Below are 55,604 nucleotides of genomic sequence, written 5' to 3' on the forward strand. Positions count from 1 at the left end.
CGCAGGGCAAACACGCCCTGCTCATCACCGGCTTCGAGCACCTGCAGCGGGTGACCGAGCAACGGCTCCAGGCTTTCGATCAGGTCGAGCAACGCCAGCTCCAGCAACAACGCGCGCGGCAGCGCAGGCAACGGCTGCACATCGAACGGCAGCGCCAACGGCAGCATCAGTTGCTCCAGCGCCGCAGCGGGCAAACTCAGGCGCATCGCGGCACCGCCAAGCGACAGCGGCACATGACGCGGCGCGTCAAGGCGGCGCGCTGCGGCGGCCCAGCTCACGCGCAAGTCCTGCCCGCCGCAACGGCCCTGCCAGGGACGGCAGCGGCGGTGCAATTGGTTGTGCAGAGCCAGTAACGCCGGGTCGTGGTGGGTCAGCCACGGCGACAGCGGATCGGCAAGGGCTGGAATCATGTGCCGGCGCCTTCATCACGCAGCTCGCCCACCCGGCGCTCGGCGCTTTCACGCCCCTCAAGCAGGCTTTGCCAGGCCTCGGACTGTCGCTGGCGGCTCAGGCGCTCCTGACGGAACACATCGCGCTCGCGCTCCTGGCTTTGCAGCGTGGTGGACACGTGAGCCACATCGTTTTCCAGTTGCTGCTGGTCATCCGACAGGCCGCGCAGGCGATCCTGGGCGGCCTGCCAACTGGCGACCGACAGGCCTTCGGTCAGGGACGCATAAACCTGCCGCGCTTCTTCGGCAATCGCCTCACGGTGCAGGCGCAATTGCTCCTTGGCGTCGGTCAGCACACCGTGGGTCTGCTCGCAGCGTTGCTGCTGCGCGGCCAGTTGGCTGGCGGCCCGCTGTTCACGCAACACCCGCAGGGTTTGCAGGGTGCGTAGTTGTTGGGTTTTCATTGATTTGCTCCTTGTTCATGCCAGTACCCGGCGCATGTGGGCCAGGGTCTGTTCCAGGTTGCTCGGCTCACCCGCGTTCTGGCGCAGGAAGGCTTCGATAGCGGCGTGGCGGTTGATCGCTTCATCGGCCAAAGGATCGCTGCCGGCGGAGTACTCCCCCACGCGGATCAGCATTTCGATCTCGCCATACCGCGCCATCAATTCACGCATGCGCATCGCCAGCCGCTTGTGCTCTTCACCGGCGACCTGCTCCATCAAACGGCTGCGACTGCGCAACACATCCACCGCCGGAAAGTAGTTGCGCTGGGCCAACTCGGCACTCAAGGCGATATGCCCGTCGAGGATCGAACGGGCCTCTTCGGCCACCGGATCGCTGGCGGCATCACCCTCGGTCAGCACGGTGTACAGCGCGGTAATGCTGCCGCTGGGCCCGGGGCCGGCGCGTTCCAGCAAACGCGGCAAGGCCGAAAAGAACGACGGCGGATAACCGCGCCGGGTCGGCGGCTCGCCCACCGCCAGGCCGATCTCGCGCTGGGCCCGGGCGAAACGCGTGAGGCTGTCCATCAACAGCAATACGTTGCGGCCCTGGTCGCGGTGGTACTCGGCCAGGGTGGTGGCGACAAACGCCGCACGCACCCGCTCGGCCGCCGGGCGATCCGAAGTGGCAACCACCGCCACCGTGCGCGCACGGGCCTGGGCGTCGAGCTGCACATCGAGCAATTCACGCACTTCCCGGCCCCGCTCGCCGATCAGGCCGATCACGATCACATCGGCTTCGCTGTTGCGGATGATGCTGGCGAGCAGCGACGACTTGCCCACACCGGGCTCACCGAAGATGCCCATGCGTTGGCCCTGGGCCAGGGTCAGCAGGCCATCGATGGAGCGAATGCCCAGGGCCATGGAACGCACGATCAACTGTCGCGAAAACGCTGCCGGGGGTTCAGCGTGCAGCGGGTAGTGCTGCAAGGCCACGGTCGGCGGCATGCCGTCGCCGTCGAGGAAATCGCCCATGGGGCTGATGACCCGGCCGAGCTGCGCATCCCCGACGGCCACGCCCAGGGTCTCGCCAGTGGCGGTGATTTGGGTGCGCGTGGACAGGCCTTCCATGGAGCCGATGGGCGACAGGATGGCCTCGTCACCGTCAAAACCGATCACCTCGGCGCTCAGGCTGCGGGCGCTGCCGGGGTCGCGCAGCTGGCACAGCTCACCGATGCTCGCCCCGGCCACACTGGCGCGCAGCAATACACCGCGAATGCTCAGCACGGTGCCGTGCATCGGCCGCGGGCGCGCCTGGGCCAGGCGCTCGCAGAGGCGTGGCAGCAGCTGTTCCAGGTTCATGCCAGGCCCTCTTCGGCAAAGGGCAGCAGGCTGCGACGCAGGTTCTGCAATTGGGCGTCGAGGCCCAGCTCCACGGAGCCGGCCGGGCTGTTCAGGCGAGCCTGTCCGGCGCTCAGCTGTTCATCCGCATCCACCGCAATCGCCAATCCCTCCAGCTTGAGGCGTTGGCGCAGGGCATCCACGTCCGCCGGCGGCACCCACAAGGTCAGGGCCTGGTCCTGGCGAAATGCACTCAACGCCTGGCGGGTACTGCGCACCACACGCTCGGCGTTGTCCAACTCCCCCAGCACTTCATGCACGATACCCAGGGCCAGGTCGACCAGGGACGTTTCCAGACTGCTCAAGTAATGCTGCACCTGGGCTTGGGTAGCGAGCAGCAGTTGCGCCACCTGTTCAGCGCCGGCTTGCCGGGCACTTTCAAAGCCCTCTGCGCGGGCACTGCTCAGCCATTGCTCGCTGTCGGCGCGGATCTGCTCGGCCTGCGCCTTGGCCGCTTGCAGGAAGGCAAAGCCATCGCTCCACAACGCGGCGTCTTCGGCGCGCAGGATGCGGGCGGTGGGACGGCTTGGCAGTTCACTCATGGCGTGATCTCCTCGGCCAGCAGGCACGCAGCGGCGGCCTGGACGATTTCCAGGTCGCGCGGTACACGGGCGCCGTGGCCCTGGGGAAAGGCAAAGCGCAAACGCAGCCAGCCCTGCCAGTCGGCGTGCTGGGCGTGCAGCCAGGCCGCGACACAGCCCTGGCCATCGCGGTCGACGGCGTCGACCAACTCGACCGGCTCGCGCAGCAGATCCGCCGCACCACCGAGTTGGCGCAAGGCCAGGGCGCTCACGAAGACCTCAGCGCCCAGGCCTTCGCGCAATTCGTTGACCACCTCGCGACGGATCTCGCGGCTCAGGGTCGGGGCGTGCCAGATGGCGCCGCACAACCTCGGCAAGCGGGCAAACTGTGCCGGCGACAACAACAGCACCGCCAAGTCCGCCGCCATTGGCGTGGTCAATTGCGCCATGGGTGCCAGTTGATAATGGCTGACCAGCAACTGCTCCAGGCGCTGGCGAAAGCGTGGCTGGCCCTGCATCGCCTGCAGCACGGCGTCTGGCAATTCATCGGTAAAACATGCCCCCAGGCTCGGCCCGCGCACAAACCGCAGCGGTTCGGCAATCAGCCCCTGCCAGCGTTCGAACAAACTCATTCACCCTCCTTGAGCACATACAACGCCTGGGACTGACGACGTGCCCACTGCTGACGGGCGAGCACACCTACCGCACCGAGTGCGATCAGCAACAAGGCCCCGAACATCAGCCGCGCCTGGGCCAGGTTGTCTTCCAGCAGCCACAGGCCCATGAAGCGCGCCAGGCGCGGTTGCGCCGGGTTCTGGCTGATGGCGACGGCGGCCTTGATCGCCGTCACCGAAACGCCGTCGTAACTCAGCCCGGAAATACCGTTGGCGACCAGGGTCTTGATCTGCGGGATCAGCGTATTGATGTCGGTGCCCGGGTCGTAACGCACCAGTACCGAGGCCGATGACGGCGAGATCACGCGCTTGAGCAGGTCGTTGTCCGGCAGCACCACGTGCACGCGGGCAGCGACGATGCCGTCGATCTGCGACACCGAATGCGAAAGCTCTTCGCTGAGCGCATAGATCATCTGCGCCCGCTCCTGCACCGGCGACGACACCAGGCCATTGCCCTTGAACACCTCGCCCATGTTGGAAAAACTCTGCTGCGGCAGGCCGGCGTTGTCGAGCAGGGTCATGGCTTCGGCAAAGCGTGACTCATCGACCACCACCTTGAGCTGGCCGTTGTCCTGGGCCTTGCGCTCGGCCGGGACGCCACCGCGCAGCAGTACCGCGACCATGGCGTTGGCGTCGCGCTCGCTGAGGTTGGTGTAGAGGTCGGTGTTGCACGCCTGCAACAGGCTGGCGAGCAGGCCGATCAGCAACAGGCGCAGCGCACGGTTTGGGCTTGGCATGATGTTATTGCCCCTTGAGCAGCGTGTTGGCGGACCCGGAAATCTGCGTCGCACCGCGCACCACCATCTGGGTTTCGATGGAGTAATCGAACATCTTGCCCAGGGAGTGGACGATCTGGTCGACCTGTTGCTCGCCGACTTTTTTCCCGGGTTCACCCTGGGGCGAAGCACTGGCGGTACGGATTTCTGCCTGGGCCGGCGGCGGTGCCGAAGGATTATTGGTGAGCAGGTCGGCGCGCTCGGAAAACGCCCGCGTACGGTCGATGAAACTGTTCATGCGCTCCATCAGGCCCGAGCCGATCTGGTGCGGGCTGGCGCCTTCGGGCATGCCCTTGGCGGTGTTGGCCATGTGCTCGAACAGGTTCTGCGAGGCCCCGGCGGGCCCCGCGCCGGCAGACGGCGGCAGCGCCGAAGCGCCGGCGGCGAGACTGATAGTCATAGGGGCTTCCTACTCTTCGTCGTCATCGGACATGGCGTCGTTCAGCAGTTCCTGCATCTTCGGCATGATGATGAACTGGCCGCCGTAAGTGACCGCCTGGGTGATGAACGAATCGGTGAGTTCGGCGTCGGTGGGCTCGGCGGGCTTATCGGCGGCCTTGGCGTTATCCACCGCCGCGTTGAACCTGGCTTCAGGGCTGGCGCCACCAGGGGCGAGATTGCTGTCTACGGCCGTTACGGACATGGTGCTGCTCCTTTACTGGGTTGGGGTTTCGGTACTGACTTGGGCGCCACGGAACACCCGCACACCGCGCTCGCGCGCCACCGGGGCGGCGGCGACCTTGGGTTGCAGGTGATCGACATGCTGCTGCACCAGCGCCAGGTACGGCGGTGGCCCGGACACGAACACTTCATCGCCCTCGGGGCCGTTGCGCATGGACAACTGCTGGCCGAACACATCGAGGTTACCGAGGTAGGCCTGCAACTGGTCGAGGTCCAGGGCGCTGGCCTTGAAGAGCCTGGTGCTGATTTCATCGCTGGCGTTGAGGTACAAGAGGTTGCCGTCGAAGTACCAGGTGAGGCCGTTGGTGCTGCACAGGGTTTGCAGGAACTCCCCGGCGGTGGCCGCGCGAATCGTGCTGCGGGCCTTGCCGCGAACCTTGTCGGAGAGCACCAGCGGCACATCGAGGTTGTGCCCGAATTCTTCCAGGGCACTGCGCACGTCCTGGTCCACCAGCACGTAGGCGTAGGGTTGGGAGAACCAGTCAGGCTCTTGGGCAGCGTGGGCGAAACTGGCGCTGAACAGGCATAGGACAGCCATCAAAAATATGCTTACATGGCCTCCGCCTTCGCCAGACGAGTTGTGACGATGACCCCTAGATTTCTGCTCGCCAGTACCCTGCTGCTGACCGCCTGCGCCCACCCACCTGCGACCGATGCCGACAAGTCCCTGCAACTGGCCAATGACCTGAGCCAGCGCGGCGACTACGCCAGTGCGGCAGCGCTGTACGAGCGGGCGGCGCACCAACCCGGCGCGGGTATCGAGCTGTGGCTCAAGCTCGGCCAGGCCAGGCTCGACGCCAAGGATGCGGCGGGCGCCGAGCGCGCCTTCCAGCAGGCCCTGGGGTTCGACGCCCGCAATGCCGAAGCCCTGCTCGGCCTGGGCACCGCGCAATTGCAAGTGGGCAAGACTCAGCGCGCCGTCACCGCCCTGGGCCAGGCGGCCGGGATCAGCGGCTTGCCGGTTGCGTACACCCGCCTGGGTGTCGCGCAGATCCTCAATGGCCAGGCCGCTGCGGCGCAAACCGCGTTCGCCAGGAGCCTGAGCCTCAAGCCCGACGACCTCGACAACCGCTGCAACCTGGCCCTGGCGTATGCGCTGGGCGGGCAGTCGCAGCAGGCGTTGGACACCATCGCTCCCGTTACCCAGTCGCCCCGTGCCTTGGCGCGGCATCAGCGCAATGAGTTGTTGGTGATGGTGTTGACAGGACATGAAGACCGCGTCGCTGCGCTGCCGTTGGACGATATTCCCGCAGCCGAAAGGGCGCGGTTGGTGGATGAAGCCAAGCGGATCAAGGCGATCAGTGATCCGCTGGCCCAGGCACGAGAGCTGGGGTTGGTTGATTCGCGTTGAATCTGTTGTGGATGAGCGTTCTGTGGTGAGCAGGGTTGTTGTGGTGAGCGGGCCTGTTGTGGCGAGCGGGCTTGCCCCGCGTTGGGCTGCGAAGCAGCCCCAAAACCAGGCGCTGAGAACTGTCTGTTGGAATGCGGTGAATTTGACAGGGGCCGCTTCGCGCCCCAACGCGGGGCAAGCCCGCTCGCCACAACAAGCAACACAGCTCATTGCTTGCCCCCCGCCGCATCGGCCTTGGCTTCCTGCTGATCCTTGCGCCGCTGCAATTGCTCGCGGTCAAACCCTTCGATGTACACCTGGGCAGCGCGGCCCACTGGCGCGGCCATGGCCGGCCCTGTGGGGCGGCCTTGGGTCAGGTCCTGCTTGCGCTCGACCATCTGCATCAGGTTCAAATTGTTCGCACAGCCCAGCGCCAACGTCGGCTTGAAATCCTCGCCCAGCCCAATGGTGTCCGTCGCCGGGGGTTGCTGGCATTGGGTCGGCAAGCCATCGGCGCGGTATTCGGATGAGTAGTACGTCGGCGCCAGGTGGGTCTGGCAACCCATCAGCGCCAGGGGCAACAGCAGCAACACACGTAAAACATTCATGGCAGGCCCCCTGATCAATTCATGTAGAAACCGAACGCCCCGCCGCTGCGCGGTCCGGTGGTCGCTGCGGTAGCCGGTGGTGCGTCGAGGGGCGTGGCGAGGGTGCGACCGCGCACCGGCTCCACCAGGTACGGCGTAATCAGGATCACCAACTCGGTTTCATTGCGCTGGAAGCGCTTGGAGCGGAACAGATTGCCGAGGATCGGCAGGTCACCCAGCAGCGGCAGTTTCTCGATATCCTGGCTGCTTTCCCGCTGGAACAGCCCGGCGATGGCGAAGGTCTGCCCACTGCCGACTTCCACCCGCGTATCGGCGCGGCGCACGCTGAAGGACGGCACATGAAAGTTGCCGAAATCCACGGTGCCGCCACTGACCACGCTGCTGACTTCCGGGCGCACTTGCAGGGCGATGCGGCCGTTGGGCAGCAGGGTCGGGTTGAACAACAGCGACACGCCGAACGACTTGTATTCGATGCCCACCAGGTCGCGGTTGACCGGCACGGGGATCGCCACTTCGCCACCGGCGAGGAAGCTGGCGGTCTGGCCGGTCATGGCGGTGATGTTCGGCTCGGCGAGAATCTGCAGCACACCGTTGGCCTGCAAGGCGTCGAGCATGCCGTCGATATTCACATTGCCCGAGCCTGCGCCCGCTGCGGCCAAGCCACCCGCCGAGGCTGCGGCCAATGGCCCGCCGGTGATCAGGCCGAACGAGAACGTGCCGTTGTTGAACATCGCGTTCCAGTTCACGCCGTAGTGCAGCAACTCCGAACGGGACACTTCGGCAAAACGCACCCGCAAGTTCACTTGGGCGGCCCCTGCGTACTCGGTGGTGTTGATCGCGCTCTGGAAACCCTGCCCCTGGGGATTGAGCAGCGCGTTCAAGTCCGTGGCTTCCGCTACCGATCCCACGGTGCCTTTGGCGATCAGACGGTTACCCGCGCCGCTGATCTGCGCAGCGTTGCCGGGATGCAATGCCTGCATCGGCGCCGTCACCGCCTGGCTGGCGCTGCTGACGGCCAGGCTCAGGCTCGCCAGTTGCTGACCGTCACTGCCGAGGGCGATCAGGCTGGTATTGCCCGGCGCCTTGCCGAAGATGTAGAGGGTGCCCGGTGACACCACCTGCAAGTCGGCCACATTCGGTTCGGCCACCAACACCGTGTCCACGGGGGCGACAAAATGCAGGATGCGCCCTTCGCCGGAGGCCAGGGCGATAGAACCTCCGGCACCGGCGGCGATTTCCTGAGCCTGGCTCACACACGAAAATACAGTCAGCAACAACACACAAAAACGCATCATGAGGCAGACGCCAGGGGAGTGACGGAAGCCGCGGCAGGCCCGCGGCGATTGGAAATCTCGGTCAAGCTGATGGTCACCAGCGCTTGCAGGTTGTACTCGGTGGCCAGTTCGCGGAACGACAGCACCGCCAGTTCCAGCTCGCCGCGCACCACCAGGCGGCGCAGGCTGCGGCGCAGTTCCGGGTGCACCAGCAACACCGCGCTGTTGACCTCGCGGGTGTGCTCGCACGCCTGGCGCAGTTGGGCGAGCAAGGCGCGGCTGACGTCCTCGGGGATCAACTCGCGCTGCGGTTCCTGGCGACGCAGGGAGCCGCGCAACTGGTCTTCCAGGCCCGGCGCCAGCACCAGCGCACCGATCACCCGGTTGCGGTCGGCGTACTGATGGCTGATCTGCCGTGCCAACGCGGCGCGCAGGTGCTCGGCCAGGCGCCCGGCATCGGTTTCACGGGCGCCCCACTCCACCATGGCTTCGAGCAGGGCGCGCTGGTTGCGGATCGACACGCCTTCGCCCACCAGCAAACGCAGGGTCTCGGCCACCCGCTGCAACGGCACCAGGCGCAGGGCTTCCTTGACCAGTTCGCCGTAGGTGGCCTCGGTGCGCTCCAGCAGCAGACGGGTTTCCTGGATGCCGAGAAAGTCGGCGGCATAGCGGCGCAGGCTGCGCTCCAGCACACCGCGCAACACCTCGTCGGGCAGCAGGAAACCGATGCCGGCGTTGCGCAACGTGTCTTCGTGCTGGCGCTCGACCCAGTGGGCGTTGCGGCCCGTGAGCGGCGAATCGGCCTGCACCGTGGCGAGGTCGAGCAACTGCACATGCACCGGATCGTCCTGCACCAGCAGGCAGTTGGTCGGCAACTCGCCTTCGCTTACCGGCACGCCTTCCAGGGACACGCGGAAACTGCCAGGCGTGGCCTTGGCTTCCATGTAGATGCCCGGTACCGGTATATCCACGCCGAGTTCGGTGCGCAGGTCGTGGCACAGCGCTTCGACGCGTTGGCGCAGCAGTTGGCGCGGCGCGCTTTGGGACACGCCGCTGCCGAGGGTCAGCAGCACGCGGGTATCGGGCAGCAGGTTGTCATCCCGTTCGGCCTGGACTTCGACCACCGGCTCCGGGGTCTCGACCAGCACTTCAAGTTCCGGCTGGCGGTGATGCCGGCGATACATCATGAATGCCGCGCCACCGAACACCAGGGACAAGCCGAGGAACACCCAGGTCGGAAACCCCGGCAGCAGGCTCACGCCGATCATGATCAACGCGGTCAACCCCAGAGCGCGGTAGCTGGCGCCCAGTTGCTTGATGATCTCGCTGCCCAGGTCCCCTGCTTCGCCGTCGCTGTTGACGCGGGTGACCACGGTGCCCGCCGCCACCGAAATCAGCAGCGCCGGGATCTGTGCAATCAGGCCGTCACCCACGGTGAGCAACGAGTAGGTGTGCACCGCCACGCCGAACGGCATGTCGCGCTCGATCATGCCGATCAGCATGCCGCCCAGCAGGTTGACCGCCAGGATCACCAGGCCGGCGATGGCGTCGCCCTTCACGAACTTCATGGCGCCGTCCATCGCGCCGAACATCTGGCTTTCACGCTCCAATCGAGAGCGGCGACGACGGGCTTCGGCCTGGTCGATATCACCATTGCGCAAGTCGTTGTCGATGCTCATCTGCTTGCCGGGCATCGCGTCCAGGGTGAAGCGCGCGGCCACTTCCGCCACGCGCTCGGCCCCCTTGGTGATCACCACGAACTGCGCCACGGTGATGATCAGGAACACCACCATGCCCACCACCACTTGCCCGGCGATCACGAAGTCGCCGAAGGCCTTGACGATATGCCCGGCGTCGCCGTGCAGCAGGATCAAACGGGTGGTGGTGATCGACAGCGACAGGCGAAACAGCGTACTGAGCAGGATCAGCGGCGGCAGCGCGGAGAACTCTACCGAGTGGCCGATGTAGAAGGCCACGATCAGGATCAGGATGCTCAGGGCGATATTGAGACCGATCAGCGCGTCCACCAGGTAGGTGGGCAGCGGGATGATCATCATCACAATCGCCATCAGCATGAATGCGACGATGATCACGTCGGTGCGCTGGGCAGCCAGGCGCGCCAGGTTGTTCAGGCGGTTGAGCACACTCATGCGCCGGCCCTGCGTGCAGCCAGATAGCGTTTGAAGCACTGGCGCGCGTCGTCCTTGCGCTCGCCGTACCACAAGGCGCGGGCGCGCAGCAGCAACAGGCTGGCGGACTCGCCTTCCAGCGCCACCAGACGGTCCAGGGCGCCGAGGGCGCGGGACGCGTCGCCGCTGTCGGTGAAAGCCAGCACCAGCGAGCGCAGCAACACGCCGTCATCGGGGGCGACGTTGACCGCGATCAGCAGCATCACCAGGGCGCGCTGGGACTGGCCATTGCGCCGGTACAGCTCGCCGATGCCCTTGAGCAGTTGCACGGCGTCGTCGTTATCGCGGGCCATCAGGCGTGTACCTCCGAGCGTTGCTGTGCGAGGGTGCGGCGCATCTCGATCTCTTCGCCGATCAGCTCGACGGCCAGTGCCTTGATGTGTGGCTCGGCGTCCAGGCTTGGCAGGATGTGTTCCATCACATGCTCCAGCAGTTCCAGGGAGCGAGCACTGCCGAACAACAGCGAGTCGACGCCAGCGGCGCCGGTGAGTTCTTCGAGGTCGCTGCGCAGGGAGCGACGGGTCTGGGTCTTGCGGGTCTTGAGCACCGCTTCGAAGGCGGTGGCCTGGCGCGAATTGACCGGGCGCACAGCTTCGACCGGCGCACTGCGTACGTCACTGGGGATCAACGGGCGGGGTTCGACTTTCATCCCTGGGCCTTAGCTTAAGAGCGTGGTCACAACGTGAAGGTGAAGCGCTCCTCGCCACGGGCGAGGATCACTTGGTTGTTTTCGATACGTTCCAGCACCCAGTTGTCCGCCAGCGCCGCGCCGGGGTACAAGCGCTTGCCGCTGTCGTTGATCACGTACGGATGAGGCCCGAACCACACGGCCTGCAAGCGCACGCGCGGCGCCGCCGCATCGGCCCGCACGGCGACGCGCGGGTTGAGCACGATCTGCTGGCCGTAACGCTGGTCGAAGGCTTGCTGCACCGCCAGCCACTGCGGTTTTTGCGACTGTTCGAAGGTGCCCGTGGCGCTGAGCTGGCCGTTGCTGTTGCTGACCTTCACGGTATCCAGTCGGGCGGCTTGCAACTGCTGCTCCAGCCAGGCCTTGGCCTGTTCGCGGGTAGGTGTTTTCAGCGGTGCAACGGCGGCAACGGCGGTTGTCGGCTGCGGTGGTGCTTCACTGCGAAACGCCGGCGCTCCAGCACAGATAAACAGCAGCGCGGTCGCGACGATCCAGGGGGTCAATGTGCGTGACGCGGGCACTGGTTTTTCAGCACCGCCAGGCATTGCCAGGCTCACCCCCGCCGTGCCGATGCGCAGCTGCACCGGCAACCGCGCGCGATGACCGTTGCCTTGGGGAATGCGCACATTGCCGGCGATCAATACGTCACCGCCCAAGGCTTCGACCGCCACCTGGCCGCCTTCAAAACGCAGGCGCAGGTGCAGGCCGGCAACGCCGGGATCGCTGAGCACCAAATCAGCCGCCAGATAGGCGCCGAGGGTGTAGACAGGCTGGTCGAGCACCAGGGAACTGCCCTGATGCAAACCGCCGGTCACCGTCAGGGTCGGTGCGCCAGTTGCGGCGACCGGGCCCAGGGAAATCAGGGCTGTCATAGTCGGGTTTGCCCCTTTGAGCCTGTGCAACGGGGTCAAGAATCAGGATAAAAACGGGAATTGAGAGGTAAACGGGCAGCGCCGGCGCCGCCCGTTTGGCGAATCAGTTCTGCGGACGCTGTTTGGTGGCGTCCAGCTCGGCTTTTTTCGCGGTGCTGATTTCGGTGATCTTGGCCGACTTCTCGATAGCCATGTTGAAGGTCGCTTCCATCTTCGCGATAGCGTCGTCGGCGCCGCCTGCTTTTACTGGTGGGACATCAGCCATGTTCATCTCCTTGCATCGATAGGGAAGTTATTCAGTTGCGCAACAGCACGCTGAAAGTATGCAAACCGATGAAGACCCAAAACGTCAGACAATGCGCCTTCGAACCGTTGTTGGTTTGCATGGGCCCCATACTACTCACGATCAAAACGCCTTCGCTGTGAAAGCTTGTGAAACGTTTCAGATACGCGCTGTGAAAGGTTTGGCTCAACCTGGCGTTGAAAAAAATTCATCGCCTGAGTGACATGGAACTTTCAGAGAAAAACAAAAACACGCTCAAGACCAATGTTTACGGGCACTCCGCTAATACCCACTGAATAATGCTGAACAATAAGCCTCTTTTGAAACGCGCCACCTAGCGACACCCGGCATTTATTTTCGCGATTACTTCACATTTTTCGCTAATAGCCTTTTGCCCAACTTCCCAGACATTTTGATTTGTAACAGAAGCGACTTAATCATCGCGTTTGATAACTCGTCCCAAGCAACCCAATTGCTTGGCGAGCAACTTTCCTCCGCGCCTGCTAGTGCAACTGCACTAATAACCAAAGGACTCGCTTTCAGGCCGGCTATATAGAAATCTTCCAGGTGATCTATGACCGACATGAATTATTCACCCACCACTCTCCTCAAAGACGACGGTTGCGTTGAGATTCACTTCGGCCCTTACCGACTGCTGCCCAAGCGCCACCAACTGCTCAGGCATGACCAGCCGGTAAACCTTGGCAACCGCGCCCTGACCCTGCTGATCGCCCTTGCCTCGCGGCCCGGCGAATTGCTGCAGAAAACCGAATTGCTCGACATTGCCTGGCCGAAACGGGTGGTCGAGGAATGCAACCTGCGCACACAGATCAAGACTCTGCGCCGCACGCTGGGCGATGACGATGTGCCGTACATCGCCACGGCATCGGGCATGGGCTATCGTTTTGTCGCGCCCACCTGGTTCGAGCGGGCGGCGCACCCGCGGGCGATGAGACCGTCGGGCGGCGGTGAACGTGTGGCCAGCGGCGTGCTTTAGCCCAGGGCGCTCAGGTCCAGGTGGCCATCCTTGATCGGCGGGCACCAGTAGTAGCCACCGGTCAAGGGGATGCTGATGCGATACAGGCCATCGACAATCCCGTCCTCCAGACCGCTCATGCGGCGCAGTTGCGCTTCGAACGCATCGAAGGAATGGCCGAACGCCAGGAACATCAGCCCCGCCTTTCCATTCTCGGCCCAGGGCATGGAGCGACGCACCACGAAGGCTTCCGGGGTGAAGCTTTCCTGGGCGGTGCGCTTGGTGTGGGCGGACTCGGGGGCGTCGTCGAGCTCTTCGTTGTCGCCATGGCGGCGGCCGATGATGTGGTCGCGCTCCTGAGCCGGCAGCGCAGCGAAGCCATCGAGGTCATGCTGCCATTGCTGGATCGCGGCGAAGCTGGCGCCGCTGTCGGTCAGGGCGGCGTCGACCGCGGCGTCGTCGTGGGGGTTTTCGGTACCGTCTTCGTAGTCGGTGAGGTCGAAGCCGGTCTTGTAGCGGAAACCTTCGGTCATCTGCACCAGGCGAAATGCCGGAGCCAGGGCCTTTTCAAATGCACGGCTGCGCAACAGCAGTTCACCGCGATCCACGCCATGCAGCCACACCCACAGCGCCTGCTGTGTGGACGGGTTATGCGCGCCCGGCCCGCTGATGGCCGGAAAACTGCGCAAGCCTTCAACGCGTGCGCCCAGTGCGGCAACCAGCGGCTCGCCAAGACCGACCACTGCCGCCGAATCGGTCAGTTGCACCAGTGCGTCCAACGCAGCGGGTACGGCTGCCAGAGCCTCCACGGCAAAAAACAGATGGCGTGCCTGCAACGGCACCGGTGCGGCAAGAATGCCCGGCTGGTACTGACTCATGTGAACTCCTTCTGAAAAGCCGCGCAGTTTAACCGCCGGGCACAGCCCTGCGTACAAGAAAGCGCGCAAGCCTTGCCATAGAGCCTGTTGTTGGGTGACTCTCTAGTCATGTTTTGCAACTATTCCAGGGGTAGCGCCATGACCACCAGCAACCTGCTCGCCCAGCTGTTTCCCGCCTCCGCCGCCGCAGTTCCCGAGCAGTTCCAGCTCGGAGCGCCCATTGAACAGCGTGATTACCTGGTCGACGGCCAGTTGCAGGTATGGAACGGCCCCTTGGCCAAGGTGCAAAGCCCGGTGCAGTTTGGCGACGAGCGCGTGCATATCGGCAGCACGCCGCTGCTGGACGCCGAGACCGCCCTTACCGCCCTGGACGCCGCCGTGCGTGCCTATGACCGCGGCCAGGGCGAATGGCCGACAATGCGCGTGGCCGAGCGCATCCAGCATGTCGAAGCGTTCCTGCGGCGCATGCGTGAACAGCGCGACGCGGTGGTCAAGCTGCTGATGTGGGAGATCGGCAAGAACCTCAAGGATTCGCAGAAAGAATTCGACCGCACCTGCGACTACATCACCGATACCATCAACGCGCTCAAGGAACTGGACCGCCGTTCCAGCCGCTTCGAGCTGGAACAGGACACCCTCGGCCAGATCCGCCGCGTACCGCTGGGCGTGGCCTTGTGCATGGGCCCCTACAATTACCCGCTGAACGAAACCTTCACCACGCTGATCCCGGCGCTGATCATGGGCAACACCGTGGTGTTCAAGCCGGCCAAGCTCGGCGTGCTGCTGATCCGCCCGTTGCTGGAGGCGTTCCGCGACAGCTTCCCGGCCGGGGTGATCAACGTGATCTACGGCAGCGGCCGTGAAACCGTCAGTGCGCTGATGGCCAGCGGCAAGATCGATATCTTTGCGTTTATCGGCACCAACAAGGCCGCCAGCGACCTGAAAAAACTACACCCGAAACCACACCGCCTGCGCGCGGCATTAGGCCTGGATGCGAAAAACCCCGGCATCGTGCTGCCCGAGGTGGACCTGGACAATGCGGTCAGCGAAGCCGTTACCGGTTCGCTGTCGTTCAATGGCCAACGCTGCACCGCGTTGAAAATCCTCTTCGTGCATGAAGATGTCGTCGACAGTTTTATCGAGAAATTCAACCAGAAACTGGCCACGCTCAAGCCCGGCATGCCGTGGGAAGACAGCGTGGCGCTGACGCCATTGCCCGAAGTGGGCAAGGTGGATTACCTCACCAGCCTGGTAGCCGATGCCGCGCAACATGGCGCCAAGGTGGTGAATGAGCATGGCGGTGAAAGTCGCGGTTCGTTCTTCTACCCGGCGGTGCTGTACCCGGTGAACCCGCAGATGCGCGTGTACCACGAAGAGCAGTTCGGCCCGGTGGTGCCGATCGTGCCTTACCGCGACCTGGAGACCGTGATCGAGTACGTGCTCGACTCCGATTTCGGTCAGCAACTGAGCCTCTTCGGCACCAACGCCGTGGAAGTCGGGCGCCTGGTGGACGCCTTCGCCAATCAGGTCGGCCGTATCAACATCAACGCCCAGTGCCAGCGCGGCCCGGACACCTTCCCGTTCAACGGGCGCAAGAACTCGGCCGAGGGTACGCTGTCGGTACATGACGCCTTGCGCGTGTTCTCGATCCGCACTTTGGTGGCGACCAAGTTCCAGGAGAGCAACAAGGCGCTGGTCAGCGACATATTGCGTAACCGCGATTCAAGCTTCCTGACTACCGACTACATCTTCTGAAAACGCTACAGACCCAAATGTGGGAGGGGGCTTGCCCCCTCCCACATTTGGACCGCGTACCCCCTGAATTTCGAGGCCACTTTACTACCGATGAACCTGCCCTTCTTCGCCCGGCGCCTGTTGCGCCCCCTGCTCGACCCGTACCGCCGCTACCGCCATGCCAAGCTGATCCACGCCGTGCGCGTGTCCATCGGCTTGCTGGCAACGATCCTGCTGACCACCGGTATCAACCTGCCCCACGGTGAGTGGGCGTCGGTGACCATGCTGATCGTGATCGGTGGTCTGCAGCACCACGGCAATATCGGCAAGAAAGCCGTGGAGCGTGCCTATGGCACCTTGATCGGCGCCAGCGTCGGCTTGGTGGTGGTGGTGCAGCAGGCCTACTTCGGCCTGCCCTTCTTGACCTACCTGTTGATGTCGGCGGTGTGCGGGTTCTTTTCCTATCACGCCATCGGCAAGGGCGGCTACATCGCCCTGTTGTCAGCGATCACCGTGTTTATCGTCGCCGGCCACGGGGACAACCCGATCTCCGATGGGCTATGGCGCACCGTCGATATCTTGATCGGCATTGTGCTGGCCTTGGCGTTTTCGTTCGCCCTGCCGCTGTACGCCGTGTATTCGTGGCGCTACAACCTGGCCAGTGCGCTGCGCGATTGTGCGGCGATCTACAGCCGGATCATCAATGGCCAGTCGGTCACCGATGATGAGCACGTCAAGCTGCTCAACCGCTTGAATGCGTCGATGGTGCAACTGCGTTCGCTGATGCCGTCGGTGTCGAAGGAAGTGCGGATTTCCATGACCGAGCTGGACGCGATCCAGCGGCATCTGCGTATGTGCATCAGTACCCTGGAGATTCTTGGCAATACCCGGCCCGATCCACGGGATGAACAGGCGATGGCGCGGATGCAGGTGATGTTGAGGACCGAACATCGGCAGATCCGGGTGCAGTTGGTGGGGATGGCGCGGGCGTTGAAGTCGGGGGTGACGGAGCGGTTGCAGCGGCCCAGCCCTATCACAGGCACCGAGCCAGCACTGGATACGCCGGTCTACAGCGCGCTGGATGGCTATCGGTTGTTGACGGTACAACTGGCGGCAAACGTGGACGCGATGCGCCAACGCCTGGCCAAAACTGCCGGACGCTGGAAGATCTAGAGAGGTGGCCTGTTGCCGCATTTACCAGCGTCAACACTTTCACACTTTCTCTTACATATTTTTCACGTTTTATTCACATCCCGAAACGTAGGGTGAAGCCTCATCCGTTACAAACGTTGCATATCAAGCCCGCCGCCCCAGCGGGCTTTTTTTTGTATCGGATTTGACCTAGCGTGAAGCCTTGGCAGCGGGAGCTGCCGCTTGTTCGCGAATGGCCCGCTGGGTGTCCAGCACTTTGGCCAATGCAGTTTCCGCTTCCGGGCTCTGCTGCGGCACGCGAATCGCCGCCGACACCAGAGTGATCAACTTGGCCATCACCTCGGCATCCGTGGCCGGGCGGCCCAGGCTCATGGAGTTCATCAGCAGGCGCAGCTCGGTGCCGGCCATCACCCCGGAAATCGCCTTGAGGGCAAATTGCAGGCGCACCCCCAGTTCATTGCGCGGCAGGTCCGGCAAGGCCAGGGCGAAGGCTTCGAAGAAACGCTGGAACACCGGCTGGTAATGCACCTTGAGGTATTCCTGGATAAACGGCGACGTATCGCTGTAGACCCGGCCCAGGAAACGGATGAACGAACGCCCTTCCCCATTGGCACTGGCCGGGTCGCTGCGCTCCAGGCCCATGGCCGGGGCAAACAGCACGCCGAGCAAGGTGTCGCAGTCCAGCGGGCCGTCGGACTCGGCCTCACACCGCGCCAACAGTTCCAGCCGCTGCTCGTTGAGCGGCTCCAGGCGCTGCTTGAGCAGGGTTTGCATCAGGGAATCCTTGTCCCCGAAGTGGTAGTTCACCGCCGCCAGGTTGACCTGGGCACGCTCGGTAATCTGCCGTAACAAAACCGCGTCATATCCGTACTTGATGAAGAGAGCCTCTGTCGCATCCAGCAATCGAGTCTTGGTAATGTTTGGAGCGCTGACTTTCTTCGCGACCATAGAAGTTCCACGTGGGAAATATTGTTTTAAAAAATAATTTGATTTTTTATACCGGGGCCGCCGCCTGAAAGCAAGTAGTGACACTGCGCCATATGATCAAAAGCCTGCGCCCACGGGCTCTTTGAGACTGGTCGGATGAATTTTGAGCGGCCTGGAGGCCCCTGGAGGAAATCGTTTCAAAGGATGAAACCGCTCTATATCCATGGCTGGCGAAGCAGCGGGAACACGGTTAGTATTCAAACAATATTTTAAAAACAAGAAATAAAACCAGTCCGTGACGCATGCCAGGCAGCTCCCGAACTTGTAACAATGCTTTTCCGGGGCAGCACGGCATCGTCGAGACTGCAGGCGTAGTCATGATGACAGATACCCCCGCGCACCCAGGCTTGATCTCCCTGCAAGGCATCGGCAAAAGCTATCAGCTGGCCGGGCAACACCTGGCCATTCTCAATGATGTGTGCCTGTCCATCGCCAGTGGCGACAGCTGCGGCATCCTTGGCGCCTCCGGTTCGGGCAAAAGTACCCTGCTGAATATTCTCGGCCTGCTGGACCTGCCCAATTGCGGCCAGTACCACTTCGCCGGCCACGATATTTTCAACGCCACACCGGACCAGTTGGCGGCTATCCGCAACCAGCAGATCGGCTTCGTGTTCCAGAGTTTCAACCTGCTGCCGCGCCTCAGCGCCCTGGACAACGTCGCCCTGCCCTTGAGTTATCGCGGCGTGTCGCGGCATGAGTCGGTGGAACAGGCCCTGCGCATGCTGGATCAGGTCGGCCTGGCCGACCGCGCCCACCATCGCCCCGCCGACCTCTCCGGCGGCCAGCGCCAACGGGTCGCCATCGCGCGGGCACTGGTGGGCAAGCCTTCGGTGATCCTCGCCGACGAACCCACCGGCAACCTCGACAGCACCACTGCAAAGGAGATCATGGACCTGCTGCTGGCGTTGAACCGCGAACAGCAAGTCACGCTGATCATCGTCACCCACGACCCGCATATCGCCGAGCGCCTGGAGCGCAAGATCCTGGTGCGCAATGGTTTGGTGCAAGAGGCCGGGAGCCTATGAACCTGCGGGTCGAACAAAGCCTCAGCCAACTGCTGCATGAAGCGTTCGTCAGCCTGCGCACGCTGGGCAAGCGTTCGGTCCTGGCCTTGCTGGGCATCGTCATCGGCAGTTCGTCGGTGGTGGCGCTGATCAATATCGGCCACAACGCCGCCACCGACGCGGCGATGATCTTCAAGGACATGGGCACCGACACCCTGATCGCCCAGTTCCCGCCCAAGGACGGCAGCAGTATCCCCATGCCTGCCCGCCTCGACCTGGACGCCGTGCGCCAAACCGTGCCGGGGATTGCCCATATCGGCGCCCTCACGCTGTTCAGCGGGCCGATCGTGTTCCACGGTCGCACCACCAACGCCAACTTCGTCGGCAGCACGCCGGACATCAAGGACGCGATGCGCCTGGTGATGCAGCAGGGGCGCTTCCTGTCGAGCTTCGATGCCAATGAAACCTACGGCGTGATCGGCGACCAGTTGGCCCAGGCGCTCGGTGCGCCAGGTGACCCGCTGCAACTGGGCGACCGTGTGCGCATCAACGACTATCTGTTCCTGATCATCGGCATCCTGCGCAACCAGCCCCGGGCGATGCTGATGCCGGTGCAGGCCAACGAGTCGCTGTTCATCCCCGCCGAAGGCATGCGCCGCATCTATGCCACACCGCAGATCGGCAACGTGATCATCCGCGCCACGCCCGGCCAGGACATGGAACGCCTTGCCAAGGACGTGGCTGGCGCCCTGAGCTCGCAGCTCTCCGACCACGATGCAGACATCCAGGTGCCCCAGCAAATGATCGACGGCCTGACCCGGCAAAGCCGCACCTTTGCGTATCTGCTGCTGGCCCTGGGGGCGATTTCCCTGGTGGGCGGTGGCGTCGGGGTGATGAACGTGATGCTGATGAACGTCTCGGAGCGCCGTCGCGAGATCGGCATTCGCATGGCCCTCGGCGCACGCCAGCGCGACATCCGCAACCTGTTCCTGCTCGAAGCCGTGACCCTCACCGCCGTCGGTGCCCTGTGTGGCGCCGTGCTGGGCATGACGGCGGCCTGGCTGTACGCCTGGCTGTCGGGCTGGGAATTTGCCCTGGCGGTCGCCGCCCTGCCGCTGGGGGTGGGCAGCACGTTGCTGGTGGGGTTGTTCTTCGGCATCTACCCGGCGGTCTCGGCCTCGCGGTTGCAGCCAGTGGAGGCCCTGCGCGATGAGTAAATGGCTATGGCTGCTCGCATTCGCCAGCCTGCCCGGCATGGCCGCCGACGTGGTCATCAGACCATCGGCACCCAGCACCACCCGCAGCGGCTACGAGCGCAGCGTTTCGTTGAATGCCCAGACCACCGCCATGACCCTCGGGGATGCGGTGTACCTGGGCCTGCGCAACAACCCGGCGATCCGCAGCGCGTACCTGCAACGGGTGGCACAGAAGTTCGACCTGCGCGTGGCCGAAGATGTGTTCAACCCCAAGCTCACCCTCAACAGTTACTACCGCAGCACCCGGGGCTCCGCCGACAATACGCGCAATGCCAACGTGGCGCCCGCCACCAGCCTGCTTGGCGAGTACGGCACGCGCCTGAGCATGGCCTGGACCCAGCAACTGAGCAACGCCGACCGCGCCGGTCGCTACCGCAGCGACGGCCTGGACCTGGCAATCATCCAACCGCTGCTGCGCGGTGCCGGCTGGGACGCCACCACCGCGCCGCTGCGCCTGTCGCGCCTGTCGGAACAGGCCAACCGCCTGAACCTCAAGGCCACCGTCGCGCAAACCATCAGCCAGATCATTGCCACCTACCGCGAACTGCTGCGTGCCCAGGAACAACTGAGCATCGTGCAGGATGCGCTCAAGCGTTCCGGCACCTTGCTGGAAGTGAACAAGGCGCTGATCAGTGCCGGGCGCATGGCCGAATTCGAAATCGTACAGACCGAAGCCGATATCGCCACCCAGCAACTGGGCGTGGAAGAAGCACAAAACCAACTGGACACCAGCCGCCTGGCGCTGCTGCGCCTGCTGGCCCTGGACCTATCCACGCCGATTCGCGCCACCGAAGCCCTGGAGGCCAGGCCCATGCAGATCGATAAGCGCCAGGCCTTCACCCTGGCGCAGACCCAGCAACCCGAATACCTCGCCGCCCTGCTCGGCAGCCAGCAGGCCGACCTCAACCTGGTGATCGCCAAGGACTCGGGCCGCTGGCAAGTGGACCTGGTGGCCGGCGCCAACCAGGTGCGCGCCAACACCGACAACGATACCGGCCGTTCCAACAACCGTACCTGGGACAGCTACGCCGGGGTGCAAGTGCAGATTCCCATCGGCGATATCAGCACGCGCCAGGCCGAAGTGCGCGCGCGAGTGAATGTGGAGGACCAGGCCATCCGCATCACCGATGCACGCCAGGAACTGGAACGCAGCGTCAACGATGTGGTGCGTGACCTCGGCACCCGCTGGCGCCAGTATGAAATCTCCCAGCGCGCCGTGGAATTGTCGCGGCGCAAGATCGAGATCGAGCGGGAAAAACTCAGCGCCGGACGCTCCACCAACTTCCAGGTACTAAGTTTCGAGACCGACCTGCGCAACGCCGAAAACGCGCAACTGAATGCGCTGATCGCTTATTTGAACGCCCAGACCCAGCTCGACCTGACCCTGGGCATGACGCTGGAAAGTTGGGAAATCGCCCTCAATGACTACTAATCAGAAACGCCTGCTGGGTGCTGTGTTGATCGTCCTGCTGGGCAGTGCGGGCCTGGCCTTGCGCAGCCCGGCGTCCGATCCGGGCGGTGCCAGCGAACAGTGGCTCGCCGTCAAACCCGAAGCGCTGGAGCACCGGATCGGCCTGGTAGGCAAGATCGAGCCTGATACCACCATCACCCTCACCGCGCCCTTCGATGGCAACGTGCAAGCCAACCTGGTGGAGCAAGGTCAGCGGGTCGAGGCCGGCCAAGTGCTGTTGCGCATGGACCCGGCCACCCTGGAGGTGCAATTGCGCGAAGCGCTTTCCGCCCAGCTCAAGGCTCGGCGCACCGTGCAAGAGATGCAGGACTGGGACAGCAGCCCCGCCGTCAGCCGCGCCCGCCGCAGCCTGCGCACCGCCGAAATGACCGCCGGCAACACCCAGCGCAAACTCACCGAAAGCGAAAACCTGTTCAAGCGCGGCATCATCCCGCGCAATGAACTGGACGACCTCAGGCAACAGACCCAGCAGCAGCAACTGGATCTCGCGTCCGCCCGCAGCGAACTGCAACAGGCCATCGACCAGGGCAAGGGCGAGTACCGCCAGATCGCCGACATGGAGCTGACCAACGCCACGGTGAAATACGACGCCCTGCACAAGCTGCTCGACGGCCAGGAGGTCAAGGCGCCGTTCTCCGGCATCGTGGTGCCGCCACCGGGCAACACCTCATCCCAGGGCGGCGGCAACAACAATGCCCCGGTGCAGGCCGGCAGCAAGGTCAGCCAGGGCCAGGTGCTGTTTGGACTGGCGAACATTGAACGACTGAAAATCACCGCCAAGGTTTCGGAGCTGGACATCAACCAGTTGCATCAGGGCCAGGCGGTGGAAGTGCTGGGCGACGGGTTTGATGGCGAGCGACTGACCGGCTCGGTAAGCGTGGTCAGCGGCTTGGCAATTGCCAACGACAGCCAGGGCAGCGCGCAGTTTCCGGTGACCCTGTCGATCCCCAGACTCACGCCGCAGCAGTTGCAACGGGTGCGCCTGGGGATGAGTGCGCGGCTGACCATCGTGACCTACAACAATGCCCAGGCGATGGTGATTCCCAGCCAGGCAATCCAGGCGGACAACACGGTGGAGTATCGGGAGACGATGGATAAGCCGGTGGAGCGGGTGAAGGTGACCACGGGGCAATCAACCGCGCAGGGCGTCGAAGTCTTCGGCCTGAAACCCGGCCTTGTGAAGACCTCAAGATAAATGGAAAACCCTATGTGGGAGGGGCATCAGCTTTGCGGCCAGTGCCTTGGCTTGCAGCGCTACATCAGTCACCGCCGTGCTTTCCCACCACATCCCACGCAACGGCGGGCCCATGGCGAACAAGCGCTGGCTGACCTGCCCCTGGGCGTCCACCACTGCCCCCGACGCATCCGCCGCAATCCCCAACGCCAGCGGCCCTGGCTGGATCAGCCCACGCTTGAGCAACTGCCGGGGCAGCGGCCGCGCCACGCGGCGCCAGTCGTATTCGATACCGCTGGAGTTGATCAGCGCTGCGCCCGAGACCTGGGTGATGCCTTGCTCGCCGCGATAACGCAAGCGAATCGTCACCCCTTCACCCGAAGGTTCCAACCCCTTGAACGACGCCGCCCGGATCCGCAACCGCCCCTCTTCGTGCAAGCGCGCCACCAACTGCGCGCTCAACGGCGGCGAGCGGTGGTGATGGCTCTCCCACCAGGGCCGTACATGCCTCACGAACTGGCGCTTCTCGCGCTCGCTGGCCTGGCTCCACAGGCGCGCGATATGCACGCGCACGGTGTCCAGCGGCGCCTGCCAGTCGATGCCCTGCTCCCGTGCAAGCGCGCATTGCCGGCGCACCTCGCGCAGCAACTGCCGAGGGCTGCGCAGGCGGTGGTCCTCCCCAAGGAAATCCCCCCAGGCCGGCGGTTGCCGCCGCACATGGGGCAGCAGGCCGTGACGCGAGAATACCTCGATCGGCCCGCGATGCCCGGCCTGTTCCAGGGACACCACGGCGTCGACCATGGTCAGCCCGGAACCGATGATCAGCACCGGCGCCTGCGGGTCGATCCGGCGCATCGCGCTCACGTCCCACGGGTCCACCGCCGCCGCGTTCAGCCCGCTGGATTCAGTCTGCGGTGTACGCGCCGCCGGGAACATGCCGGTAGCCAGTACCGCAAACGCGCCACGCAGTTGCTGGCCGTTATCGAGGGTCAGCAGGGTTGAGCCTTCATCCACTTGCAGGTCGACTACCTCGCTGCGCACATGCTCCACGCTGGATGCGGACTGCGCCTTCGCCTCGGCCAAACGTTGCTGGGCATACAAGCCGAATATCCCGCGTGGCGGGAACAGTTCGCTGATCGGCACGTGTTGCTGGTCGGACTCAGGCCAGCCGCCGGCACCGATGTAGTCGGTGAGCCATTGGGTCAGGTCGTCAGGGTTGTCCGGGTCGACACTCATGCGCGCCGCGTTGCCGTTCAGGGTGTGGCCGAGTTCGACGGCGCTGTAGGCCTCGCCCCGGCCCAGCTCGGCACGCGGTTCGATCACCAGCACCCGGCGCGCGCCCGGCAGGCGCAGCAGTTGCACGGCCAGCATCGTGCCGCTCAGGCCGCCGCCGATGATCAGGACATCAGCGTTGCGGATGGATTCAGTCATGCGAAGTCGCCCTTACTGTTTGCCCAGGTAAATGTCATGCAGATCGCCCCGCGCCAGCAGTTCAGCGGCGCTGCCACTCAAGGCCACGCGCCCAGTATCCAATACGTAGCCGTGGGACGCATAGTTCAGCGCGACGTTGATGTTCTGCTCGGCGATCAGGAAGCTCACCTGCTGCTCACGGTTGAGCTGCGCGATGATCTCGAAAATCTCCTGCACGATCATAGGCGCCAGACCCATGGACGGCTCGTCGAGCAGTACCAAAGTAGGACGGGTCATCAACGCTCGGCCGATGGCGACCATCTGCTGCTCGCCGCCGGAGGTGAGGCCGGCGCGGGTATGGCGCTTGGTCTTGAGCCGTGGGAACCAGGCGTAGAGGCGTTCCAGGTCGTGCTCCAGGTCCCGGCGACTCAGGCGTCGCACAAAGCCGCCGCTGCGCAGGTTGTCTTCCACGCTCAGTTGGCCGAACACATGGCGGCCTTCCAACACGTGCACCATGCCCTGGCGCACGCGCTGGCTGGGGTCGATGCCGGCCAGGTCGGCGCCGGCGTACTCGATCACACCGCGGCTGACCTCGGCCCGCTCGGCACGTACCAGCCCGGAGATGGCCTTGAGCGTGGTGCTCTTGCCGGCGCCATTGGCACCGAGCAAGGCCACAATGGCCCCCTTGGGCACGCTCAGCGACACTCCGGCCACCGCGAGGATCGCGCCGTCGTAGATCACTTCGATATCGTTGACCGTCAGCAGCGACGACTGCGCGGCATCGGTGGCGGGCTGGCGCATGATTTATTCGTCCCCGGTACAGGTGCGTGGCGTCAGGCCTTTTTCCTTGGCGAACGCTGCCGACTTTTCATCGATCAACGGGCGCAACAACCCACGGTCGGCGGCGATCCACTCACTGATCAGCGTCCAGTTGGCGCCGTCCCACTGCTGCACCCGCGCCGAGCCGCCGCCTTCGTGATCGCGGCACGACAGCTTGAGGTTTTGCATCAGGCCCAGGTAGCCCATGTCCTTCAAGCGCGCATCGTCGATGTTCAGGTGTTCCAGGCCCCAGCGGCCTTCTTCGCCATTGAGCGGGCGCTTGCCGAATTTGGCCTGGCCGGTGCGGATTGCCTCCACCGCCACGGCGGCGTTCACCAGGCCGGAGTTGTAGTAGACGCTGCCGAAGTTCTTCAGGTCCTTGAGGTCACTGTGGCCCTTGTCGAGGATGTATTGCTTGAGGCGTTTGTGGATCTCGAAATCAGCCCCGGCCGGGTATGGCGTAAGGGCCAGGTAGCCTTTGGCGGCGGCGCCTGCGGGCAATACGTCTTCACTGGAACTGGCCCAGATGTCGCCGATGATATGGTCCACCGGGAAGCCGAAGCGCGCGGCGGTCTTCACCGCAACCGGTGTGGACACGCCCCAGGTGCGCAGGAACACCCAGTCCGGGTTGGCCTGGCGCACCTGGCGCCATTGCGCGGACTGCTCGTTGCCGGGGTCGGCGACCGGGATCTGGATGTTTTCGAAGCCGTATTTTTCCGCCAGCAACTTGAGCGGGCCGAGGGTTTCGCGACCGTAGGCCGAGTCGTGGTAGACCGTGGCGATCTTCTTGCCCTTGAGCTTGTCGAAACCGCCTTCACGCTCGGCGATGTAGTTCACCAGCGTCGACGCTTCGCTGTAGAAGGTCAGCATCACCGGGAAGTTATACGGGAACACCGTGCCGTCGGTGGCTTCGGTGCGGCCGTAGCCGAGGGTGATCAGCGGGATCTTGTCCACCTCGGCCCGCTCGCTCAGCGCATACGCCGCCGGCGCGCCATTGGGCTGGTACACCGCGACCGGCGCGCCATCCAGGCCATGCTTGAAGCGCTCGTAGCACTCGATGCCCTTCTCTGCCGTCCACTCGGTCTCGCATTCCTGCCACACCAGCTTGACGCCGTTGATGCCGCCTTCGACCTCGTTGATGTAACGCAGGTAATCAATCATCCCGGCCCACACCTGCACGCCGCTGGACGCATAGGCGCCCACACGATAGGTCGCCAGGGGAATGAATTGCTGGTCCGGCGAGGCCATTGCCTGGGGGACTGCACCGGCCAAGGTTGCCAGCGCAAAGGCAGCGCCGACCAGGGAACGTTTCAAGGATGCACGCATAGGGATTCTCTTAAGGGAATGTCAGAAACGCAGCGGCCACTGCCGCACGCGGTCGCGCAGGTTGTGCAACAGGCGAATCAAGCCCTCGGGTTCCTTGATCAGGAACACGATGATCAACACGCCAAAGATGATTTTCTGCAGGTTCTGCAACTGCCCCGCATCCACCGAGCCGCCGAACAACGCCTGCCCGGCATGGCTGAGGAAGATCGGCAGCAAACTGATGAACGCCGCCCCGACAAAGTTGCCGGCGATGCTGCCCATGCCGCCGATAATGATGATGAACAGGATCTGGAAGGAGCGATTGATATCAAAGCTACTGGCGCTGGCGGTGCCCAGGTAGGCGAAGGCCCACAGCGCACCGGCTATGCCCAGGTAGAACGAACTGACCGCGAACGCCAGGCGCTTGTAGCGCACCACCGGAATGCCGACCACGGCGGCGGCGGTGTCCATGTCGCGGATCGCCATCCAGTTGCGGCCGACCTGGCTGCGCACCAGGTTGATCGCGGTCCAGGTCAGCAGCAGTACCGTGACCAGGGTCAGCAGGTAGCGGCCCAGCGGTGTGTTGAGGTCATGGCCGAACAGCGCCAGCCTGGGCGCGGAAATGGTCCCGGACGAACCGTAGTTGTAGAACCAGGGAAACTTGACGAACAGCCACTCCAGGAAAAACTGCGCGGCCAGGGTGGTGACCATCAGGTAGAAGCCCTTGATCCGCGAGCTGGGCAGGCCGAACAGCAGGCCGACCAACGCACTGATGACCCCGCCGCCGAGCAGTGCCACCGGCAACCCCAGCTCCGGCAGGCGCAGCAGAAAACCGTAGGTGGCAAACGCACCGACGGCCATGAAGCCGGCCGCGCCCACCGAGGTCTGCCCGGTATAGCCGGTGAGCAGGTTCAGGCCCAGCCCGGCCAATGACAGCACCAGGAACGGGATCAGGATCGCGTTCAGCCAATAGTCATTGCCCCACAGCGGCACCCCGATAAAGGCCAGTGCCAGCAGGCCAATCAAGGCCCAGGGCATGCGCCGCTGAATCAGCAGCAACGGCGCAGTATGTTGTGCAAGAGGGATCGACATGCTTTCAGACTCGCTCGATGGCGCGCTCGCCGAACAGGCCGGCGGGGCGGGTATACAGGAAGGCCAGGGCCAGAACATAGGCGAACCACGGCGTGATACCGCCGCCGATCAACGGGCCGATGTACACCTCGGCAAGGTTCTCCGCCGCGCCGACAATCAGCCCGCCGACAATCGCCCCGCCAATCGAGGTAAAGCCGCCGATGATCAACACCGGCAAGGCCTTGAGCACCACCAGCGACAACGAGAACTGCACCCCCTGGCGCGCGCCCCACAGCAGCCCGGCCACCAGCCCGACGATGCCGGCCACCGCCCAGACGATCTGCCAGATGCGGTTGAGGTTGATGCCGATGGACAGCGCCGCCGTGGTGTCATCCGCCACCGCGCGCAGCGACACGCCGATGCGGGTCTTGTTGAACAGCAGCGCCAGCACCGTCACCAGCACCACCGCAGCGGCGGCGGCGATCAGGTCGAACTGGCTGAGCATCAGTGGGCCGACGAACAGCGGTACGTCGTCGATGCCCAAGTCCAGCGCCCGCACCTGGGAGCCCATCAACCCCTGGGCCAGGCCTTCGATAATGAACGACAGGCCCAGCGTGGCCATGAACAAGGTGATCTGCGAACGGTTCACCAATGGCCGCAACACCAGGCGCTCGATCAACAAGGCGCCGACGCTCATCACAATTACCGTGAGCAGCAACGCCAGGGCAAACGGCACGCCCTGGTCATGCAGGCTGACGAACGTCAGTGCGGCAAACAGCAGCATCGCGCCCTGGGCAAAATTGAACACGCCGCTGGCCTTGTAGATCAGCACGAAGCCGATGGCGACCAACGAGTACATGGTGCCGGCGAGCAGGCCGCCGAGCAGGGTTTCAAAGAAAAACGTCATCAGTGCACCACTCCCAGGTAAGCCGCGATCACCTCGGGGTTGGCCTGCACTTGCGCCGGCGTGCCGTCGCCGACCTTGCGCCCGTAGTCGAGCACCACCACATGGTCGGACAGGCCCATGACCACGCCCATGTCGTGTTCGATCAACACCACGGTGGTGCCGAGGTCGCGGTTGACGTCGGCAACGAAGCGCGCCATTTCCTGTTTTTCCTCGGCGTTCATGCCGGCCATGGGCTCGTCCAGCAGCAACAAGCTCGGCCCTGCGATCAACGCCCGGCCCAGTTCCACGCGTTTTTGCAGGCCGTAGGACAGGTTGCCCACCAGCACATCGCGGTGGGCTTGCAGTTCCAGGAATTCGAGAATGCCTTGGGCGCGCAACCGGAACGCTTCGGCTTCCCGGCGTGCGCGAGGCAAGCCCAGGGCCTGTTCGATAAAGCTGCTGCGCATATGCCGCGACAGGCCGGTGAGGATGTTGTCGAGCACGCTCATTTTCTTGAACAGCGCGTTGTTCTGGAAGGTGCGCCCAATGCCGCAGCGCGCGGCGCCCAACGGATCGATACGGTGGAAGTGCTGGTCTTCGAACACAATCTCGCCGACATCGAAGCGATACACGCCATTGAGCACATTGAGCAACGAACTCTTGCCGGCACCATTCGGCCCGATCAACGCGCAGATCTCGCCGCGCAACACCTCGAAGGACAAGGCATTGATCGCCTTGACCCCCTTGAACGACAGCGAGATATCCCGCACCTGCAAAATGGCCTGGCTCATGCGATGTCCCGTTTGAATTCCGCCAGCCACACCGGTGAAGGGGCGGCTTTGACGGGTTGCCAGATGTACGCCAGGCGCTGGAAACCCAGGAGCCGGCGCACGCGGTTTTTCAGCAGGCGCCGCAGGCCGCTTTGCGGGTGGGCGATGGCCCAGTCGCATAAGCGTCGGCGCCAGGTGCCGTGGGGCGCCAAGCGGCTTTCGATCTCGTCGGCCAGGTGCTGCAAGCGTGCGGGCGACAACAGCAGGCCGGTGGGAGCGACTTCGCTGCGGTCGCGCCGCGCCGAGGCCAGGCTTTCAGGGAAGGCCAGACCGTGACCGCTGTTCAGCCATTGCTCGAGCACCACCGCCAGACCGCCCTGCCAGTGGGTGCCCTCTTCGCTCCACAACAGGGTTTCACCCGTGGGCTGCCACCAGCGTGCGAGGTGTTGCGTCGGCGCCAACGGGCCGAGCAACTGGGCGAAATCCAACAGGTTCGCCGACTGCCAATGCCGCGCAGTCTGGCGGCCCTGCACATAGGAATGAGTCGGGCGAATGCGCCACAGGTGGTGTTGCAGCGCCTCGGGCTCCAGGTCATCGGCCAGGGTCAGCACCTGCGCGCCGATGGATTGCGCCGCCAGGGCCAGCAACAGCAGGTTCGGCTCGAACGCCCCGCTGAGGGCCAGCCGCGATTGCTCGCTGACCCCCTGCTGGCGCAAGCCATCGGCCAGACGCTCCACATCGCGCAAGGCGTCGATCCAGCGCCATGCGTACCACTGCCCTTGGCGCTTGTGGCGCAGGGCGGTGTGCAGCGGCGTGATCTGCGCCCAGTGGCGCAGTTGTTCCAGGGCCTTGGGCAGGTGGCCGAGCCATTCGGCGGGCCACTCCACGGCCAGTGGGCGTTTGAGTTCGTGCACGCTCATAGGGGTAGTGCTCCTATTGGGGGGGGGCGTGCGGTGGTCCGCTGGCTGGATTATTTGGATCAACACCGATCAACTGTGGGAGGGGGCTTGCCCCCGATGGCGGTGTGTCAGTCACAAGTGCTTTGACTGGACTGCCGCTATCGGGGGCAAGCCCCCTCCCACATTGGTTATGTGCGCGTCAGATAAATTGCGGTAGCCGGCACCAGGGTGGTTGGAGGCCAACCTTGCGCCGTCGCCAAACAACTTCTCGCGCAACGTGCCCTGGGCATACTCGGTCTTGTACACCCCACGCTTCTGCAACTCCGGCACCAACAGGTCCACGGCGTCGATGAAGGTTTCGTGGGTCAGGGCGTAGGCCAGGTTGAAGCCGTCCACATCGGTGTCTTCGACCCACTCCTGCAACAGGTCCGCGACGGTTTCCGGGCCGCCGACGAACAGCGGGCCAAAGCCGCCGATACCGACCCAGTCGGCCAGTTCATTCGGGGTCCAGACCTTGTTCGGATCGGCCGTAGAGAACGCTTCTACCGCCGATTGAATGGCGTTGGTATGCACGTGCTTGAGTGGCTCATCCGGTTTGAATTGGCTGAAGTCGATGCCGGTCCAGCCGGAAATCAGCGCCATGGCGCCTTCATAGCTGACATAGGATTTGTACTCCTCGAACTTGGCTTTGGCCTTGGCATCGGTTTCGCCGACGATCACCGTCTGCAAGTTGAAGATCAGGATTTTCTTCGGATCGCGCCCGGCTTCGGCCGCACGTCGGCGGATGTCGGCCACGGTCTTTTTCAGCAGCACCTTGGACGGCGCGGCAACGAAGACGCACTCGGCCTGTTCGGCGGCGAACTGCTTGCCACGGCTCGACGCGCCCGCCTGGTAGAGCACTGGCGTGCGCTGCGGCGACGGTTCGCAGAGGTGAATGCCGGGCACCTGGAAGTGTTTGCCGACGTGGCGGATCTCGTGGATCTTGCTCGGGTCGCTGAAAATCCGCCGTTCGCGGTCACGCAACACGGCGCCCTCCTCCCAACTGCCTTCCCAGAGTTTGTAGCAGACCTCCAGGTATTCCTCGGCGTAGTCGTAGCGCGCATCGTGCTCGGTCTGGGCCTTCTGGCCAAGATTCTTGGCGCCACTTTCCAGGTAGGAGGTGACGATGTTCCAGCCGATGCGGCCCTTGGTCAGGTGGTCCAGGGTCGAGAGACGGCGGGCGAACGGGTACGGATGTTCGAACGACAACGAAGCGGTCAGGCCGAAGCACAGGTGTTCGGTGACCAAGGCCATCGGTGCGATCAGCGACAGCGGGTCGTTGACCGGCACTTGGGTGGCCTGGCGAATCGCCGCGTCGCCGTTGCCGTTGTACACGTCATAGATGCCCAGCACGTCGGCGATAAACAGGCCGTCGAACTTGCCGCGTTCAAGGATCCTGGCGAGGTCGGTCCAATATTCCAGGTCCTTGTACTGCCACGAACGGTCACGCGGATGCGCCCACAGGCCCGGCGACTGGTGGCCGACACAATTCATGTCGAAGGCGTTCAAGCGGATTTCACGGGACATCAAAGCACTCCGTTGAGGTGGTAGTTGCCGACGATCTGGTACTTCGTACGCAGCGGGTCATCAAGGCTCGACGGCAGTGCGGTGCGTTGGCCGGTGAGTTCGAACTCGGCGTTGCTCGCGGCGATCAGCGCCTCTGCGGCGGCGATTTGCGCTTCGGTCAACGCCACCGGGCCTGGATGGGTTTCGGCGCGTTCAAACAAGGCCGCGGCCACATCGACGCGAATCTGCAAGTCGCCGAAGCGGCTGATCACGTAGGGGTCAGTGCTGTTTTCAACGTGACGGCGGGTGCTGTCCAGCAGTTGGCGCGCAAGGGTCAGTGCAGTCATGGGTGAGGTTCCTCAGTTCCAGGCGTGGCGCGCAGGTTTTACGCCGTTGAGCACATAGTTGCCGATCAGGTGGTATTTCCAGCGCGCCGGGTCGTGCAGAGTGTGGGTGCGTGCATTGCGCCAGAAGCGGTCGAGGTTGTGCTTGCCGGTGACCGAGCGGGTGCCGGCCAGTTCGAACAGTTTGCTGCTGGCGAGCAAGGCGGTTTCGGCAGAAAGGACTTTGGCCTGGGCGACCACCAGTGAGGCGTGGGCGACACTGTCTTCGCTGGGCTCGGCGAGGGCGCGGTCTACGGCTTGCCCCGCCTTGGCGAGGATGGCTTCGGTGCCGTGCACACGCCATTCCAGGTCGCCGATGGCGGCGATGGTGAACGGGTCCTGCCAGCCGTGATCCTGTTGGCTGTCGATCCAGGGCCGCGCCTGGCGTGCGTAAATCTTCGCCTGTTCAAGGGCACCGAGGGCGATACCGGTATCGACCGCCGCCTGGATGATCTGCGAAATCGGACCATTGGCGGTCGGCTGGTCGAAGGCCTGGTGCGCAGGGATTACCGCGCTCAGGGGCACGGTCACACCATCAAGGGTCACACCCCCGCTGGCAGTGGTGCGCTGGCCGAAGCCGTCCCAACTGTCGATCACGTTCAGGCCGGGCGCGTCGCGTTCGACAAAGGCGATAAAGGCCTGGCCGTCTTCATTGTTGCCGACGGTGGGCACCAGGTGAGCAAACAGCGCGCCGGTGCAGTAGAACTTCTCGCCGTTGATCTGCGCGGTATCGCCGTGAAAGCGAATCTGGGTATCGAAGGTGCCGGCGTTCTTGCTCTTGGCTTCGGAAAAGGCGTTGCCGAAACGGTAGCCCTGGAGGACTTTGCCGAAGTAGTACTGTTTTTGTGCCTCGGTCGCGGTTTGCAACAGGATGTCCACCACGCCCAGGTGGTTCTGCGGGATCTGCCCCAGGGACGGGTCGGCGGCAGAGATCAATTTGATCACCTCGGCCACGGTCACATAGGACACGCCAGCGCCGCCGTACGCTTTGGGAATGGTGATGCCCCACAGGCCGCTGGAGGAGAACTCGTCAAGCTCGGCCACCGGCAGGCGCCGCTCACGGTCGCGGGCGCTGGCCTCGACGGCAAACCGCGCCGCCAGCCGCGTGGCGACCTCGATGGCTTCCGCGTCCGAGCGGATGATATGGGCAGGGTGTTGAGGGTGGGCTGACATGGGCCGACTCCAGGCTCCGAGGGGATGACCTGGGTGATTGCAGGAGTCGTGCCTGAATCCAGTCGCCAATAAAATCAGCGAGTTGCTGGCATTTCAATGCAGTTGAGCGCTTTTTAAACCAGCAAAGTGTCCATCCACTGTTGCCGCAGGAACAGTTAGATCACCACATTGCGCACAAAGCGCACTGCCATGTCGCCGTCATTGCGATAACCATGCACGTTCCGGCTGGCGAACATATAAAACTCACCAGCCGCGACGCGCTTTTCTTCATCGCCCACCAGCAGCGTGAGGCAGCCTTGGAACACGAACAATTGCACGCTCCAGCCATCCGGGTCGGGGTCAGGGCTGTAGCGATCGCCCGGCTCCAGTTGCATTTCCCACAACTCGACCTCGCGCCGCGCCGTGGCCTTGGCCAGCAACACCGCCTTGCTGCCGGGAATGTCACCGGCCCAGGCCAGTTCATTGATGCGGCTGTGGTCGGGGGCATCGGGCGCCTGGATCAGGTCGCTGAACGCCACGTCCAACGCTTCGGCCACGCGGTCGAGGGTGGACAGGCTGACGTTCTTTTCGCCCGCCTCGATGGCCACCAACATGCGCCGGCTGACCCCGGATTTTTCCGAGAGCGCAGTCTGGCTCAGGTCGGCGGCATGCCGCAGGCGACGGACGTTCTGGCTGACGTGCTGCAGGACCGAAGCCCGGTGGGGATTTTCTTTGTGCACTATATTGCTCAATGGGTGGGTGTGCGCAGTATACTGCCCAGCGTGCGGCGCATTGTGCGGTCCGTGCCTTTCCCTTGCAAGACCGAGCCGCCATGACTACCCCGACCGCCTCCCCACGTTTCAACCGTTTCAGCAAAGCCGAATGCATCCTGGTGGTGATCACCATGATCTGGGGCGGCACGTTTTTGCTGGTGCAACATGCGATGACGGTCAGTGGGCCGATGTTTTTTGTCGGTTTGCGCTTTGCGGCCGCAGCGATTGTGGTGGGGTTCTTTTCCTTGCACACGTTGCGCGACCTGACGCTGTTCGAATTGAAAGCCGGAGTGTTTATCGGTGTGGCGATCATGTTTGGCTACGGGCTGCAAACCATTGGCTTGCAGACCATCTTGAGCAGTCAATCGGCGTTTATCACGGCGTTATATGTGCCGTTCGTACCGCTGTTGCAATGGCTGGTGCTGGGCCGGCGCCCGGGGTTGATGCCGAGCATCGGTATTATGCTGGCGTTTACCGGCTTGATGCTGCTGACCGGGCCGGCGGGGGCTTCGCTGAATTTCAGTCCCGGTGAAATCGCCACGTTGATCGGTGCAGTGGCAATCGCGGCGGAGATCATCCTGATCAGCGCCTTTGCCGGGCAGGTGGACGTGCGTCGGGTGACCGTGGTGCAACTGGCCACGGCGTCGTTGCTGTCGTTCCTGATGGTGGTGCCAATGGGCGAGGCGCTGCCGGGGTTTTCGTGGTTGCTGCTGTTCAGCGCGGTGGGCCTGGGCTTGACCAGTGCGGTGATCCAGGTGGCGATGAATTGGGCGCAGCAAAGTGTTTCGCCGACCCGCGCCACGTTGATTTATGCCGGTGAGCCGGTGTGGGCCGGCGTGGTCGGGCGGATTGCCGGGGAACGCTTCCCGCCGATCGCGATGGTGGGGGCGGCGTTGATTGTGTTGGCGGTAATTGTCAGCGAGATGAAGACCAAGGGGCAGAAGGCCCTGGAATTGCGCGATGAGAGGGAACAGGAACAGCAGGGATAAGGTCCGAGTACTTGCAGTGGCTGTCAGATCGCCATCGCGGGCAAGCCCGGCTCCCACAGGGGGGGCGGTGTCGCTTGCCCGAATCGGGTTACCTGAAACAATGCCAAATGGGCGATTTCGGCTTAGCTTGTAGGATCCTGCCACATCTTGCCGTTTGGTGATCGTTAAAGCGGCACGTATGATGCATCCCAAACTCCCGCAGATTAGAAGCCTATGTCCCTGATAGTTCTACTGCTTCTGCCGTTCATTGGCAGCTGTCTGGCGGCCTTGCTGCCGCACAATGCACGTAACACCGAATCCCTGCTGGCCGGCCTGGTGGCCCTGGTCGGCACTATTCAAGTCGCCCTGCTCTACCCCCAGATCGCCCACGGTGGCGTGATCCGCGAAGAATTCATGTGGTTGCCCAGCCTCGGGCTGAACTTCGTGCTGCGCATGGATGGGTTTGCCTGGCTGTTCTCGATGCTGGTGCTGGGCATCGGCACGCTGGTGTCGCTGTATGCGCGCTATTACATGTCGCCGGACGACCCGGTGCCGCGCTTCTTCGCGTTTTTCCTGGCCTTCATGGGCGCCATGCTCGGGCTGGTGATCTCCGGCAACCTGATCCAGATCGTGTTCTTCTGGGAACTGACCAGCCTGTTCTCGTTCCTGCTGATCGGCTACTGGCACCACCGCGCCGATGCGCGCCGTGGGGCGTACATGGCGCTGATGGTCACCGGCGCCGGCGGCCTGTGCCTGCTGGCGGGCGTAATGTTGCTGGGGCATATCGTCGGCAGCTATGACCTGGACCAGGTACTGGCGGCGGGCGCGCAGATCCGCGCGCATTCGCTGTACCCGGTCATGCTGGCCCTGGTGCTGGTCGGCGCCTTGAGCAAAAGCGCGCAGTTCCCCTTCCACTTCTGGCTGCCCCACGCGATGGCGGCCCCTACGCCGGTGTCGGCGTACCTGCATTCGGCAACGATGGTGAAGGCCGGCGTGTTCCTGCTGGCCCGCCTGTGGCCGTCGCTGTCCGGCAGCGAAGAATGGTTCTGGATCGTCGGCGGTGCCGGCGCCCTTACCCTCCTCCTCGGCGCTTACTGCGCCATGTTCCAGAATGATCTCAAGGGCCTGCTGGCCTACTCCACCATCAGCCACCTCGGGCTGATCACCTTGCTGCTGGGTCTCAACAGCCCGCTGGCGGCCGTCGCAGCCGTGTTCCACATCCTCAACCACGCCACGTTCAAGGCTTCGCTGTTCATGGCCGCGGGCATCATCGACCATGAAAGTGGCACGCGGGACATCCGCAAGCTCAGCGGGCTGGTGCGGTTGATCCCGTTTACCGCGACCCTGGCGATGGTGGCCAGTGCGTCCATGGCCGGCGTGCCGTTGCTCAATGGTTTCCTGTCCAAAGAGATGTTCTTCGCCGAAACCGTGTTCATCACCTCGACGGCCTGGGTGGAGTTCGCCCTGCCGTTGATCGCGACCATCGCCGGTACCTTCAGCGTGGCCTACGCCCTGCGCTTCACCGTCGACGTGTTCTTCGGCCCGACCGCGACCAACCTGCCGCACACTCCCCACGAACCGCCACGCTGGATGCGCGCACCGGTCGAGTTGCTGGTGTTCACCTGCCTGCTGGTGGGGATCTTCCCGGCCCAGGTGGTCGGCTCGATCCTCGCCGCCGCCGCGCTGCCGGTAGTGGGTGGCGTGCTGCCGGAGTACAGCCTGGCAATCTGGCACGGCTGGAACGCACCAATGATCATGAGCCTGGTGGCCATGTCCGGCGGCGTGGTGCTGTACCTGCTGCTGCGCAAGCAACTCAAGCGTGGCCGCTTCAAGTACCCGCCGGTAATCAGCTACTTCAACGGCAAGCGCGGCTTCGAGCGCAGCCTGGTGGTGATGATGCGCGGCGTGCGCAGGATCGAGAAACGCATCAGCACCAAGCGCCTGCAGACCCAATTGTTCCTGCTGGTGCTGGTGGCGGTGATCGGCGGCATGATCCCGATGCTCAACAGTGGCCTCAGTTGGGGCGACCGCCCGAAGATCCCGGGCTCCATCGTGTTCGTCACCCTGTGGCTGCTGGCGATTGCCTGTGCCCTCGGCGCCGCCTGGCAAGCCAAGTACCACCGGCTGGCGGCCCTGACCATGGTCAGCGTGTGCGGCCTGATGACCTGCGTGACCTTCGTGTGGTTCTCGGCGCCGGACCTGGCGCTGACCCAGTTGGTGGTCGAAGTGGTCACCACCGTGCTGATCCTGCTCGGCCTGCGCTGGCTGCCACGGCGGATCGAAGAGGTGTCGCCACTGCCCAGCTCGCTGCGCAAGGCGCGCATCCGTCGCCTGCGTGACTTCCTGTTGTCGACCGTGGTGGGCGGTGGCATGGCGTTGCTGTCCTACGCGATGCTGACGCGCCAGACGCCCAACGATATTTCTTCGTTCTACCTCAGCCGCGCCCTGCCCGAAGGCGGCGGCAGCAATGTGGTGAACGTGATGCTGGTGGACTTCCGGGGCTTCGACACCCTGGGCGAAATCACCGTACTCGGCGCCGTGGCGCTGACGGTGTACGCCCTGCTGCGGCGCTTCCGCCCGTCAAAAGAGAGCATGGAGTTGCCGCCGCAACAGCGCCAGTTGGCGCCGGACGTGGCCACCGACCTGGTCAACCCGCGCCAGGCCAGCGACACCGCCCTGGGCTTCATGATGGTGCCGGCGGTGCTGGTGCGCCTGCTGCTGCCGATTGCGCTGGTGGTGTCGTTCTACCTGTTCATGCGCGGCCACAACCAACCGGGTGGCGGGTTTGTCGCCGGGCTGGTGATGTCGGTGGCGTTCATCCTGCAATACATGGTCGCCGGTACGCAGTGGGTCGAGGCGCAGATGAGCCTGCGGCCGATGCGCTGGATGGGCTTCGGGCTGCTGTCGGCAACCCTGACCGGGCTCGGCGCGCTGTTTGCCGGCTACCCGTTCCTCACCACTCACACCTGGCATTTCAGCCTGCCATTGCTTGGCGACATTCACATCGCCAGCGCGCTGTTCTTCGACGTCGGCGTGTACGCCATGGTCGTCGGCTCGACGCTGCTGATGCTCACCGCCCTCGGTCACCAGTCCGTGCGGGCCCATAAACCGAGCAACCAGGCCAAAGTGGTTGCCGCAACGGAAGGAGCCGCCTGATGGAAGAAGTCATCGCAATTGCCATTGGAGTCCTGGCGGCTTCCGGCGTCTGGTTGATCCTGCGGCCACGGACCTTCCAGGTGGTGATGGGCCTGTGCCTGCTTTCGTACGGCGTCAACCTGTTCATTTTCAGCATGGGCAGCCTGTTTATCGGCAAGGAGCCGATCATCAAGGACGGCGTGCCGCAGGACCTGCTCAACTACACCGATCCGCTGCCCCAGGCCCTGGTGCTCACGGCCATCGTGATCAGCTTCGCCATGACCGCGTTGTTCCTGGTGGTGCTGCTCGCCTCCCGGGGCCTGACCGGCACCGACCATGTGGACGGCCGGGAGCCCAAGGAATGAATTGGGTGAATCAACTGATCGTCGCGCCGATCCTGCTGCCATTGCTGACCGCCGCGCTGATGCTGATGCTTGGCGAAAAGCGCCGCCCGCTCAAGGCGAAAATCAATCTGTTCTCCAGCGTCATCGGCCTGGGCATCGCCATCCTGCTGCTGTACTGGACGCAAAAAGGCGGCCCAGGCTCGATTGGGGTTTACCTGCCGGGCAACTGGCAGGTGCCATTCGGCATTGTGCTGGTGGTGGACCAACTCTCGGCGCTGATGCTGGTACTCACCGGGATCATCGGCGTGAGTGCGCTGCTGTTCGCCATGGCCCGTTGGGATCGTGCGGGCACCAGCTTCCACGCACTGTTCCAGATCCAGATGATGGGGTTGTACGGCGCCTTCCTCACGGCGGACTTGTTCAACCTGTTCGTGTTCTTCGAAGTGCTGCTGGCGGCCTCCTATGGCCTGATGCTGCATGGCTCCGGGCGTGCGCGGGTGTCGTCGGGGTTGCATTACATTGCGATCAACCTGTTGGCGTCTTCGCTGTTCCTGATTGGCGCGGCGATGATCTACGGTGTCACCGGCACGCTGAACTTCGCTGACCTGGCGCTGAAAATCCCGCTGGTGCCGGAGGCCGATCGTGGTCTGTTGCATGCCGGCGCGGCGATCCTGGCGACGGCGTTCCTGGCCAAGGCCGGCATGTGGCCGCTGAACTTCTGGCTGGCGCCCGCCTACTCCTCGGCCAGTGCGCCGGTGGCGGCGATGTTTGCGATCATGACCAAGGTCGGCGTGTACACCGTGCTGCGCCTGTGGACCCTGCTGTTCTCCGGCCAGGCCGGGGCGTCGGCGCTGTTTGGCGGGGATTGGCTGGTGTATGGCGGCATGGCGACCATCATTTGCGCGGCGCTGGCGATGGTGGCGGCGCAGCGCCTGGAGCGCATGGCCAGCTTGAGCATCCTGGTGTCGGCGGGGATCTTGCTGTCCGCCGTCGGTTTCGCCCAACCAAGCCTGACGGCGGGCGCGCTGTTCTATCTGGTCAGTTCCACCCTGGCCTTGAGCGCGCTGTTCCTGCTGGCTGAATTGATCGAACGGTCACGCTCGGCCAACGACCTGCCGCTGGACGAAGAGATCGATGCGTTGCCCAAGGCCATGGAATCCCTGCACCCGCGCCCTGGCGTCAACCTCGATGACGAGCAGCAAGCCGTGGTCGGCCAGGTGATTCCCTGGACCATGGCGTTCCTCGGCTTGAGCTTTATCGCCTGCGCCCTGCTGATCATCGGCATGCCGCCGCTCTCCGGGTTTATCGGCAAGCTCAGTCTGTTGAGTGCGCTGGTCAATCCACTGGGCCTGGGTATGAGTATTGACGAACCGATCCGGCCAGCCGCCTGGGGCTTGGTGGCGTTGCTGATTCTCTCCGGCCTGGCCTCGTTGATTGCCTTCGCACGCTTGGGCATCCAGCGCTTCTGGACCCCGGAAGAACGCCCTTCGCCGCTACTGCGTCGCTATGAATGCGTGCCGATTTTCTTCCTGCTGGGCTTGAGCATCCTGCTGACCTTCAAGGCGGAACCACTGCTGCGCTACACCCAGGCCACTGCCGTGAGCCTGAACAACCCCGAGCACTATGTGATGGCGGTGATGGCCACGCGTCCGGTGCCGAGCCCCGAAGCCCAGGCCGCCGCCCTGGAGGTGCAACCATGAAGCGATTGTTCCCTGCTCCGTGGCTGTCCCTGGCGCTGTGGGTGCTGTGGCTGGTGCTGAACCTGTCGGTCAGTCCGGGCAACCTGCTGCTGGGTGCACTGCTGGGCTTTCTTGCGCCGCTGCTGATGGCACCGTTGCGACCACTGCCGATCCGCATCCGTCGCCCCGGCGTGATCATCCGCCTGTTTTTCCTGGTGGGCCGTGACGTGATCGTCTCCAACCTGCAAGTGGCCTGGGGCGTGCTGACCTGCGGCTCCCGCCCACCGCGTTCGCGCTTCATCAGGATTCCCCTGGACCTGCGCGACCCCAACGGCCTCGCCGCGCTGTCGATGATCACCACCGTGGTGCCCGGCACCATCTGGTCGGAACTGGCGCTGGACCGCAGCATCCTGCTCTTGCACGTATTCGACCTGGACGATGAGGCGCCCTTCATCGAGCACTTCAAGACCACCTACGAACGGCCCCTGATGGAGATCTTCGAATGAGCGCGCTGCTCTCCAATGCGATCCTGTTCAGCCTGTTCCTGTTCTCCCTGGCCATGGTGCTGACGCTTATCCGCCTGTTCAAAGGCCCGTCAGCCCAGGACCGGGTACTGGCGCTGGACTACCTGTACATCCTGGCGATGTTGATGATGCTGGTGCTGGGTATCCGGTATGCCAGTGACACCTACTTTGAAGCGGCGCTGCTGATCGCGCTGTTCGGCTTCGTCGGCTCGTTTGCCCTGGCGAAATTCCTGCTGCGTGGGGAGGTGATTGAATGATGCCGTTATGGATGGAAATCGTCGTGGCCGTGCTGCTGGTGCTCAGCAGTGTATTTGCATTGATTGGCGCGATCGGGTTGCTGCGCATGAAGGACTTCTTCCAGCGCATGCACCCGCCCGCACTCGCATCGACGCTGGGAGCGTGGTGTGTGGCGTTGGCGTCGATCATTTATTTTTCGGTGCTCAAGTCCGGGCCGGTGTTGCACGGGTGGTTGATTCCGATTCTGCTGTCGATCACCGTGCCGGTGACCACGTTGCTGTTGGCGCGCACGGCGTTGTTCCGCAAGCGCATGGCTGGGGATGATGTACCCGCCGAAGTCAGCAGCCGCCGTTGATCCCTATAGAAAACACGGTCAAAACTGTGGGAGGGGGCTTGCCCCCGATGGCGGTGGATCAGTCAGCTCACCTGTAGCTGACCCACTGCTATCGGGGGCAAGCCCCCTCCCACATTTGGATTGGCGCTAGGCAAAAGACCTGATGTGCGCCGCCAATTCCGCCAACCCCTCATCATCGGCCCGCACATGATCGTGGGACGAGATGTACCCTTCATATGCCTCGAAGAACTTGTCCACCTTCGAACTCAGCGGCTTGAAGGTACTGTCGCCGCCGGTTCCATGCATGGGAAACAGCTTCGCATGCAGGTGATCCACGCCATACCCTTCCAAGATCATCCCGGTGCGCGCCACATCGGGAAACGCACGGTCGATCTGCAACGCCGTCCTCTTCGCCGCCACCACCAGCGCGGCTAGCACTTCATCCGACTGCGCAAACGCATAACTGCCGTAATGCTGCTTGGGAATCACCACGCTGAACCCCGGGGTGTTGGGGAAGATCGACAGGAAGGCCATGTGCTGGTCGTCTTCCCACAGGATGTGCGCCGGGGAAGTCTTTTGGACGATGCTGCAGAAAATACACGTCATTCGAGTCTCCATCAGTGGTTCTTGGTGCCCTTCAAATAGCACAACTTCCATTACAAGATAGGCGAGCCAAACCTGCGAAACCGTGGCATCCAGTGATCCAGGATCTGCGCCGATGCCAGCACATGATGTGCCCGCCCGATCAACAGCCGACGCGGCACAAAACCAATGTACCGGGAGTCATCGCTGTTATCGCGATTGTCCCCCAGCATGAAGTAACTGTCGGCCGGCACCACCACCGGCCCGAAATTGCGCAGTGCCCGCACCGTCGGCATGAACTGCACCGTGCGCTGACGGTTGGCCGCCCGTTCGGTCAGCTTGATTCCTGGCACCGTATGGCCGGGCAGGATGGGTTCGCTGATGTCCTGCGCGTCACTGTAGGTGGCAGGCACGCCGTTGACCCACAACACCTCATCTTTCATTTCCAGGGTGTCACCGGGAATGCCGACGATGCGCTTGATCAGACGCATGCCGTCCCTGGGCGACGAGAACGTCACCACATCACCGCGCCGGGGGTTATCGAGCTGGGCCAGGGAAATGTCCGTGAGCGGCAGCTTGAGGTCGTAGGCCACCCGGTTCACCAACACTACATCGCCCTCCAGCAAGGTCGGGCGCATGGAGCCAGAGGGAATGGGATTCCAGTCCGCCAGGGAGGTACGGAAAACGCCGAAGCACAACCAGAAAATGATTGCGTAACGGTAACGGATCAACCAACTTCGCATACATCCTCGCACGGCAGAAAGGGGCATCAGGTCTGTTTCCCAGACGCCCGGTTGTTACACGCGAGGATTAAATCAACATTAGCGTCCAAGCGCACAAAAGGAGTTTTCGCCATGGATATCAAATGTTCAGTGTTTATCGCCGCCAGCGTCGACGGCTTCATCGCCCGCCCGGACGGTGATATCGACTGGTTGCACCGGCCGGAGTATGAAACCGCCGAGTTGAACGGCGTGACTTATGAAGGCTTTGTCGCCACGGTGGATGCGCTGGTGATGGGACGCAAGACCCTGGAGAAGGTGTTGTCATTTGCGAAGTGGCCCTATGAGGGTATCCCGGTGATTGCGCTGTCTCGCCAGCAGTTGCAGATTCCGACACATCTGGAGGGCAAGATCGAGGTCATGGCGGGAGACGTGACCACACTGGTGGCAACGTTAGCCGAGCGCGGTATGAAGCACCTTTATATCGACGGTGGCCAGACGATCCAGGCGTTTCTTGAAGCGGGCCTGATCGAGGAGTTGATCATCACACGCATACCAGTGTTGCTGGGCAAAGGGGTTTGTTTGTTCAGCCAGATGGGCAGCGAGCAAGAACTTCGTCATCTCGGCACGTATGTATCGGACAATGGATTTGTGCAGAGCCGCTATCAAGTATCGCTGTCGTAGCAATTGCAAAGCCAGCGTGCAATGGAGGTGGGCGAATCGATATATGGTAGACACTCTGTTATCGCGACATAGGTATCAGCACAACTTTCAATATCGTGCGTAACTGTGGCGCTCATCACCCGCCCTGCCAGCTACCACAGTCGATCGAGTAAGCCGTTAAACGGATGTGCAAAAAAACGCCCCGAACCAGTCGGGGCGTTTTTCATTCAACGTTTACCAATCAAGCCTGATCAGCCAACCGCCACGTCGTCCCACCCTTCCCGTCTTCCAACACCACGCCCATGGCGGTGAGTTGGTCGCGGAGTCGGTCGGATTCCGCCCAGTCCTTGTTGGCACGTGCAGTCAAACGCGCCTGTATCAGCGCATCCACTTGCGCCGCATCCACACGCCCTTCGGCACCGGCTTGCAGGAAATCTTCGGGCTTCATTTGCAGAACCCCAAGCACGCTGGCCAGTTCTTTCAAGCGCGCCGCCAGACCCGCCGCCGCATCAAGATCGCTCTCACGCAAACGGTTGATCTCGCGCACCATTTCGAACAGCACCGCGCAGGCTTCCGGGGTGCCGAAGTCGTCGTTCATCACTTCGGTGAAGCGTGCGACGAAGGCTTCGCCACCGGCTGGTGCCACGGCGGGCAGGCCTTTCAACGCGTGGTAGAACCGCTCCAGGGCGCCCTTGGCGTCCTTGAGGTTGTCTTCCGAGTAGTTGATGGCGCTGCGGTAGTGGCTGGATACCAGCAGGTAACGCACCACTTCCGGGTGGTACTTTTCCAGCACGTCGCGGATGGTGAAGAAGTTGTTCAAGGATTTGGACATCTTCTCGCCATTGATGCGGATCATGCCGCAGTGCATCCAGGCGTTCGCGTAGGTCTTGCCGGTGGCGGCTTCGCTCTGGGCGATTTCGTTTTCATGGTGCGGGAACTCGAGGTCGCTGCCGCCGCCGTGAATGTCGAAGGTCTCGCCCAGGCAGCAGGTGGACATCACCGAGCATTCGATGTGCCAGCCCGGACGCCCGGCGCCCCATGGCGACTCCCAGCTCGGCTCGCCGGGCTTGGTGCCTTTCCACAGCACGAAGTCCAGCGGGTCCTGCTTGGCTTCGTCGACTTCGATACGTGCGCCGATGCGCAGGTCTTCGATTCTCTTGCGCGACAGCTTGCCGTAGCCCATGAACTTGGCGACGCGGTAGTACACGTCGCCATTGCCCGGCGCGTAGGCGTAACCCTTGTCGATCAAGGTCTGGATCATCGCGTGCATGCCCGGGATGTGGTCGGTGGCACGCGGTTCCATGTCCGGCTTGAGGATGTTGAGCCGGGCCTCGTCCTCGTGCATCGCGGCGATCATGCGCTCGGTCAGCGCGTCGAACGACTCGCCGTTTTCGTTGGCGCGGTTGATGATCTTGTCGTCGATGTCGGTGATGTTGCGCACATAGGTCAGGTCATAGCCGCTGAAACGCAACCAGCGGGTCACCAGGTCGAAGGCCACCATGCTGCGGCCGTGGCCGATGTGGCAGTAGTCGTACACGGTCATGCCGCACACGTACATGCGCACCTTGTTGCCGTCCAGCGGCTTGAAGACTTCTTTGGTCTTGCTGAGTGTGTTGTAGATCGTTAACACGACAATTCCCTTAAGACAGAATCACTGACCCCACGAATCACGCAAGGTCACGGTGCGGTTGAATACCGGGCGACCTGGTTTCGAGTCCTTGATATCCGCGCAGAAGTAACCTTCGCGCTCGAACTGGAAACGGTCTTCCGGCTGTGCTTCGCCCAACGAGGGTTCGGCACGACAACCCGTAAGTACTTGCAGGGAGTCAGGGTTGATGTTGTCGAGGAAACTGGCGCTGTCTTCAGCCTTTTCAGGGTTTGGCGAGCGGAACAGGCGATCGTACAGGCGCACTTCGCACTCGATGCTGGCCGCCGCCGGCACCCAGTGGATCACGCCCTTGACCTTGCGGCCTTCGGGGTTCTTGCCCAGGGTGTCCGGGTCATACGAGCAACGCAGTTCGACGATGTTGCCATCGGCGTCCTTGATTGCTTCGTCGGCACGGATCACGTAGCTGCCGCGCAGGCGCACTTCGCCGTTTGGCTCCAGGCGCTTGTAGCCTTTTGGCGGCTCTTCCATGAAGTCATCGCGGTCGATGTAGATTTCACGGGCAAACGGCAGCTTGCGCACGCCGAGTTCTTCTTTTTGCGGATGACGCGGCAGTTCAAGGTGGTCGACCTTGTCTTCCGGGTAGTTGGTGATCACGACCTTCAACGGGCGCAGCACGCACATGGCACGTGGGGCGTTGGCATCGAGGTCCTGGCGGATGCTGAATTCGAGCATGCCGTAGTCGACCACGCCGTCGGAACGGTTGGTGCCGACCATCTCGCAGAAGTTGCGGATCGACGCCGGCGTGTAGCCGCGACGGCGGAAGCCCGACAGCGTCGACATGCGTGGGTCGTCCCAGCCGTGTACGTGCTTTTCATCGACCAGTTGCTTGAGCTTGCGCTTGCTGGTGATGGTGTAGTTCAGGTTCAGGCGGCTGAACTCGTACTGACGCGGGTGCGCCGGTACCGGCAGGCTGTCGAGGAACCATTCGTACAGCGGACGATGGCTTTCGAACTCCAGGGTGCAGATGGAGTGGGTGATGCCTTCGATGGCGTCCGACTGGCCGTGGGTGAAGTCGTAGTTCGGGTAGATGCACCACTTGTCGCCCGTCTGGTGGTGATGGGCGTGGCGGATGCGGTACATGATCGGGTCGCGCAGGTTCATGTTCGGCGAGGCCATGTCGATCTTGGCGCGCAATACGCGGGCGCCGTCCGGGAACTCACCGGCGCGCATGCGGGCGAACCAGTCGAGGTTCTCCTCTACCGAACGGTCGCGGAACGGGCTGTTCTTGCCCGGCTCGGTCAGGGTGCCACGGTATTCCTTGGCCTGCTCCGGGGTCAGGTCGTCGACGTAGGCCTTGCCGGCCTTGATCAGCTCGACGGCCCAATCGTGCAGTTGGTCGAAGTACTGCGAGGCATAGCGCACTTCACCGGACCATTCGAAACCCAGCCACTTCACGTCGCTTTCAATGGCGTCGATGTATTCCTGGTCTTCCTTGGCCGGGTTGGTGTCGTCGAAACGCAGGTGCGTGACGCCGCCGAATTCCTGGGCCAGGCCGAAGTTCACACAGATCGACTTGGCGTGACCGATGTGCAGGTAGCCGTTGGGCTCTGGCGGGAAGCGGGTGACGATCTGCGTGTGCTTGCCCGAATCCAGGTCCGCCTGGATGATCGGGCGCAGGAAATTGACCGGGACGGCAGGTCCGGCCTTGGAATTCGAGGTAGGGTCGACAGTGGGCTTGCTCATAGGATCCTTGAACAGACAAGTACGTGGCCGGGCTAGGCCGACAAAACAAAGGGCTTATCATAGCTGATGCTGTCAAGCCGCTGACAGGGTTGCGGTGCATTTAACGCACCAGTGGTAAAAAACCACCTCGAAATTCCTGCAGGTCACGCTAAACTGCGCGCCTTGGCCGCAGTTTCGCCATACCGGTCGTGGTGCCCCGGGCACCCAAACCCACGAATTCCCTGAAAAGAGTAGCCAACATGACTCAAGTCAAACTGACCACCAACCACGGTGACATCGTCATCGAGCTCAACGCCGAGAAAGCGCCGATCACCGTCGCCAACTTCATCGAGTACGTGAACGCCGGCCACTACGAAAACACCGTTTTCCACCGCGTCATCGGCAACTTCATGATCCAGGGCGGCGGTTTCGAGCCTGGCATGAAAGAAAAGAAAGACAAGCGCCCAAGCATCCAGAACGAAGCGGACAACGGCCTTTCCAACGACAAGTACACCGTCGCCATGGCCCGTACCATGGAGCCGCATTCGGCCTCGGCGCAGTTCTTCATCAACGTGGCCGACAATGCCTTCCTGAACCACAGCGGCAAGAACGTGCAGGGCTGGGGCTACGCGGTATTCGGTAAAGTCACCGAAGGCCAGGACGTCGTCGACAAGATCAAAGGCGTGCAGACTACCGGTAAAGCCGGTCACCAGGACGTTCCGGTAGAAGACGTGATCGTCGAGAAAGCCGAGATCGTTGGGTGATACTGCTGATTTCAGATTTGCATCTGGAAGAGGAGCGCCCGGACATCACCCGGGCGTTTCTGGATCTGCTCCACGGCCGCGCCCGTGGCGCCCAGGCGTTGTACATTCTGGGGGACTTCTTCGAAGCCTGGATTGGCGACGATGGGATGACACCGTTTCAGCGCTCCATTTGCGCAGCCCTGCGCGAACTGAGCGACAGCGGCACTCCGATTTTCATCATGCACGGCAATCGCGATTTCCTGATCGGCAAGGCGTTCTGCAAAGCCGCAGGCGCCACCTTGCTCAAGGACCCGAGTGTCGTGCAGCTCCATGGCGAGCCCGTGCTGTTGATGCACGGCGACAGCCTCTGCACCCGCGACGTCGGCTATATGAAGCTGCGGCGCATCCTGCGTAACCCGATCGTGCTGTTTATCCTGCGCCACCTGCCCCTGGGCACGCGGCACAAGCTGGCGCGCAAGCTGCGCAGTGAAAGCCGCGCGCAGACGCGCATGAAGACCAACGACATTGTCGATGTAACGCCCGAGGAAGTCCCACGGGTGATGCAGCAGTTCGGCGTGCGCACCCTGGTCCACGGCCATACCCACCGCCCAGCCATTCACAAGTTGCAGATTGGCGACCAGGCCGCCAAGCGCATTGTGCTGGGGGATTGGGACAAGCAGGGCTGGGCGCTGCAGGTGGATGAGCAAGGGTTTCAGTTGGCGGCGTTTGACTTCGTCAATCCGCAATTGGCGTTGCCCGGCGCCTGAACCTCAGACACCACAAATCCAATGTGAACAAAGATCCAAATGTGGGAGGGGCGGTGCGACGATTCGACTTGCCCCCGATGGCGGCGGCACACTCAACATATTTGTTGGCTGAACCACTGCTATCGGGGGCAAGCCCCCTCCCACATTGAATTGTATTTCAACCTTTACTGATCAGTGGCCTGAGGCTTCCGGCCCGGCCTTGGCGCCAAACGGCGGCTTGGCCAGCCACACCAGCAGCATCAACCCCATGAACATCCACCCCAGCAACGTGAAGTAATCCACGGTGGACATCATGTATGCCTGGCTGGTGAGGATCTGGTCCAGCTGCGTATAGGCCTTCTGCCCTGCCCCACCGAGCGCCTGCAAGGCATCGCGGGTCGCCGAGTCGTAGGTGGTCATGTTCTCGCTCATGTAGGCATGGTGCTGGTCCGCCCGGCGAATCCAGATCCAGGTGGTCAGCGACGCCGCGAAGCTGCCGCCCAGGGTGCGCAGGAACGTGGCCAGGCCCGCGCCGTCGGCAATCTGGTGCGGCGGCAGGTCGGACATCAATATGCTCAAGGTCGGCATGAAGAACAGCGCCACGCCAATCCCCATGAACAGCTGCACCAGGGCGATGTGCTGGAAGTCCACCTCATTGGTGAAACCTGCGCGCATGAAGCAGCTCAAGCCAATCGCCAGGAAGGCCAGGCCCGCCAGCAGGCGCAGGTCGAACTTGTGCGCGTACTTGCCCACGAACGGTGACATCAGCACCGGCAAAATACCGATCGGCGCCACCGCCAGCCCGGCCCAGGTCGCGGTGTAGCCCATCTGGGTCTGCAACCATTGCGGCAGGATCAGGTTGATGCCGAAGAAGCCTGCGTACCCCAGGATCAACACGATGGTGCCGATGCGGAAGTTGCGGTAGGCAAACAGCTTCAGGTTGACCACCGGGTGTTTGTCGGTGAGTTCCCAGATGATGAACACCGCCAGGGCAATCACCGAAATCGCCGCGCCCACGATAATAAAGTTGGATTCGAACCAGTCCAGGTCATTGCCCTTGTCGAGAATGATCTGCAAGGCGCCCACGCCGACGATCAAGCTCAGCAACCCGACGTAGTCCATCGGCTGATAACTGGTCTGCACCGGACGTTTCTTCAACTGCGAACGCACCACCATCACCGCAAAGATACCGATGGGCACGTTGATGAAGAAGATCCACGGCCAGCTGTAGCTGTCGGTGATCCAGCCGCCGAGGATCGGCCCGGCAATCGGCGCCACCACCGTGACCATCGCCAGCAACGCCAGGGCCATGCCTCGCCTCGCCGGCGGGTAGACGGCGATCAGCAGCGTTTGGGTCATCGGGTACAACGGCCCGGCCACCAGGCCTTGTATGACGCGAAAAGCGATCAGCTCGGGCATCGACGTGGAAATACCACACAGGAACGACGCCAGCACGAACAGCATCGTCGCCCACAAGAACAGCTTGACCTCGCCAAACCGCCGGCTCAGCCAGCCGGTGAGCGGCAAGGCAATCGCGTTGCTCACCGCAAACGAGGTGATGACCCAGGTGCCCTGCTCCGAACTCACGCCCAGGTTGCCGGAAATGGTCGGCAACGCCACGTTGGCGATGGTGGTGTCGAGCACCTGCATGAAGGTCGCCAGCGACAGGCCAATGGTGGCCATCAACAGGCTGGGTGGCGTGAAGGAGGCGTTATTGCTCATCAGCGTTGCACAGCCTTGGGCGCGGCGAGGCTGTTGTCATGGATCAACTGGGTGATCATGGCGTCGGCCTCGGCGAGTTGGCGGTCATACACGTTGGTGCTGAACGAGGCCTTCTGCGGCGCCTGTTGCGCCAGTACCGGGCCGCTCTGGTCATGCAGGTCGACCTTGACCAGGGTGCTCAAACCTACGCGCAGCGGGTGCTTGGCCAGTTCTTCGGCATTGATGTGGATACGCACCGGCACCCGTTGCACGATCTTGATCCAGTTACCCGTGGCGTTCTGCGCCGGCAGCAGGGCAAACGCGCTGCCGGTACCGGCGCCGAGGCTGTCGATGGTGCCGCTGAATTTCACGTCGCTGCCGTAGATGTCCGATTCGATGTCCACCGGCTGGCCGATGCGCATGTCACGCAGTTGGGTTTCCTTGAAGTTGGCGTCGATCCACAGCTGGTTCAGCGGGATCACCGCCATCAATGCGGTGCCCGGTTGTACGCGCTGGCCCAGTTGTACGGTGCGCTTGGCCACATAGCCGGTGACCGGTGCGATCAAGGTGCTGCGCGCATTGGCCAGGTAGGCCTGGCGCAGTTGCGCGGCGGCGGCCTGCACATCCGGGTGAGAACTGATCACCGTGTCGTCCACCAACGCATTGGTGGTTTTCAGTTGTTGCTCAAGGTTGGTCAGGGCGTTTTTGGCCGCAGTGAGGCTGTCACGGGCATGGGACAGCTCCTCCTGGGAAATCGCCCCGCCCTGGGCCAGGGTTTTACGACGATTGAAGTTGTCCTGGGCGGTCTGCACGTCGGCTTTCTGCGCATTGACCTGGGCCTTCATGCCGTCGACGTTGCTGTACAGGCCGCGCACCTGGCGCACGGTGCGGGCCAGGTTGGCCTGGGCACTTTGCAGGCCGACGGCGGCGTCGTTCGGGTCGAAGTTGATCAGCACCTGGCCCTCGTGGACCAGGTCGCCATCGTCGGCGCCGATGCTGACCACGGTGCCGGTGACCAGCGGGGTGATTTCCACCACGTTGCCGTTCACGTAGGCGTCGTCGGTGCTTTCGCTGAAGCGGCCGTACAGCTCATACCAGCCCCATACGCCGACCACGGCGAGGATGACGATCAGCGCCAGGCCGATCAGCATCACCTTGCGTTTGCGGGGGTTGTTGTCTTTGGGTTGTTCGGTTGCATTGGTGTTTTCGGCAGTGGCCATGACAAATACCTCAAATTATTCCGTGCGTGTGGCGGGGGTGGTCGCTGCCACGTTGTCGGCGCTGTAGCCGCCGCCCAGGGCCTGCATCAGTTGAATCGACAGATCGATCTGCGCGGCATTCAGGGTTGCCAGCTGACGCTGGGCCTGCAGCAGTTGCTGCTCGATGCTGAGCACATCCAGGTAGTTACCGATCCCGGAGCTGTAGCGCTGCACCCCGGTGTCGTAGGACTGCTGGGCAATGTCCGCGGCATGTTGCTGGGCCTGGATCTGCCGGCCGGTGTCGCGCAGTTGCGAAAGGGTGTTGCCGATATCGCCCAGGGCTTGCACCAGGGTTTTGTTGTACTGCGCCACCGCCAGGTCGTAGTCGGCGTCGCGGGCATCGAGGTCGGCACGCAGGCGGCCGCCGTCGAAGATCGGCAGCGAGATCGTCGGCGCAATGTTGAAGAAGCGGCTGGCCGACCCGAACATCGCATCCCCCAGCAACGACTCGGCCCCGGCGCTCGCGCTCAGGTTGAGGTTAGGGTAGAAGCGCGTCTTGCTGGCATCGATGTTCCGGCCCGCCGATTCGACCCGCCAGCGCGCGGCGATCAGGTCCGGGCGGCGGCCCAACAGCTCGGCCGGCAGCACCGAGGGCACGGCCACCGCGCTGGGTTTCAGCACGTTGGGCCGGGCCAGTTCACTGCCACGGTCCGGGCCTTTGCCAAGCAATACGGCCAGGGCGATCTTGGCGCTTTGCAGCTGTTTTTCCGCGTCGATCAGTTGCGACTGGGCGCTGGCTTCCAGGCTTTCGGTCTGCTGGTACTGGTACTGGCTGTCGATGCCCGAATTCAGCCGGCGCTTGCCCAGGTCGAGCATCTGCCGGGTGCGCTTGAGGTCGTCGTTGGCCAGGTCGCGCACGATATGGGCCTGGCCCAGGTCGCTGTAGGCCTTGGCCACGTTGGCGGCCAGGGTCAGGCGCGCGGCCTGCTGGTCGACCTGGGCAGCACGCGCCTCACCCAACGCGGCTTCCCAGGCAGCCCGCTGGCCGCCCCAGAGGTCGAAGGTGTAGTTGAAGCTGGCGCCGATGTTGCGCACGGTCGAATAAGCATCGCCTTCACCGCGCGGGTCCTGGTCTTTTGCCAGGCGCGAGCGGCTGACACCGGCGCTGGCGTCGAGGGTCGGCATGCGCTCGGCGTTGGCGGCATAGGCAGCAGCCTCGGCCTGGTGGGCCCGGGCGCTGGCGACTTGCATGTCGGGGCTGTTTTGCAGGGCTTCCTGGATCAGACCGTCGAGTTGCGGGTCGCCGAGGCTTTTCCACCAGTCAGCGGTCGGCCAGGCAGCGCTCGACAAGGTCACACCGCTCAAGGTTTTACCGGTTTGCAATGTGCTGGCGTCGAGGCGTTTGCCTTGGGTGTCGAGGCCGCTGTAGTTGGCGCAACCGGCCATGGTCATGGCCACCAGCACCAGGCTGAGTGCACGTGTGTTCATTCTTTACCTACCCGCTGGATGACGATGGCGTCACCGGCAGCTACCAGAATTTTCTTGAGGATCCGCTCCAGGGTCTGCAGCTCGCCGGGCTCCAGTGCGCCGGCCAATTCGTTCATCGACTGGGCACCGATGTGCGGCAGCATGTCCGCCAGGCGCTGGCCGTCTTCGGTCAGCACCAGCCGCACCTGGCGCCGGTCCTGCTCGGAACGCTGGCGTGCCAGTAGGCCTTTCTGCTCCAGGCGGTCGAGCATGCGGGTCATGGAACCGCTGTCCAGGGACAGGTTGCGGCACAGCTCCGCCGGGGTATCCACGTCGAACTGGGCAATGATGATCAACACCTTGAACTGCGCGGCGGTCACACCGTACGGCTCCATATGGGTGTCGATAATGCGGTCCTTGAGCAGCGCCGCCCGGCCCAGGAGCAGGCCGAGGTGGCAGTTGCGAAAGCTGTCAGGGGTGAAGTGGGGCATCGGAAGTCACCTTATTACTGCCTAGGCAGTGAATGTATGACAAGATGTTACTGCTTAGGCAGCGAATGTCAAATGGAATTATTAGCTTGCTTGGTAATTGGCGGATGAGTGGTGGGGTTCTAAGGATTGCCTGATGGGGTGTGACGCCTTCGCTGAGTACTCTGAGTAGCCTTTTGGCCAGTCGACACCCTCCTTCCCATGACTTCCTTAAAACAGTTTGCTTGCCTCGCGGTCGTCACCCTGGCGGGCGCATCAGCCGCCTCCGCGGCTAATTGCACAGCCACCGTCAACACCAATGAAACCCTTAATTTCGGCGCAAGTCTGTCCAGCGGCAGCCTGACAGTTCCCGCTGACACTCCCGACGGCACCGTGATTTACCAAGACACGGTGCAATCGGGTCAGAACAGCTGGAAATGCACAGGTTCCTCCCAATACGGCATCGTGATAAACCCTGCGTTAGGCTCGGTCACCAGCGGCTCGACCTACCCTATCGGCAAGACAGGCCTTTCGTTCCGCGTCTGGATCGACAGCCTGGATTACTATATGGCTGCACCTGCTTCCCTTAAGCCGAGTGGTTACGGCATCCCCCCAGGCTCGGTACGCCTGGAAATCGTCAAGTCAGGCCCGCTGTCTCCACAGGTCAAGGTCGCTGCCGGCAACCTGGGCAACTTGCAAGCTGACGATCTGATCATCAGCAAGTACAACCTGACCACCCCCCTGGTGTTGAACGCCGCCTCCTGCCAGACCCCTTCCGTCCACGTCGCCATGGGCGACGACTATCAGCTCTGGGAATTTCGCGACGCAGGCACAACCCCTCGCACCATTCGCTTCGACATCGGCTTGAACCAGTGCCAGACCGGTATCAATAAAGTCACCTATTCGCTCAAGGCCACCACGCCCATCGTCGACGCGGCAAAAGGTGTCGTCGCGCTCAACGGCGGCTCCACCGCCAAAGGCATCGCCCTGCAATTGATGGATGATGCCGGGCAACCCATCGCGTTTGATACCACCTACTCCTTCAGCGGTTTCACCACCACAGGCACCAATTTCAAGATTCCCTTGTCGGCCTCGTATTACCGCTTGCCCACCGGCAACGTCGAAGCCGGCAGCGCCAACACCGAAGTCACCTTTATCGTGAACTACCTGTAGCAAACTAAGGATCGTCTGATTTTTCCTACATACGGCCATCCCTAGAGTGACGGGATGCGATTAAAGAACTATCTCCACCAGATCAGCCCCGTCCTGTCCACGCCCCACGCCGCCCGCCGCCTGTTGCGCATTTTTGCGCTGGTGCTGCTGGTGGGCATGCTGGGCGGCGTGTACAGCTTCCTGCTATTTACGTTCAACAACGAGATCTCCCAGCGGCGCAGCTACATGAGCAGCGCCATCGCCGAGGCCCATACCTTTTTCACCACCCGTGAAGCCCTGCTGGAAAGCCTCAGCCTGTCGGCTACACGCAAGGCCAAATTGAACCTGCCGGTGAACGATGAGGAAATCCGCCTGTTGCTCGGCAAAATCCCGGGTAAGCAATGGAGCATCTGGCTGACCCAGCGCATGCGCGACTTCCTGAAGGCCAAGCAGCTCAACCTGCTGTACGTCGGCACCGATGCCCAGGTGCTGCGACTGTACGATGCGGGTCCCGTGGCTGCCGATTTTCCCGCGCCCATGCTGGTGCAACTCAATGCCCTCAAGCAGCAGAAAACCCTGCAGGAACTCTGGCTGACCCACACCGACGGCGGCAACTCGCAGCTATATATCTTTATCCGCCTGGATGAACGCGACCTGGACTCCGGCTGGCTCGGCCTGGAGATGGATGACCGTGAAGTCTCCAACGCCTTGAGCGACCACAGTGCTGGCGAGTTCACCATGTTCAACGCCCAAGGTATGCCTCTATTCAGCAACAGCCGTAACCCGCCGCCCGGGCAAAACCTGCCGCACCTGCGCCAGCAGGACTTCTTCGGCTTTGTCGGCGACGGTTGGCTGCCCGAGCAATTGGTGTTGCGCAAACAGCTGAAGTCGTCGGACTGGCAGCTCACCTACTCCATCGACCTGCACGCGGTGCTCTGGGCACTATGGCCGCAGATGCTCGGCGCCCTGCTGTTCTGCCTGCTGACCATCAGCCTGGTGGCCCTGTTGACCCGCCGCCTGGAACACCGCTTCATCATCCCCGCCATCCACCGCATCCAGGCGCTGGTGGAAAGCGAGCTGTTCAGCCGCGATGTGATCCAGACTGCGCCCGTGGCCCTGTGCGTGCTGCGGCGCACGGACGGCGAAGTGGTGCTGGAAAATACTCTCGCCCAACAATGGCTCGGCCAGGCCGGCGCGCAGCTGGGGCCGGGCTGGATCCGTAATGCCTTCGATACGGACGCCCCCTGCCTCACCGACTACTTCAAAGCCGCCGATGGCCGCCACCTGTATCTGAGCTGCGCGCCCACCCGCTACAAGGGGGAAGACGTGTTGCTCTGCGCCTTCAGCGACATCAGCGCACGCACCCAGATCGAAGCGGCGCTGGAACAGGCACGCCAATCCGCCGATGCCGCCAACGAAGCCAAGACACTGTTCCTGGCGACCATGAGTCACGAAATCCGCACGCCGCTGTATGGCGTGCTCGGTACCCTGGAGCTTCTCGCCCGTACTCGCCTGGATGCCCAGCAGAAAAGCTACCTGCATGCCATCGAAGGTTCCTCGGCGACGCTGCTGCAACTGATCTGCGATGTGCTCGACGTGTCAAAGATCGAAGCCGGCCAATTGGCCCTGGAGTTGAGTGAGTTTTGTGTGCCCAGCCTGGTGCAGGAAGTGGTGCAGGGTTACGCCGCCGCCGCACAGAGCAAGGGTTTGCAGCTGTATGCGTGCCTCGACCCGCAACTGCCGCTGCGCCTGATCGGCGATGCCAGCCGCTTGCGCCAGATCCTCAACAACCTGCTGAGCAATGCGGTCAAGTTCACCGACTCCGGGCGCGTAGTACTGCGG

At 63.1% G+C, this 55,604-nt stretch carries 57 protein-coding genes (2 of these 57 running past the window's edge); 20 read left to right on the forward strand and 37 right to left on the reverse strand.

All coding sequences use genetic code 11. The annotated features are described in order from the left end of the window. The 9 genes in view from sctQ to BM110_RS06495 are tightly spaced (at most 15 nt apart) and all read right to left on the reverse strand, a layout consistent with a single transcriptional unit that may run on beyond the window. On the reverse strand, positions 1-410 hold the beginning of the coding sequence (sctQ, locus tag BM110_RS06455) for a type III secretion system cytoplasmic ring protein SctQ (protein WP_093512800.1). It extends 592 nt beyond the left edge of the window; only the first 410 of its 1,002 coding nucleotides appear in the window; the start codon lies at positions 408-410; its stop codon lies off the left edge, out of view. Further along, positions 407-853, reverse strand: a complete 447-nt coding sequence (locus tag BM110_RS06460) for a hypothetical protein (RefSeq protein ID WP_092244992.1) — start codon at positions 851-853, stop codon at positions 407-409. Before BM110_RS06460 ends, sctQ begins: the two co-directional genes overlap by 4 nt. A 15-nt stretch (positions 854-868) precedes the next feature. Beyond that, positions 869-2,191, reverse strand: a complete 1,323-nt coding sequence (locus BM110_RS06465; RefSeq protein WP_093512802.1) for a FliI/YscN family ATPase — start codon at positions 2,189-2,191, stop codon at positions 869-871. Continuing rightward, positions 2,188-2,772, reverse strand: coding sequence for a type III secretion system stator protein SctL (sctL, locus tag BM110_RS06470; protein WP_092244989.1), 585 nt, complete (start codon positions 2,770-2,772; stop codon positions 2,188-2,190). The genes BM110_RS06465 and sctL overlap by 4 nt, the downstream gene beginning before the upstream one ends. Continuing rightward, entirely contained in the window at positions 2,769-3,383 is a 615-nt protein-coding gene (locus BM110_RS06475) for a type III secretion protein (RefSeq protein WP_092244986.1), read from the reverse strand. Before BM110_RS06475 ends, sctL begins: the two co-directional genes overlap by 4 nt. After that, entirely contained in the window at positions 3,380-4,162 is a 783-nt protein-coding gene (sctJ, locus tag BM110_RS06480; RefSeq protein WP_093512805.1) for a type III secretion system inner membrane ring lipoprotein SctJ, read from the reverse strand. The genes BM110_RS06475 and sctJ overlap by 4 nt, the downstream gene beginning before the upstream one ends. A 4-nt stretch (positions 4,163-4,166) precedes the next feature. Next, positions 4,167-4,601, reverse strand: a complete 435-nt coding sequence (locus tag BM110_RS06485) for a hypothetical protein (protein ID WP_058425050.1) — start codon at positions 4,599-4,601, stop codon at positions 4,167-4,169. A gap of 9 nt (positions 4,602-4,610) precedes the next feature. Continuing rightward, positions 4,611-4,844, reverse strand: coding sequence for a hypothetical protein (locus BM110_RS06490; RefSeq protein ID WP_092244980.1), 234 nt, complete (start codon positions 4,842-4,844; stop codon positions 4,611-4,613). A gap of 12 nt (positions 4,845-4,856) precedes the next feature. Further along, positions 4,857-5,420, reverse strand: a complete 564-nt coding sequence (locus BM110_RS06495) for a type III secretion protein (protein WP_093512807.1) — start codon at positions 5,418-5,420, stop codon at positions 4,857-4,859. A gap of 48 nt (positions 5,421-5,468) precedes the next feature. Here BM110_RS06495 and BM110_RS06500 point away from each other — a divergent pair, with 48 nt between their 5' ends. Beyond that, entirely contained in the window at positions 5,469-6,233 is a 765-nt protein-coding gene (locus BM110_RS06500) for a tetratricopeptide repeat protein (RefSeq protein WP_093512809.1), read from the forward strand. 206 nt (positions 6,234-6,439) lie between these two features. Here BM110_RS06500 and BM110_RS06510 read toward each other — a convergent pair whose 3' ends face one another. The 7 genes from BM110_RS06510 to BM110_RS29550 form a co-directional block, all read right to left on the reverse strand. Beyond that, positions 6,440-6,820, reverse strand: coding sequence for a hypothetical protein (locus BM110_RS06510; RefSeq protein WP_071491936.1), 381 nt, complete (start codon positions 6,818-6,820; stop codon positions 6,440-6,442). A 14-nt stretch (positions 6,821-6,834) separates the two neighbouring features. Beyond that, positions 6,835-8,115: a type II and III secretion system protein family protein gene (locus BM110_RS06515; RefSeq protein WP_093123928.1), complete on the reverse strand. Its 1,281-nt coding sequence runs from the start codon at positions 8,113-8,115 to the stop codon at positions 6,835-6,837. Next, entirely contained in the window at positions 8,112-10,244 is a 2,133-nt protein-coding gene (gene sctV / locus BM110_RS06520) for a type III secretion system export apparatus subunit SctV (protein ID WP_093512813.1), read from the reverse strand. The genes BM110_RS06515 and sctV overlap by 4 nt, the downstream gene beginning before the upstream one ends. After that, on the reverse strand, positions 10,241-10,576 hold the full coding sequence (locus BM110_RS06525) for a tetratricopeptide repeat protein (RefSeq protein ID WP_071491939.1): 336 nt from the start codon (positions 10,574-10,576) through the stop codon (positions 10,241-10,243). Before BM110_RS06525 ends, sctV begins: the two co-directional genes overlap by 4 nt. Next, complete coding sequence (locus BM110_RS06530; RefSeq protein WP_093123932.1) at positions 10,576-10,932, reverse strand: hypothetical protein; 357 nt, start codon at positions 10,930-10,932, stop codon at positions 10,576-10,578. Before BM110_RS06530 ends, BM110_RS06525 begins: the two co-directional genes overlap by 1 nt. A 26-nt stretch (positions 10,933-10,958) precedes the next feature. After that, positions 10,959-11,843 carry a SctD/MshK family protein gene (locus BM110_RS06535; protein WP_093512815.1) on the reverse strand — a complete coding sequence of 295 codons (885 nt, stop codon included), beginning with the start codon at positions 11,841-11,843 and terminating at the stop codon, positions 10,959-10,961. A gap of 103 nt (positions 11,844-11,946) precedes the next feature. After that, positions 11,947-12,108, reverse strand: coding sequence for a hypothetical protein (locus BM110_RS29550; RefSeq protein WP_016969018.1), 162 nt, complete (start codon positions 12,106-12,108; stop codon positions 11,947-11,949). A gap of 592 nt (positions 12,109-12,700) precedes the next feature. On the opposite strand from BM110_RS29550, the gene BM110_RS06545 reads away from it, so the two are divergent. Next, entirely contained in the window at positions 12,701-13,123 is a 423-nt protein-coding gene (locus BM110_RS06545; protein WP_092244954.1) for a winged helix-turn-helix domain-containing protein, read from the forward strand. Here the strand turns inward: BM110_RS06545 and BM110_RS06550 are convergent. Continuing rightward, positions 13,120-13,980: a Dyp-type peroxidase gene (locus tag BM110_RS06550; protein ID WP_093512820.1), complete on the reverse strand. Its 861-nt coding sequence runs from the start codon at positions 13,978-13,980 to the stop codon at positions 13,120-13,122. The genes BM110_RS06545 and BM110_RS06550 overlap by 4 nt on opposite strands. 138 nt (positions 13,981-14,118) lie before the next feature. Here BM110_RS06550 and BM110_RS06555 point away from each other — a divergent pair, with 138 nt between their 5' ends. Then, a complete protein-coding gene (locus BM110_RS06555; RefSeq protein WP_093512823.1) occupies positions 14,119-15,735 on the forward strand; it encodes an NADP-dependent glyceraldehyde-3-phosphate dehydrogenase in 1,617 nt (538 codons plus the stop codon). A gap of 90 nt (positions 15,736-15,825) precedes the next feature. Then, complete coding sequence (locus BM110_RS06560; RefSeq protein WP_092244949.1) at positions 15,826-16,887, forward strand: FUSC family protein; 1,062 nt, start codon at positions 15,826-15,828, stop codon at positions 16,885-16,887. A gap of 168 nt (positions 16,888-17,055) precedes the next feature. Here BM110_RS06560 and BM110_RS06565 read toward each other — a convergent pair whose 3' ends face one another. Then, positions 17,056-17,814, reverse strand: a complete 759-nt coding sequence (locus tag BM110_RS06565) for a TetR/AcrR family transcriptional regulator (RefSeq protein WP_092244948.1) — start codon at positions 17,812-17,814, stop codon at positions 17,056-17,058. 356 nt (positions 17,815-18,170) lie between these two features. Here BM110_RS06565 and BM110_RS06570 point away from each other — a divergent pair, with 356 nt between their 5' ends. From BM110_RS06570 to BM110_RS06585, 4 genes are read left to right on the forward strand one after another with little or no spacing between them, the layout of a single operon-like run. Continuing rightward, positions 18,171-18,878 (forward strand): ABC transporter ATP-binding protein, encoded by a 708-nt coding sequence (locus tag BM110_RS06570; protein ID WP_093512825.1) that lies wholly within the window; start codon positions 18,171-18,173, stop codon positions 18,876-18,878. Then, on the forward strand, positions 18,875-20,074 hold the full coding sequence (locus BM110_RS06575) for an ABC transporter permease (RefSeq protein WP_093512827.1): 1,200 nt from the start codon (positions 18,875-18,877) through the stop codon (positions 20,072-20,074). Before BM110_RS06570 ends, BM110_RS06575 begins: the two co-directional genes overlap by 4 nt. Next, the gene (locus tag BM110_RS06580) at positions 20,067-21,545 is read left to right on the forward strand and encodes a TolC family protein (protein WP_093512829.1); all 1,479 of its coding nucleotides are present in this window, start codon (positions 20,067-20,069) and stop codon (positions 21,543-21,545) included. The genes BM110_RS06575 and BM110_RS06580 overlap by 8 nt, the downstream gene beginning before the upstream one ends. Further along, entirely contained in the window at positions 21,535-22,779 is a 1,245-nt protein-coding gene (locus BM110_RS06585) for an efflux RND transporter periplasmic adaptor subunit (protein ID WP_093123954.1), read from the forward strand. Before BM110_RS06580 ends, BM110_RS06585 begins: the two co-directional genes overlap by 11 nt. On the opposite strand, the gene BM110_RS06590 is transcribed toward BM110_RS06585, so the two are convergent. The 11 genes from BM110_RS06590 to BM110_RS06640 all read right to left on the reverse strand — a co-directional run bounded on the left by BM110_RS06590 (position 22,771) and on the right by BM110_RS06640 (position 33,738). Further along, positions 22,771-24,189, reverse strand: a complete 1,419-nt coding sequence (locus tag BM110_RS06590) for an FAD/NAD(P)-binding protein (RefSeq protein ID WP_093512831.1) — start codon at positions 24,187-24,189, stop codon at positions 22,771-22,773. The two genes, BM110_RS06585 and BM110_RS06590, sit on opposite strands and share 9 nt — an antisense overlap. 12 nt (positions 24,190-24,201) lie before the next feature. Further along, positions 24,202-24,969 (reverse strand): ABC transporter ATP-binding protein, encoded by a 768-nt coding sequence (locus BM110_RS06595; protein WP_093123960.1) that lies wholly within the window; start codon positions 24,967-24,969, stop codon positions 24,202-24,204. A gap of 3 nt (positions 24,970-24,972) precedes the next feature. Beyond that, entirely contained in the window at positions 24,973-26,313 is a 1,341-nt protein-coding gene (locus BM110_RS06600; protein ID WP_093512834.1) for an ABC transporter substrate-binding protein, read from the reverse strand. Between the two features lie 21 nt (positions 26,314-26,334). Next, positions 26,335-27,384, reverse strand: a complete 1,050-nt coding sequence (locus BM110_RS06605; RefSeq protein WP_071491953.1) for a branched-chain amino acid ABC transporter permease — start codon at positions 27,382-27,384, stop codon at positions 26,335-26,337. 4 nt (positions 27,385-27,388) lie between these two features. Next, on the reverse strand, positions 27,389-28,270 hold the full coding sequence (locus BM110_RS06610; protein WP_093512837.1) for a branched-chain amino acid ABC transporter permease: 882 nt from the start codon (positions 28,268-28,270) through the stop codon (positions 27,389-27,391). Continuing rightward, on the reverse strand, positions 28,270-29,040 hold the full coding sequence (locus BM110_RS06615) for an ABC transporter ATP-binding protein (protein WP_093512839.1): 771 nt from the start codon (positions 29,038-29,040) through the stop codon (positions 28,270-28,272). The genes BM110_RS06610 and BM110_RS06615 overlap by 1 nt, the downstream gene beginning before the upstream one ends. Next, on the reverse strand, positions 29,037-29,939 hold the full coding sequence (locus BM110_RS06620; protein ID WP_093512841.1) for an AMP-binding protein: 903 nt from the start codon (positions 29,937-29,939) through the stop codon (positions 29,037-29,039). Before BM110_RS06620 ends, BM110_RS06615 begins: the two co-directional genes overlap by 4 nt. 111 nt (positions 29,940-30,050) lie before the next feature. Next, entirely contained in the window at positions 30,051-31,484 is a 1,434-nt protein-coding gene (locus BM110_RS06625; protein ID WP_093512843.1) for an LLM class flavin-dependent oxidoreductase, read from the reverse strand. Continuing rightward, the gene (locus tag BM110_RS06630; RefSeq protein WP_071491957.1) at positions 31,484-31,810 is read right to left on the reverse strand and encodes an acyl-CoA dehydrogenase; all 327 of its coding nucleotides are present in this window, start codon (positions 31,808-31,810) and stop codon (positions 31,484-31,486) included. The genes BM110_RS06625 and BM110_RS06630 overlap by 1 nt, the downstream gene beginning before the upstream one ends. Before the next feature lie 12 nt (positions 31,811-31,822). Beyond that, complete coding sequence (locus BM110_RS06635; protein ID WP_093512845.1) at positions 31,823-33,019, reverse strand: SfnB family sulfur acquisition oxidoreductase; 1,197 nt, start codon at positions 33,017-33,019, stop codon at positions 31,823-31,825. A 155-nt stretch (positions 33,020-33,174) separates the two neighbouring features. Then, on the reverse strand, positions 33,175-33,738 hold the full coding sequence (locus tag BM110_RS06640) for a helix-turn-helix domain-containing protein (protein ID WP_093512847.1): 564 nt from the start codon (positions 33,736-33,738) through the stop codon (positions 33,175-33,177). Between the two features lie 92 nt (positions 33,739-33,830). Between BM110_RS06640 and BM110_RS06645 the strand changes: the two genes are divergently transcribed. The 7 genes from BM110_RS06645 (at position 33,831) to BM110_RS06675 (ending at position 41,013) form a co-directional block, all read left to right on the forward strand. After that, complete coding sequence (locus BM110_RS06645; protein ID WP_093512849.1) at positions 33,831-34,760, forward strand: DMT family transporter; 930 nt, start codon at positions 33,831-33,833, stop codon at positions 34,758-34,760. A 213-nt stretch (positions 34,761-34,973) separates the two neighbouring features. After that, entirely contained in the window at positions 34,974-37,895 is a 2,922-nt protein-coding gene (locus tag BM110_RS06650; RefSeq protein ID WP_093512851.1) for a monovalent cation/H+ antiporter subunit A, read from the forward strand. Continuing rightward, on the forward strand, positions 37,895-38,239 hold the full coding sequence (locus tag BM110_RS06655) for a Na+/H+ antiporter subunit C (protein WP_003192163.1): 345 nt from the start codon (positions 37,895-37,897) through the stop codon (positions 38,237-38,239). The genes BM110_RS06650 and BM110_RS06655 overlap by 1 nt, the downstream gene beginning before the upstream one ends. Next, entirely contained in the window at positions 38,236-39,918 is a 1,683-nt protein-coding gene (locus tag BM110_RS06660; protein WP_092244912.1) for a monovalent cation/H+ antiporter subunit D, read from the forward strand. Before BM110_RS06655 ends, BM110_RS06660 begins: the two co-directional genes overlap by 4 nt. Next, a complete protein-coding gene (locus BM110_RS06665) occupies positions 39,915-40,403 on the forward strand; it encodes a Na+/H+ antiporter subunit E (protein WP_071493444.1) in 489 nt (162 codons plus the stop codon). Before BM110_RS06660 ends, BM110_RS06665 begins: the two co-directional genes overlap by 4 nt. Then, positions 40,400-40,678 carry a K+/H+ antiporter subunit F gene (locus tag BM110_RS06670; protein WP_005789171.1) on the forward strand — a complete coding sequence of 93 codons (279 nt, stop codon included), beginning with the start codon at positions 40,400-40,402 and terminating at the stop codon, positions 40,676-40,678. Before BM110_RS06665 ends, BM110_RS06670 begins: the two co-directional genes overlap by 4 nt. Next, complete coding sequence (locus tag BM110_RS06675) at positions 40,675-41,013, forward strand: Na+/H+ antiporter subunit G (protein ID WP_028616866.1); 339 nt, start codon at positions 40,675-40,677, stop codon at positions 41,011-41,013. The genes BM110_RS06670 and BM110_RS06675 overlap by 4 nt, the downstream gene beginning before the upstream one ends. A 126-nt stretch (positions 41,014-41,139) precedes the next feature. On the opposite strand, the gene BM110_RS06680 is transcribed toward BM110_RS06675, so the two are convergent. Both BM110_RS06680 and lepB read right to left on the reverse strand, forming a co-directional pair. Further along, on the reverse strand, positions 41,140-41,598 hold the full coding sequence (locus tag BM110_RS06680) for an HIT family protein (RefSeq protein WP_093512853.1): 459 nt from the start codon (positions 41,596-41,598) through the stop codon (positions 41,140-41,142). Positions 41,599-41,648: 50 nt separating this feature from the next. Further along, positions 41,649-42,317: a signal peptidase I gene (lepB, locus tag BM110_RS06685; protein ID WP_093512854.1), complete on the reverse strand. Its 669-nt coding sequence runs from the start codon at positions 42,315-42,317 to the stop codon at positions 41,649-41,651. Positions 42,318-42,428: 111 nt separating this feature from the next. Here lepB and BM110_RS06690 point away from each other — a divergent pair, with 111 nt between their 5' ends. Then, positions 42,429-42,977, forward strand: a complete 549-nt coding sequence (locus tag BM110_RS06690) for a dihydrofolate reductase family protein (protein WP_093512856.1) — start codon at positions 42,429-42,431, stop codon at positions 42,975-42,977. 220 nt (positions 42,978-43,197) lie between these two features. On the opposite strand, the gene cysS is transcribed toward BM110_RS06690, so the two are convergent. Together cysS and BM110_RS06700 are read right to left on the reverse strand one after the other, a co-directional pair. Beyond that, complete coding sequence (gene cysS / locus BM110_RS06695) at positions 43,198-44,586, reverse strand: cysteine--tRNA ligase (protein ID WP_092244900.1); 1,389 nt, start codon at positions 44,584-44,586, stop codon at positions 43,198-43,200. Between the two features lie 21 nt (positions 44,587-44,607). Continuing rightward, positions 44,608-46,308 carry a glutamine--tRNA ligase/YqeY domain fusion protein gene (locus tag BM110_RS06700; protein ID WP_092244897.1) on the reverse strand — a complete coding sequence of 567 codons (1,701 nt, stop codon included), beginning with the start codon at positions 46,306-46,308 and terminating at the stop codon, positions 44,608-44,610. A gap of 239 nt (positions 46,309-46,547) precedes the next feature. Between BM110_RS06700 and BM110_RS06705 the strand changes: the two genes are divergently transcribed. Both BM110_RS06705 and lpxH read left to right on the forward strand, forming a co-directional pair. Further along, positions 46,548-47,051 (forward strand): peptidylprolyl isomerase, encoded by a 504-nt coding sequence (locus BM110_RS06705; protein ID WP_010209496.1) that lies wholly within the window; start codon positions 46,548-46,550, stop codon positions 47,049-47,051. Further along, positions 47,048-47,797 (forward strand): UDP-2,3-diacylglucosamine diphosphatase, encoded by a 750-nt coding sequence (gene lpxH / locus BM110_RS06710; protein ID WP_093512858.1) that lies wholly within the window; start codon positions 47,048-47,050, stop codon positions 47,795-47,797. The genes BM110_RS06705 and lpxH overlap by 4 nt, the downstream gene beginning before the upstream one ends. 171 nt (positions 47,798-47,968) lie before the next feature. Here the strand turns inward: lpxH and BM110_RS06715 are convergent, their stop codons facing one another. From BM110_RS06715 to BM110_RS06730, 4 genes are read right to left on the reverse strand one after another with little or no spacing between them, the layout of a single operon-like run. Then, on the reverse strand, positions 47,969-49,498 hold the full coding sequence (locus tag BM110_RS06715) for a DHA2 family efflux MFS transporter permease subunit (RefSeq protein ID WP_058423856.1): 1,530 nt from the start codon (positions 49,496-49,498) through the stop codon (positions 47,969-47,971). After that, positions 49,498-50,697 (reverse strand): HlyD/EmrA/EmrK family protein, encoded by a 1,200-nt coding sequence (locus BM110_RS06720; RefSeq protein ID WP_071493452.1) that lies wholly within the window; start codon positions 50,695-50,697, stop codon positions 49,498-49,500. The genes BM110_RS06715 and BM110_RS06720 overlap by 1 nt, the downstream gene beginning before the upstream one ends. A gap of 15 nt (positions 50,698-50,712) precedes the next feature. Further along, positions 50,713-52,164 carry an efflux transporter outer membrane subunit gene (locus BM110_RS06725; protein ID WP_093512859.1) on the reverse strand — a complete coding sequence of 484 codons (1,452 nt, stop codon included), beginning with the start codon at positions 52,162-52,164 and terminating at the stop codon, positions 50,713-50,715. Beyond that, entirely contained in the window at positions 52,161-52,634 is a 474-nt protein-coding gene (locus tag BM110_RS06730) for a MarR family winged helix-turn-helix transcriptional regulator (protein ID WP_092244885.1), read from the reverse strand. Before BM110_RS06730 ends, BM110_RS06725 begins: the two co-directional genes overlap by 4 nt. Positions 52,635-53,177: 543 nt before the next feature. On the opposite strand from BM110_RS06730, the gene BM110_RS29735 reads away from it, so the two are divergent. Beyond that, positions 53,178-53,783: a fimbrial protein gene (locus BM110_RS29735; RefSeq protein WP_256575362.1), complete on the forward strand. Its 606-nt coding sequence runs from the start codon at positions 53,178-53,180 to the stop codon at positions 53,781-53,783. 54 nt (positions 53,784-53,837) lie between these two features. Beyond that, positions 53,838-55,604, forward strand: the 5' portion of a protein-coding gene (locus tag BM110_RS06740; protein ID WP_093512863.1) for an ATP-binding protein. The gene runs 1,020 nt beyond the window's last position; the window shows 1,767 of its 2,787 coding nt (coding positions 1-1,767); the start codon lies at positions 53,838-53,840; the stop codon falls past the right edge of the window.

The sequence above is a fragment of the Pseudomonas sp. NFPP28 genome, from assembly GCF_900115535.1.
Classification (GTDB): domain Bacteria; phylum Pseudomonadota; class Gammaproteobacteria; order Pseudomonadales; family Pseudomonadaceae; genus Aquipseudomonas; species Aquipseudomonas extremorientalis.

Excerpts from the sequence above, each read along its gene's own strand:
- BM110_RS06460 (WP_092244992.1), bottom strand. The coding sequence starts at position 853 with ATGAAAACCCAACAACTACGCACCCTGCAAACCCTGCGGGTGTTGCGT.
- BM110_RS06465 (WP_093512802.1), bottom strand. The coding sequence starts at position 2,191 with ATGAACCTGGAACAGCTGCTGCCACGCCTCTGCGAGCGCCTGGCCCAG.
- sctL (WP_092244989.1), bottom strand. The coding sequence starts at position 2,772 with ATGAGTGAACTGCCAAGCCGTCCCACCGCCCGCATCCTGCGCGCCGAA.
- BM110_RS06475 (WP_092244986.1), bottom strand. The coding sequence starts at position 3,383 with ATGAGTTTGTTCGAACGCTGGCAGGGGCTGATTGCCGAACCGCTGCGG.
- sctJ (WP_093512805.1), bottom strand. The coding sequence starts at position 4,162 with ATGCCAAGCCCAAACCGTGCGCTGCGCCTGTTGCTGATCGGCCTGCTC.
- BM110_RS06485 (WP_058425050.1), bottom strand. The coding sequence starts at position 4,601 with ATGACTATCAGTCTCGCCGCCGGCGCTTCGGCGCTGCCGCCGTCTGCC.
- BM110_RS06490 (WP_092244980.1), bottom strand. The coding sequence starts at position 4,844 with ATGTCCGTAACGGCCGTAGACAGCAATCTCGCCCCTGGTGGCGCCAGC.
- BM110_RS06495 (WP_093512807.1), bottom strand. The coding sequence starts at position 5,420 with ATGGCTGTCCTATGCCTGTTCAGCGCCAGTTTCGCCCACGCTGCCCAA.
- BM110_RS06500 (WP_093512809.1), top strand. The coding sequence starts at position 5,469 with ATGACCCCTAGATTTCTGCTCGCCAGTACCCTGCTGCTGACCGCCTGC.
- BM110_RS06510 (WP_071491936.1), bottom strand. The coding sequence starts at position 6,820 with ATGAATGTTTTACGTGTGTTGCTGCTGTTGCCCCTGGCGCTGATGGGT.
- BM110_RS06515 (WP_093123928.1), bottom strand. The coding sequence starts at position 8,115 with ATGATGCGTTTTTGTGTGTTGTTGCTGACTGTATTTTCGTGTGTGAGC.
- sctV (WP_093512813.1), bottom strand. The coding sequence starts at position 10,244 with ATGAGTGTGCTCAACCGCCTGAACAACCTGGCGCGCCTGGCTGCCCAG.
- BM110_RS06525 (WP_071491939.1), bottom strand. The coding sequence starts at position 10,576 with ATGGCCCGCGATAACGACGACGCCGTGCAACTGCTCAAGGGCATCGGC.
- BM110_RS06530 (WP_093123932.1), bottom strand. The coding sequence starts at position 10,932 with ATGAAAGTCGAACCCCGCCCGTTGATCCCCAGTGACGTACGCAGTGCG.
- BM110_RS06535 (WP_093512815.1), bottom strand. The coding sequence starts at position 11,843 with ATGACAGCCCTGATTTCCCTGGGCCCGGTCGCCGCAACTGGCGCACCG.
- BM110_RS29550 (WP_016969018.1), bottom strand. The coding sequence starts at position 12,108 with ATGGCTGATGTCCCACCAGTAAAAGCAGGCGGCGCCGACGACGCTATC.
- BM110_RS06545 (WP_092244954.1), top strand. The coding sequence starts at position 12,701 with ATGACCGACATGAATTATTCACCCACCACTCTCCTCAAAGACGACGGT.
- BM110_RS06550 (WP_093512820.1), bottom strand. The coding sequence starts at position 13,980 with ATGAGTCAGTACCAGCCGGGCATTCTTGCCGCACCGGTGCCGTTGCAG.
- BM110_RS06555 (WP_093512823.1), top strand. The coding sequence starts at position 14,119 with ATGACCACCAGCAACCTGCTCGCCCAGCTGTTTCCCGCCTCCGCCGCC.
- BM110_RS06560 (WP_092244949.1), top strand. The coding sequence starts at position 15,826 with ATGAACCTGCCCTTCTTCGCCCGGCGCCTGTTGCGCCCCCTGCTCGAC.
- BM110_RS06565 (WP_092244948.1), bottom strand. The coding sequence starts at position 17,814 with ATGGTCGCGAAGAAAGTCAGCGCTCCAAACATTACCAAGACTCGATTG.
- BM110_RS06570 (WP_093512825.1), top strand. The coding sequence starts at position 18,171 with ATGATGACAGATACCCCCGCGCACCCAGGCTTGATCTCCCTGCAAGGC.
- BM110_RS06575 (WP_093512827.1), top strand. The coding sequence starts at position 18,875 with ATGAACCTGCGGGTCGAACAAAGCCTCAGCCAACTGCTGCATGAAGCG.
- BM110_RS06580 (WP_093512829.1), top strand. The coding sequence starts at position 20,067 with ATGAGTAAATGGCTATGGCTGCTCGCATTCGCCAGCCTGCCCGGCATG.
- BM110_RS06585 (WP_093123954.1), top strand. The coding sequence starts at position 21,535 with ATGACTACTAATCAGAAACGCCTGCTGGGTGCTGTGTTGATCGTCCTG.
- BM110_RS06590 (WP_093512831.1), bottom strand. The coding sequence starts at position 24,189 with ATGACTGAATCCATCCGCAACGCTGATGTCCTGATCATCGGCGGCGGC.
- BM110_RS06595 (WP_093123960.1), bottom strand. The coding sequence starts at position 24,969 with ATGCGCCAGCCCGCCACCGATGCCGCGCAGTCGTCGCTGCTGACGGTC.
- BM110_RS06600 (WP_093512834.1), bottom strand. The coding sequence starts at position 26,313 with ATGCGTGCATCCTTGAAACGTTCCCTGGTCGGCGCTGCCTTTGCGCTG.
- BM110_RS06605 (WP_071491953.1), bottom strand. The coding sequence starts at position 27,384 with ATGTCGATCCCTCTTGCACAACATACTGCGCCGTTGCTGCTGATTCAG.
- BM110_RS06610 (WP_093512837.1), bottom strand. The coding sequence starts at position 28,270 with ATGACGTTTTTCTTTGAAACCCTGCTCGGCGGCCTGCTCGCCGGCACC.
- BM110_RS06615 (WP_093512839.1), bottom strand. The coding sequence starts at position 29,040 with ATGAGCCAGGCCATTTTGCAGGTGCGGGATATCTCGCTGTCGTTCAAG.
- BM110_RS06620 (WP_093512841.1), bottom strand. The coding sequence starts at position 29,939 with ATGAGCGTGCACGAACTCAAACGCCCACTGGCCGTGGAGTGGCCCGCC.
- BM110_RS06625 (WP_093512843.1), bottom strand. The coding sequence starts at position 31,484 with ATGTCCCGTGAAATCCGCTTGAACGCCTTCGACATGAATTGTGTCGGC.
- BM110_RS06630 (WP_071491957.1), bottom strand. The coding sequence starts at position 31,810 with ATGACTGCACTGACCCTTGCGCGCCAACTGCTGGACAGCACCCGCCGT.
- BM110_RS06635 (WP_093512845.1), bottom strand. The coding sequence starts at position 33,019 with ATGTCAGCCCACCCTCAACACCCTGCCCATATCATCCGCTCGGACGCG.
- BM110_RS06645 (WP_093512849.1), top strand. The coding sequence starts at position 33,831 with ATGACTACCCCGACCGCCTCCCCACGTTTCAACCGTTTCAGCAAAGCC.
- BM110_RS06650 (WP_093512851.1), top strand. The coding sequence starts at position 34,974 with ATGTCCCTGATAGTTCTACTGCTTCTGCCGTTCATTGGCAGCTGTCTG.
- BM110_RS06655 (WP_003192163.1), top strand. The coding sequence starts at position 37,895 with ATGGAAGAAGTCATCGCAATTGCCATTGGAGTCCTGGCGGCTTCCGGC.
- BM110_RS06660 (WP_092244912.1), top strand. The coding sequence starts at position 38,236 with ATGAATTGGGTGAATCAACTGATCGTCGCGCCGATCCTGCTGCCATTG.
- BM110_RS06665 (WP_071493444.1), top strand. The coding sequence starts at position 39,915 with ATGAAGCGATTGTTCCCTGCTCCGTGGCTGTCCCTGGCGCTGTGGGTG.
- BM110_RS06670 (WP_005789171.1), top strand. The coding sequence starts at position 40,400 with ATGAGCGCGCTGCTCTCCAATGCGATCCTGTTCAGCCTGTTCCTGTTC.
- BM110_RS06675 (WP_028616866.1), top strand. The coding sequence starts at position 40,675 with ATGATGCCGTTATGGATGGAAATCGTCGTGGCCGTGCTGCTGGTGCTC.
- BM110_RS06680 (WP_093512853.1), bottom strand. The coding sequence starts at position 41,598 with ATGACGTGTATTTTCTGCAGCATCGTCCAAAAGACTTCCCCGGCGCAC.
- lepB (WP_093512854.1), bottom strand. The coding sequence starts at position 42,317 with ATGCGAAGTTGGTTGATCCGTTACCGTTACGCAATCATTTTCTGGTTG.
- BM110_RS06690 (WP_093512856.1), top strand. The coding sequence starts at position 42,429 with ATGGATATCAAATGTTCAGTGTTTATCGCCGCCAGCGTCGACGGCTTC.
- BM110_RS06700 (WP_092244897.1), bottom strand. The coding sequence starts at position 46,308 with ATGAGCAAGCCCACTGTCGACCCTACCTCGAATTCCAAGGCCGGACCT.
- BM110_RS06705 (WP_010209496.1), top strand. The coding sequence starts at position 46,548 with ATGACTCAAGTCAAACTGACCACCAACCACGGTGACATCGTCATCGAG.
- BM110_RS06715 (WP_058423856.1), bottom strand. The coding sequence starts at position 49,498 with ATGAGCAATAACGCCTCCTTCACGCCACCCAGCCTGTTGATGGCCACC.
- BM110_RS06720 (WP_071493452.1), bottom strand. The coding sequence starts at position 50,697 with ATGGCCACTGCCGAAAACACCAATGCAACCGAACAACCCAAAGACAAC.
- BM110_RS06725 (WP_093512859.1), bottom strand. The coding sequence starts at position 52,164 with ATGAACACACGTGCACTCAGCCTGGTGCTGGTGGCCATGACCATGGCC.
- BM110_RS06730 (WP_092244885.1), bottom strand. The coding sequence starts at position 52,634 with ATGCCCCACTTCACCCCTGACAGCTTTCGCAACTGCCACCTCGGCCTG.
- BM110_RS29735 (WP_256575362.1), top strand. The coding sequence starts at position 53,178 with ATGGCTGCACCTGCTTCCCTTAAGCCGAGTGGTTACGGCATCCCCCCA.